This is a genomic window from Cryobacterium sp. TMB1-7 (assembly GCF_004402435.1).
Classification (GTDB): Bacteria; Actinomycetota; Actinomycetes; order Actinomycetales; family Microbacteriaceae; genus Cryobacterium; species Cryobacterium zongtaii.
Window position 1 is genome coordinate 1 of the sequence record NZ_SOFZ01000024.1, and the last position, 57377, is coordinate 57377.

General features: G+C 69.1%; 52 protein-coding genes and 1 pseudogene (1 of these 53 running past the window's edge). 17 read left to right on the forward strand and 36 right to left on the reverse strand.

The window, feature by feature from the left end; all coding sequences use genetic code 11:
• A pseudogene (locus tag E3O60_RS10885) lies at window positions 1-522 on the reverse strand (hypothetical protein); the annotation flags it as partial.
• Window positions 522-1067 carry an orotate phosphoribosyltransferase gene (pyrE, locus tag E3O60_RS10890; protein WP_165787853.1) on the reverse strand — a complete coding sequence of 182 codons (546 nt, stop codon included), beginning with the start codon at window positions 1065-1067 and terminating at the stop codon, window positions 522-524. The gene pyrE and the pseudogene E3O60_RS10885, both read right to left, overlap by 1 nt.
• Before the next feature lie 327 nt (window positions 1068-1394).
• Between pyrE and E3O60_RS10895 the strand changes: the two genes are divergently transcribed.
• Window positions 1395-2321 (forward strand): LysR family transcriptional regulator, encoded by a 927-nt coding sequence (locus tag E3O60_RS10895; RefSeq protein ID WP_103460959.1) that lies wholly within the window; start codon window positions 1395-1397, stop codon window positions 2319-2321.
• A gap of 62 nt (window positions 2322-2383) precedes the next feature.
• Window positions 2384-2938, forward strand: coding sequence for a GNAT family N-acetyltransferase (locus E3O60_RS10900; protein WP_134408667.1), 555 nt, complete (start codon window positions 2384-2386; stop codon window positions 2936-2938).
• Window positions 2939-2965: 27 nt separating this feature from the next.
• Here the strand turns inward: E3O60_RS10900 and E3O60_RS10905 are convergent, their stop codons facing one another.
• Window positions 2966-3709 (reverse strand): sirohydrochlorin chelatase, encoded by a 744-nt coding sequence (locus E3O60_RS10905; protein WP_134408666.1) that lies wholly within the window; start codon window positions 3707-3709, stop codon window positions 2966-2968.
• A complete protein-coding gene (gene nirD / locus E3O60_RS10910) occupies window positions 3709-4107 on the reverse strand; it encodes a nitrite reductase small subunit NirD (RefSeq protein WP_088457428.1) in 399 nt (132 codons plus the stop codon). Before nirD ends, E3O60_RS10905 begins: the two co-directional genes overlap by 1 nt.
• 202 nt (window positions 4108-4309) lie before the next feature.
• Between nirD and nirB the strand changes: the two genes are divergently transcribed.
• Together nirB and cobA are read left to right on the forward strand one after the other, a co-directional pair.
• Complete coding sequence (gene nirB / locus E3O60_RS10915) at window positions 4310-6982, forward strand: nitrite reductase large subunit NirB (RefSeq protein ID WP_134498069.1); 2673 nt, start codon at window positions 4310-4312, stop codon at window positions 6980-6982.
• 3 nt (window positions 6983-6985) lie between these two features.
• A complete protein-coding gene (cobA, locus tag E3O60_RS10920) occupies window positions 6986-8080 on the forward strand; it encodes a uroporphyrinogen-III C-methyltransferase (RefSeq protein ID WP_088457430.1) in 1095 nt (364 codons plus the stop codon).
• A gap of 248 nt (window positions 8081-8328) precedes the next feature.
• Here the strand turns inward: cobA and E3O60_RS10925 are convergent, their stop codons facing one another.
• The 10 genes from E3O60_RS10925 to E3O60_RS10965 all read right to left on the reverse strand — a co-directional run bounded on the left by E3O60_RS10925 (window position 8329) and on the right by E3O60_RS10965 (window position 17438).
• Complete coding sequence (locus tag E3O60_RS10925) at window positions 8329-9633, reverse strand: sugar ABC transporter permease (protein WP_088457431.1); 1305 nt, start codon at window positions 9631-9633, stop codon at window positions 8329-8331.
• Window positions 9630-10514 (reverse strand): ATP-binding cassette domain-containing protein, encoded by an 885-nt coding sequence (locus tag E3O60_RS10930; protein WP_088457432.1) that lies wholly within the window; start codon window positions 10512-10514, stop codon window positions 9630-9632. The genes E3O60_RS10925 and E3O60_RS10930 overlap by 4 nt, the downstream gene beginning before the upstream one ends.
• 99 nt (window positions 10515-10613) lie before the next feature.
• Window positions 10614-11699 carry a sugar ABC transporter substrate-binding protein gene (locus E3O60_RS10935; protein WP_088457433.1) on the reverse strand — a complete coding sequence of 362 codons (1086 nt, stop codon included), beginning with the start codon at window positions 11697-11699 and terminating at the stop codon, window positions 10614-10616.
• Window positions 11700-11779: 80 nt separating this feature from the next.
• On the reverse strand, window positions 11780-13069 hold the full coding sequence (locus E3O60_RS10940) for an ROK family transcriptional regulator (protein WP_088457434.1): 1290 nt from the start codon (window positions 13067-13069) through the stop codon (window positions 11780-11782).
• Between the two features lie 284 nt (window positions 13070-13353).
• Complete coding sequence (locus E3O60_RS19105; protein ID WP_341476107.1) at window positions 13354-13605, reverse strand: hypothetical protein; 252 nt, start codon at window positions 13603-13605, stop codon at window positions 13354-13356.
• Entirely contained in the window at window positions 13602-13877 is a 276-nt protein-coding gene (locus E3O60_RS19110) for a hypothetical protein (protein WP_370291522.1), read from the reverse strand. Before E3O60_RS19110 ends, E3O60_RS19105 begins: the two co-directional genes overlap by 4 nt.
• A 72-nt stretch (window positions 13878-13949) precedes the next feature.
• Window positions 13950-14411 carry a hypothetical protein gene (locus E3O60_RS10950; protein ID WP_103478540.1) on the reverse strand — a complete coding sequence of 154 codons (462 nt, stop codon included), beginning with the start codon at window positions 14409-14411 and terminating at the stop codon, window positions 13950-13952.
• 101 nt (window positions 14412-14512) lie between these two features.
• Entirely contained in the window at window positions 14513-16129 is a 1617-nt protein-coding gene (locus E3O60_RS10955; RefSeq protein ID WP_103460942.1) for a xylulokinase, read from the reverse strand.
• Window positions 16130-16239: 110 nt separating this feature from the next.
• On the reverse strand, window positions 16240-16650 hold the full coding sequence (locus E3O60_RS10960) for a hypothetical protein (RefSeq protein WP_198414960.1): 411 nt from the start codon (window positions 16648-16650) through the stop codon (window positions 16240-16242).
• Window positions 16651-16775: 125 nt separating this feature from the next.
• Window positions 16776-17438 carry a response regulator transcription factor gene (locus E3O60_RS10965; RefSeq protein ID WP_088457437.1) on the reverse strand — a complete coding sequence of 221 codons (663 nt, stop codon included), beginning with the start codon at window positions 17436-17438 and terminating at the stop codon, window positions 16776-16778.
• 145 nt (window positions 17439-17583) lie between these two features.
• Here E3O60_RS10965 and E3O60_RS10970 point away from each other — a divergent pair, with 145 nt between their 5' ends.
• Window positions 17584-17862, forward strand: coding sequence for a GlsB/YeaQ/YmgE family stress response membrane protein (locus E3O60_RS10970; protein WP_088457438.1), 279 nt, complete (start codon window positions 17584-17586; stop codon window positions 17860-17862).
• Window positions 17863-17950: 88 nt separating this feature from the next.
• Here the strand turns inward: E3O60_RS10970 and E3O60_RS10975 are convergent, their stop codons facing one another.
• The 10 genes from E3O60_RS10975 to E3O60_RS11020 all read right to left on the reverse strand — a co-directional run bounded on the left by E3O60_RS10975 (window position 17951) and on the right by E3O60_RS11020 (window position 29030).
• Window positions 17951-18547: a putative glycolipid-binding domain-containing protein gene (locus tag E3O60_RS10975; RefSeq protein ID WP_088457439.1), complete on the reverse strand. Its 597-nt coding sequence runs from the start codon at window positions 18545-18547 to the stop codon at window positions 17951-17953.
• A gap of 116 nt (window positions 18548-18663) precedes the next feature.
• Entirely contained in the window at window positions 18664-20163 is a 1500-nt protein-coding gene (locus tag E3O60_RS10980) for a CoA-acylating methylmalonate-semialdehyde dehydrogenase (RefSeq protein ID WP_134498071.1), read from the reverse strand.
• Window positions 20164-20279: 116 nt separating this feature from the next.
• Window positions 20280-21611, reverse strand: a complete 1332-nt coding sequence (locus tag E3O60_RS10985) for an aspartate aminotransferase family protein (RefSeq protein WP_134498095.1) — start codon at window positions 21609-21611, stop codon at window positions 20280-20282.
• Between the two features lie 101 nt (window positions 21612-21712).
• On the reverse strand, window positions 21713-22864 hold the full coding sequence (locus tag E3O60_RS10990) for an ABC transporter substrate-binding protein (RefSeq protein ID WP_134498073.1): 1152 nt from the start codon (window positions 22862-22864) through the stop codon (window positions 21713-21715).
• A 60-nt stretch (window positions 22865-22924) separates the two neighbouring features.
• On the reverse strand, window positions 22925-23749 hold the full coding sequence (locus E3O60_RS10995) for an ABC transporter permease (protein WP_103478534.1): 825 nt from the start codon (window positions 23747-23749) through the stop codon (window positions 22925-22927).
• Complete coding sequence (locus E3O60_RS11000) at window positions 23746-24573, reverse strand: ABC transporter ATP-binding protein (protein ID WP_103478533.1); 828 nt, start codon at window positions 24571-24573, stop codon at window positions 23746-23748. The genes E3O60_RS10995 and E3O60_RS11000 overlap by 4 nt, the downstream gene beginning before the upstream one ends.
• Window positions 24570-25514 (reverse strand): ABC transporter permease, encoded by a 945-nt coding sequence (locus E3O60_RS11005; RefSeq protein WP_103478532.1) that lies wholly within the window; start codon window positions 25512-25514, stop codon window positions 24570-24572. The genes E3O60_RS11000 and E3O60_RS11005 overlap by 4 nt, the downstream gene beginning before the upstream one ends.
• Window positions 25511-26527 carry a TIGR03842 family LLM class F420-dependent oxidoreductase gene (locus tag E3O60_RS11010; protein ID WP_088457445.1) on the reverse strand — a complete coding sequence of 339 codons (1017 nt, stop codon included), beginning with the start codon at window positions 26525-26527 and terminating at the stop codon, window positions 25511-25513. The genes E3O60_RS11005 and E3O60_RS11010 overlap by 4 nt, the downstream gene beginning before the upstream one ends.
• Before the next feature lie 11 nt (window positions 26528-26538).
• On the reverse strand, window positions 26539-27990 hold the full coding sequence (gene hydA, locus E3O60_RS11015) for a dihydropyrimidinase (RefSeq protein ID WP_103478531.1): 1452 nt from the start codon (window positions 27988-27990) through the stop codon (window positions 26539-26541).
• 161 nt (window positions 27991-28151) lie between these two features.
• Window positions 28152-29030: a nitrilase-related carbon-nitrogen hydrolase gene (locus tag E3O60_RS11020; protein WP_103478530.1), complete on the reverse strand. Its 879-nt coding sequence runs from the start codon at window positions 29028-29030 to the stop codon at window positions 28152-28154.
• Window positions 29031-29271: 241 nt separating this feature from the next.
• Here E3O60_RS11020 and E3O60_RS11025 point away from each other — a divergent pair, with 241 nt between their 5' ends.
• The 9 genes from E3O60_RS11025 to E3O60_RS11065 all read left to right on the forward strand — a co-directional run bounded on the left by E3O60_RS11025 (window position 29272) and on the right by E3O60_RS11065 (window position 39482).
• Window positions 29272-30600, forward strand: a complete 1329-nt coding sequence (locus E3O60_RS11025; protein WP_241993246.1) for an aminotransferase class I/II-fold pyridoxal phosphate-dependent enzyme — start codon at window positions 29272-29274, stop codon at window positions 30598-30600.
• A 60-nt stretch (window positions 30601-30660) separates the two neighbouring features.
• Entirely contained in the window at window positions 30661-32052 is a 1392-nt protein-coding gene (locus tag E3O60_RS11030) for an FAD-binding oxidoreductase (protein WP_103478528.1), read from the forward strand.
• A 372-nt stretch (window positions 32053-32424) separates the two neighbouring features.
• On the forward strand, window positions 32425-33417 hold the full coding sequence (locus E3O60_RS11035) for a putative F420-0 ABC transporter substrate-binding protein (RefSeq protein ID WP_134498077.1): 993 nt from the start codon (window positions 32425-32427) through the stop codon (window positions 33415-33417).
• Window positions 33418-33468: 51 nt separating this feature from the next.
• Window positions 33469-34620, forward strand: coding sequence for a putative F420-0 ABC transporter permease subunit (locus tag E3O60_RS11040; protein ID WP_134498079.1), 1152 nt, complete (start codon window positions 33469-33471; stop codon window positions 34618-34620).
• Between the two features lie 125 nt (window positions 34621-34745).
• Window positions 34746-35744: an ABC transporter ATP-binding protein gene (locus E3O60_RS11045; protein WP_103478525.1), complete on the forward strand. Its 999-nt coding sequence runs from the start codon at window positions 34746-34748 to the stop codon at window positions 35742-35744.
• A gap of 18 nt (window positions 35745-35762) precedes the next feature.
• On the forward strand, window positions 35763-37265 hold the full coding sequence (gene cofD, locus E3O60_RS11050; protein WP_194087778.1) for a 2-phospho-L-lactate transferase: 1503 nt from the start codon (window positions 35763-35765) through the stop codon (window positions 37263-37265).
• A gap of 81 nt (window positions 37266-37346) precedes the next feature.
• A complete protein-coding gene (locus E3O60_RS11055) occupies window positions 37347-37823 on the forward strand; it encodes a hypothetical protein (RefSeq protein ID WP_088457453.1) in 477 nt (158 codons plus the stop codon).
• Window positions 37824-37860: 37 nt separating this feature from the next.
• A complete protein-coding gene (locus tag E3O60_RS11060; protein ID WP_198415047.1) occupies window positions 37861-38739 on the forward strand; it encodes an alpha/beta fold hydrolase in 879 nt (292 codons plus the stop codon).
• A gap of 74 nt (window positions 38740-38813) precedes the next feature.
• Window positions 38814-39482: a lysoplasmalogenase gene (locus tag E3O60_RS11065; protein WP_088457455.1), complete on the forward strand. Its 669-nt coding sequence runs from the start codon at window positions 38814-38816 to the stop codon at window positions 39480-39482.
• Here the strand turns inward: E3O60_RS11065 and E3O60_RS11070 are convergent.
• The 6 genes from E3O60_RS11070 to E3O60_RS11095 form a co-directional block, all read right to left on the reverse strand.
• Window positions 39444-41369: a cation-translocating P-type ATPase gene (locus E3O60_RS11070; RefSeq protein WP_088457456.1), complete on the reverse strand. Its 1926-nt coding sequence runs from the start codon at window positions 41367-41369 to the stop codon at window positions 39444-39446. The genes E3O60_RS11065 and E3O60_RS11070 overlap by 39 nt on opposite strands.
• Window positions 41370-41391: 22 nt before the next feature.
• Window positions 41392-41631, reverse strand: coding sequence for a heavy-metal-associated domain-containing protein (locus E3O60_RS11075; protein WP_088457457.1), 240 nt, complete (start codon window positions 41629-41631; stop codon window positions 41392-41394).
• 89 nt (window positions 41632-41720) lie between these two features.
• Window positions 41721-42482, reverse strand: a complete 762-nt coding sequence (locus E3O60_RS11080; protein ID WP_241993247.1) for a Crp/Fnr family transcriptional regulator — start codon at window positions 42480-42482, stop codon at window positions 41721-41723.
• Entirely contained in the window at window positions 42479-45118 is a 2640-nt protein-coding gene (locus tag E3O60_RS11085) for a multicopper oxidase domain-containing protein (protein WP_134498081.1), read from the reverse strand. The genes E3O60_RS11080 and E3O60_RS11085 overlap by 4 nt, the downstream gene beginning before the upstream one ends.
• Complete coding sequence (locus tag E3O60_RS11090) at window positions 45115-46323, reverse strand: hypothetical protein (RefSeq protein WP_194087779.1); 1209 nt, start codon at window positions 46321-46323, stop codon at window positions 45115-45117. Before E3O60_RS11090 ends, E3O60_RS11085 begins: the two co-directional genes overlap by 4 nt.
• 27 nt (window positions 46324-46350) lie before the next feature.
• Entirely contained in the window at window positions 46351-46677 is a 327-nt protein-coding gene (locus E3O60_RS11095; RefSeq protein ID WP_240632282.1) for a DUF2249 domain-containing protein, read from the reverse strand.
• Window positions 46678-46802: 125 nt separating this feature from the next.
• Between E3O60_RS11095 and E3O60_RS11100 the strand changes: the two genes are divergently transcribed.
• Window positions 46803-47141, forward strand: a complete 339-nt coding sequence (locus E3O60_RS11100; protein WP_103459341.1) for a non-heme iron oxygenase ferredoxin subunit — start codon at window positions 46803-46805, stop codon at window positions 47139-47141.
• 56 nt (window positions 47142-47197) lie between these two features.
• Here E3O60_RS11100 and E3O60_RS11105 read toward each other — a convergent pair whose 3' ends face one another.
• Both E3O60_RS11105 and moaA read right to left on the reverse strand, forming a co-directional pair.
• Window positions 47198-47905 carry a metalloregulator ArsR/SmtB family transcription factor gene (locus E3O60_RS11105; RefSeq protein ID WP_166788986.1) on the reverse strand — a complete coding sequence of 236 codons (708 nt, stop codon included), beginning with the start codon at window positions 47903-47905 and terminating at the stop codon, window positions 47198-47200.
• A 44-nt stretch (window positions 47906-47949) separates the two neighbouring features.
• Window positions 47950-49062, reverse strand: coding sequence for a GTP 3',8-cyclase MoaA (moaA, locus tag E3O60_RS11110; RefSeq protein ID WP_134408649.1), 1113 nt, complete (start codon window positions 49060-49062; stop codon window positions 47950-47952).
• Window positions 49063-49242: 180 nt separating this feature from the next.
• On the opposite strand from moaA, the gene E3O60_RS11115 reads away from it, so the two are divergent.
• Both E3O60_RS11115 and E3O60_RS11120 read left to right on the forward strand, forming a co-directional pair.
• Window positions 49243-50568: an MFS transporter gene (locus E3O60_RS11115; protein WP_088457463.1), complete on the forward strand. Its 1326-nt coding sequence runs from the start codon at window positions 49243-49245 to the stop codon at window positions 50566-50568.
• Between the two features lie 164 nt (window positions 50569-50732).
• Window positions 50733-52355: a DUF222 domain-containing protein gene (locus E3O60_RS11120; protein ID WP_134498083.1), complete on the forward strand. Its 1623-nt coding sequence runs from the start codon at window positions 50733-50735 to the stop codon at window positions 52353-52355.
• A gap of 194 nt (window positions 52356-52549) precedes the next feature.
• On the opposite strand, the gene narI is transcribed toward E3O60_RS11120, so the two are convergent.
• The 4 genes in view from narI to E3O60_RS11140 are tightly spaced (each overlapping or abutting the next) and all read right to left on the reverse strand, a layout consistent with a single transcriptional unit that may run on beyond the window.
• On the reverse strand, window positions 52550-53359 hold the full coding sequence (gene narI, locus E3O60_RS11125) for a respiratory nitrate reductase subunit gamma (protein WP_134480768.1): 810 nt from the start codon (window positions 53357-53359) through the stop codon (window positions 52550-52552).
• The gene (narJ, locus tag E3O60_RS11130) at window positions 53356-54048 is read right to left on the reverse strand and encodes a nitrate reductase molybdenum cofactor assembly chaperone (RefSeq protein ID WP_240632283.1); all 693 of its coding nucleotides are present in this window, start codon (window positions 54046-54048) and stop codon (window positions 53356-53358) included. The genes narI and narJ overlap by 4 nt, the downstream gene beginning before the upstream one ends.
• Entirely contained in the window at window positions 54045-55709 is a 1665-nt protein-coding gene (gene narH, locus E3O60_RS11135; RefSeq protein WP_088457467.1) for a nitrate reductase subunit beta, read from the reverse strand. The genes narJ and narH overlap by 4 nt, the downstream gene beginning before the upstream one ends.
• Window positions 55710-57377, reverse strand: partial view of a nitrate reductase subunit alpha gene (locus E3O60_RS11140; protein ID WP_240632517.1) — the end only. The gene runs 2049 nt beyond the window's last position; 1668 of the gene's 3717 nt are visible here — the last part of the coding sequence; the start codon falls outside the window, past its right edge; the stop codon is at window positions 55710-55712.

Genomic DNA, 57377 nt, shown 5'->3' on the forward strand with positions numbered 1-57377 from the left:
GGCCCGTGGCGCGGATGCGGGACGAACGGGCGGAGCCGCGGCGGCGGCCGGCGCCGGTGCAACAGGCGGCGCCGCGGCGGGGATGACCGGAGTCGCGGGAGCGGCCTGAGCCGGCGGGGTGCGTCGCGCGGCGTCAACGGCCGGATCGGGCTCGAAGGTCGGGGTGAGGCCCCAGCGGAAACCGCCGGACGGCGCCGGGGTGGTGGCGGCAGGCGCGGTGTCACCGTCGGCCGACGCAGAATCCGGGGATGGAACCTGCGCAGCGGGCCCCGGCGGTGCGGCGGGCGGGTCTGCTGGCGGTGCGGCGGGCGGTGCAACCGGCGGAACGACAACGGGCGTGACGGGGAGGGCGACGGTCGGGGGAGAGTCGGGCCCCGCATCCGCCTTGGTGCCGGCGGCGGCCTCGGCGGCGGGCTCGGCGGCGGGCTCGGCGGCAGCCTCGCTGTCGTCGGCGTTCAGCTGAGCCGCGAGCCAGTCCAGGCCGAGGTCCTTGTCGTCGTTGCCGCCCTGCTGCTCGGGCATCAGCTCAGTCCCAGGTCCTCGAGTCCGATGGCCGCGTAGTACGGGTAGCCGGCCTCTTCGATGATTTCGCGGGCCCCGGTGCTGCGGTCCACGACCACGGCGACGCCGGCGATGATGGCGCCCACCTTGAGCAGCGCCTCGATGGCGGCGAGCGGTGAGCCACCGGTGGTGGAGGTGTCTTCGAGGACGATGACCCGCTTGCCGGCGAGGTCTGGGCCCTCGACCTGGCGGCCACGGCCGTGGTCCTTGGGTTCCTTGCGAACGACGAAGGCGTCGTAGGCCAGCCCGCGGGCGGCACCCTGGTGCAGGATCGCGGTGGCGACGGGGTCGGCGCCCATGGTCATGCCGCCGACGGCCACGACATCCGGAATGTCCTTGATGAGATCGATCATGACCTGGCCGATCAGCGGGGCGACCCTGTGGTCGAGGCTGACCTTGCGGAGATCCACGTAGTACGTGGCCTTCTTGCCACTGGTGAGGGTGAAGTCACCGTGGAAGACGGCGTCGGCCGAGATGTAGTCGATGAGTTTTCTGCGGGTATCCATCACAGGGCTACTTTAGGCCAACACGCGCCCGCGCGCCCGGTGCACGATACGGGCGTGCGCCGGTCGGGGTGATCAGAAGCTGCGAACGAACTTCCGCACGGGAACACGACCGTAGCCATCCTTGTTCACGGCAACGACGGTGCCGACGACGGCGCCTACGGCAACAAGGGAGATGAGGAGCATGAAAACGAACACGGTCGTGCCTTTCGAGGGAAGTGGATGGCCGGGCCACGCGGGCTGCTGCCCGGTAACCGACGTCTTTATCTGACCACCAACAACCATTCAGCACAATCACATTGTTTAGCAAGGACTATGTAGTCTGGCTTCATGGATGTTCAGCGCCTCGAACTGCTCCGCGAGCTGGCCGAACGCGGCAGCGTGACCGCCGTTGCGCGGGCCACCCACCGCACCCCGTCTGCGGTCTCGCAGCAGCTGAAGGTCCTCGAGCGCGAGGCCGGCCTGCCCCTCACCGAACGCAGCGGGCGCGGGCTTGTGCTCACCGACGCCGGCCGCGCGCTGGCCGCGAGCGCGACGGATATCGCGGTGGCGCTGGAGCGCGCCACAGCCGTCTGGGACACCTTCCGCAACCGGGCCACCGGCGACGTGAGCCTGGTCACGTTCCCCACCGCCGGACAGATGCTGCTGCCGGGCGCACTGCAGGACCTGGCCGACCACGACGGCCTGGCGGTGCATTGCACCGACATGGACCCGGAGCTCAGCGACTTTCCCGCGCTCACGAGCGAATACGACATCGTGCTCGCCCACAGCATGCGCGGGCAGCACACCTGGGGCGGGCGCGGCCTCACCTCGGTGCCCCTGATGACCGAACCCCTCGACGTCGGCCTGCCGACCGGACACAGGCTGGCCGGTCGGGTGTCGCTGGGCGCGAGCGACGTGGTCGGTGAGACCTGGATCGGCGTGCCCCTCGGCTACCCGTTCGGACGCATCCTGCACGACATCGAACTGCAGACCGGCAGCCGCGCCCTGGTCACCCAACGGTTCGCGGACATGCGGCTGATCGAATCGTTCATCATGGCCGGGCTCGGCATCGCCCTCGTCCCCCGATACACCTCCAGCGGCGACCAGCCCGGCCGGATGGTACTCAAGCCACTACGGGGACTCGACGCCGAACGGCAGATCGTGGCGCTGATGCGGCCCGACCGTGCCGAACGACTGGCCGTGCGTACCGTCGTCGAGGCGCTGCGCGCCCGGGCGGCGCAGGTGCAAGCCGAGCACGCGGCGGCGGCCGGCTGAGCCGGTACTCCAGCGGCTGGTCCTCCAGCGGCTGGTCGTGCGCCGGCGGTTAGGCTGACCGGATGGCTGACATCGAATGGACCCTGCGCTGGGAGGCCGATCTCTCGGCCGACGACCACACCGCCCTGGCGGCCCTGTTCGCGCGCTACTACCCCGAGGACCACGCCACCTTCACCGGCACCCGCAGCTGGATGGGCGCCCGCCCGGAGGCCCGCGTGATCGGTTACCACGACGGCCGGCCGGTCGCCCACCTCGGCTTCGTGCGGCGGATGCTGCGCCTCGAGTCCGGCGGGTCGCAGCTGGTCGGCGATGTGGGATTGGTCGGCGTCGATCCCGACTACCAAGGCACCGGCCTCGGCCGCCGGCTGCTCGCCGAGGCCGCCACGGCCCTGACCGGCCAGGGGCTGCCGTTCGGCTACCTCACCTGCGCTCCCGAGCTCGTCGCCTATTACGCCGGTGGCGGCTGGCGGCAGTCGCCCGGACAGGTGACCCGCATGATCGACACCCGGATGCGCCAGGAGACCTTCACCGGCCCCGCGATGGTGCTCCCGGTGGCGGCGCCGTTCAGCAAATGGCCGACCGGGCAGACGATCATCCGCGACGGCCTCGAGGTCTAAGCCCTCCGGCTGCCGACGCGCCCGGCGTCAGAGCGTGCGCACGCCACTCAGGTACCGGTCCACCACCACGTCGACGAGTGCGGCCGGGGGCTCCTCGCCCTCGACGAGGAGGGTCGCGCTGACCACGTCCGCGCCGGCGTCCTGCGACCACCTGGCGAAGGTGCCCGGTGCCAGCAGATAGCTCGCGACGACCAGGCGGGCATCCGGTGACTCACTGCGCGCGGCGGCCACGGCATCCACCAGACTCGGCGTCGCGGCGGCGATGAAGGCGACGGTGACCGGTCGGCCCAGCAGGGCGGCTAGTTGCTCGCCCGCTGTGCGGCAGTCGGCCACGGCGTCCGCGTCGCTCGATCCCGCGGCGGCGAGGATCACGCGGTCTTCCGCGCGCAGGCCACTCTGGGCCAGCCGGTCGGCGAGGATGTCGGTCAGCCGGCTGTCGGGTCCGAGCGCCGCGGTCACGCCGACCTGACGCGGCTGGGCCTGGGCCACGGCGTTGGCGAGGTCGAACTTCACGTGGTACCCGGCGGACACCAGCAGCGGCACGATGACGGCGGACCGGCCGGGGTCGGCCTCGGCGAGGCACTGCGGCACATCCGGCTGCTGCACATCGATGAAACCGGCCGCAACCGGGGTGGCCGGGCTGATCGTGGTCAGCGCCCGAGTCACCGCGTCGACGAGGGCCAGCACCGCGCGCTGGGCAGCGGGATCCCGGGAGCCGTGCGAGGCGAGGAGCAGGAGCGGCGCTGTGTCGCGCTGGAGTGCGTCGCTCATCACGCCGCGGCGCGGGCCGAGGCGTCCGGGGCCAGCCGCACCTGCACCGAGCCGGATTCGACCCTGGTCTCGAAGGTGGGCAGCGTGAAGTCGGCGGAGGTGAAGCACTCGCCGGTGGCCAGGTCATAGACCTGCTTGTGCAGCGGCGAGGCCAACGTCACCCGGTCCCCGTGCGAGCCGACGATTCCCCGGCACATCACGAACGAGCCGGTCGCGGGGTCCCGGTTCGAGACGGCGTACACGGTTCCGTCGGGCATCCGCACCAACGCGAGCTGCTCGCCGTCGACGATGGCCGCTTCTGCCCACAGGGGTTCGAGCTGGGAGAGTTCGCAGACTGTCGCCCATCCGGTGGTGGCGTCGGCGCTCCGCGGCGCGGTGGTGCTTTCAGTGGTCAGCATGATGTCCTCGATTCCGGCGCCGGGCCAGTGGATGCGTTCGGCACCCCCTCAGATTACCCAAGCCGGGGTCGTGATCTTCGGGACCAAGTACCCTCTTTTAGCGCGCGCGGATGTGACTTACTTGAGGGACGCCATGAGGTCGGCGCGACGGCGGACGACGCCGTCGGGATTATGCGGCCTGATTTACCCGAGAGATGCCGTAATGACACTGAACACTCCCCTGCCGACGACCAGCGAATCGGACGGCGTGCGCCGCGTCATCGTGATCGGAGGCGGCCCCGCCGCGCACCGGTTCACCGAGGCCATGGTCGCCCGCACTGTCGCGGACGGCGATTCCGCCCGGCCCGTCGACATCACCGTCATCGGCGAGGAAATCCACCTGCCCTACGACAGGGTCTCCCTCTCGCACCGCCTGAACGGTCCGGAGGACCTCACCCTGGGCGACCCGGTGTTCTGGCAGTCCGAGACCGTGCGCTACCGCGGCGGCAGCCGCGTCACCGCCGTGGACCCCGCGGCCCGGACCGTCACCCTCGACAACGGTGACGCCCTGGCCTACGACGACCTGGTGTTCGCGACGGGTTCGAGCGCCTTCGTTCCGCCGGTGCCCGGTGGCGACAAGGGTGTCGTGTACCGCACCATCGAAGACGTGGACTTCCTCGTCAGCGAGACCGCACGCCTGAAGGCGAAGTTCGGCCGGCCCGCGAACGTCACCGTGATCGGCGGCGGCCTGCTGGGGCTCGAGGCCGCCGGCGGTGTGCAGCGCCTCGGCGCCAACACCACGATCGTGGATGGCGCCACCTGGCTGATGCCCACCCAGCTCGACCAGGGTGCCGGCATGGCCCTCGGCCGTCTCATCCACGGCCAGGGCATCCACCTCGAACTCGGCCACCGCCCCACCGAGATCCTCGTCGCCGAGACCGGCCAGGTACTCGGGTTGACCCTCGACGACGATCGGCAGATCAACGCCGACCTGATTGTCTGGTCCATCGGCATCCGTGCCCGCGACGAACTCGCCCGCGCGGCGGGCCTGGAGATCGGCCCGCGCGGCGGCATCGTGATCGGCGACGACTGCTCCAGCTCCGTGCCCGGCATCTGGGCCATCGGCGAGGTCGCCAGCTACGACGGCCGCTGCATCGGACTCGTCGCTCCCGCGAACGCGATGGCCGAGGTCGTGGCCGACAGGCTCAACGGCGGCCAGGCCCTGTTCCCCGGCATCGACGACGCCACCAAGCTCAAGCTCTCCGGTGTGGAGGTGGCCAGCTTTGGTGACGCCTTCGGCACCGGCGAGCGGGCCCTCGAGGTCGTCTACGCCGACCCCGCGCGTGGCCTGTATCAGAAGGTCGTCGTGTCCAGCGACGCCAAGACCCTGCTCGGCGGCATCTTCGTCGGCGACGCCTCCCCGTACCTGTCGCTGCGCCCGCTGCTCGGCCGCGAACTGCCCGCCGAACCCGGCGCGTACCTGTCCGCCTCCGGCGCCGAGCTGCCGTCCAGCTCCGACATGCCCGACGACGCCCAGCTGTGCTCCTGCAACGACGTGTCGTTCGGCACCGTGCGCGCGGCCATCCGTGGCGACCACGGCGACCCCGTCACCGAGCTCGGCGCACTCAAGGCCTGCACCCGGGCCGGCACCCAGTGCGGCTCGTGCGTGCCGCTGCTCAAGAAGGTTCTCGAAACCGAACTGACCGCCGCCGGCCTTGAAATCTCGAAGGCGCTCTGCGAGCACATCTCGATCAGCCGCAGCGAACTGTTCGAGTCGGTGCGGGTACTGCAGCTCACCTCGTTCGACCAGATCATGGAACGCTTCGGCACCGGCCTCGGCTGCGATGTCTGCAAGCCCACCATCGCCTCGATCCTGGCCTCGCAGTCCTCCGCGTACATCCTGGATGCCGGCCGTGGCGGCCTGCAGGACACCAACGACCGTGCCCTCGGCAACATGCAGAAGGACGGCAGCTACTCGGTTATCCCCCGCATTCCCGGTGGCGAAATCACCCCGGAGAAGCTCATCGCGATCGGCGAGGTCGCCGCCGAATTCAACCTGTACACCAAGATCACCGGTGGTCAGCGGATCGCCCTGTTCGGCGCCCGGCTCGACCAGCTGCCCGACATCTGGCGCACCCTGGTGGATGCCGGTTTCGAGTCCGGCCAGGCCTACGGCAAGAGCCTGCGCACGGCAAAGTCGTGTGTGGGGTCGGCCTGGTGCCGCTTCGGAGTGCAGGATTCCGTGGCGCTGGCGATCACGCTGGAGAACCGCTACCGCGGCCTGCGCTCGCCGCACAAGTTCAAGATCGGTGTCTCCGGCTGCGCCCGCGAGTGCGCCGAGGCCCGCGCCAAGGACATCGGCGTCATCGCCACCGAGCTGGGCTGGAACCTCTACGTCGGCGGTAACGGCGGCTTCCAGCCCGTTCACGCCGTGCTGCTCGCCAAGGACCTCGACGAGGAAACCCTGATCAAGTACATCGACCGCTACCTGATGTACTACATCCGCACCGCCGACCGCGTGCAGCGCACCGCCCGCTGGCAGGAAGACATCGAGGGTGGTTTCGACCACGTCCGCGACGTCGTCTGCAGCGATTCCCTGGGCATCGCCGATGACCTCGAAGCGGCCATGGCCGCCCACATCGACGTGTACGAAGACGAGTGGGCCGCCACGCTGGCCGATCCCGAGCGCCTGCGCCGGTTCCGGCCGTTCGTGAACTCCGACACCCCCGACCCGTCGCTCCTTCAGGTGATCGAACGCGGCCAGCCGCGTCCGGCCCGCCCTGAAGAACGCGACGGCACCAGCGCCGGCGGCCCCGTCCACCTGGCCGGCCTCACCATCCCGGTTCGCCGGGACGACATCGACATCCCGGTTTCCTCGGCGACCGGCGTGGAGTAGCCCGTGTCCGCCGGCCTCGACTTCTCGGGGAAACGGGTCCTCGTCGTCGGCGGGGCCCACGCGGCACGCCGTGTCCTCGCGCGGTACCTGGCCTCGGGCGCGACCGTGTACCACCTGGCCGGACCCGGCCCGCAGTCGCCGGCCGTCCGACCGGCCCCCGGGGTGCACACCCCGGTGTTTCCCCGGTCGGTCGGCGCCTGGAATGCGCTCATCGCCGCCGTCGACCTGGTCGCCGTCGTGGAGACCACTCCGCCCACCGACGCCGTGATCGCTGCGGCGTGCGCGCGGCACCGCACCTGGCTGAGCCGGGAAACCGCGGCGTCGACCGCGCCCATCGGGTCGGTCACGCTCGTCGGCGGCGGCCCCGGCCTGGAAAGCCTGCTCACGGTCGGTGCGCTCGCGGCACTGAACGCGGCCGACATCGTCTACTACGACCGGCTCGGCCCCACCGACAGGCTCGACGTCTGGGCGCCCGGCGCCGAGCAGATCGACGTGGGCAAGGCTCCCGGTCACCACGCGATCCCCCAGCGCGATGCTGAGCGGATGATGGTGGCATCCGCCCTGGCCGGCCTCACCGTGGTGCGCCTGAAAGGCGGCGACCCGTTCGTCTTCGGTCGGGGTGGCGAAGAAGTCATCGCCTGCCGCGCCGCCGGTGTACCGGTGACCGTGATCTCTGGGGTGACCAGCGCCATCGCCGTGCCGGCCGCCGCGGGCATCCCCGTCACCCACCGCGAGATCACCCGGATGTTCACGGTGATCTCCGGGCACGCGCCGATCAACGACACCGAACTGACCCACCTGGTGGGCCTGGGCGGCACCATCGTGGTCCTGATGGGAATCGGCACCCTGCAGCAGCTGGTTGCCGGCCTCACCAGGCTCGGGATGCGCACCGACATGCCCGTGGCGATCGTGGAGCGCGGTTTCGCCCACGACCAGCGCACGACCCTCGGCCGGCTGGACAGCATCGCCGCGCTCGCGGCCCACGCCGGGGTGCGATCCCCCGCCGTCGTGGTGATCGGCGACGTGGTGGCCCTGGCCGCGCACGGCGATGACACTGCCGCCGATCTCCTGCGCGAGGCCGCGACCCTGGCGACCTAGGTTCCCGCCCCGCCGACCCGACTGACCGGCCGAGTTGCTGCAAAACCCCCTGTGCCTGCTCTGGAAAGGGAACGTTGCGGCAAGTCAGCGAAGGGGATCACCGCCACTTGCATGAGGTGCTCCCGGCGATGGTGCCGCATCCCGGCAACGCGAAGGCGGCGATCCTGCCTCGCCGGCTGCGCTGCCGGGGTGGGGCGAGAACCGCCGCCTTCCTCTGCCGCCTCCGCCCGGCCCCGGGCGGGAGGCGGTCAGGCTCTACCGTGCGACGCCCGGGTGCGGCGCGACAGGGAGTCGACGATGACCGCGAGCAGCAGCACCGCGCCGGTGATCATGTACCGGATCGACGAGTCCAGGTTGAGTAGGGTCAGGCCGCTGGAGATCGACTGGATCACCAGGATGCCCAACAGCGCGGAGAACGCGCTGCCGCGGCCGCCGAAGAGGCTGGCGCCGCCGATCACCGCGGCGGCAATGGCGTTGAGGTTGGTGTCGCCGCCGCCCGAGCCCTGGTTGGCTGCCGCCAGCCGGCCCGCGGCGAGGATGCCGCCCAGAGCCGCGAAGGTGGAGCACAGCACAAAAACCGTGAGGTAGACCTTGGTGACGTTGATGCCGGACCGCCGGGCGGCCTCCACATTGCCGCCGACCGCGTACACCGACCGGCCCCAGCGGGTGCGGGTGAGGAAGAAGTTCATCACCACGACGAGCACCAGGAACAGCACGAATGTCGCGCCGACACCGCGGGTCTGGTTGAGGTACCAGGTGGGCACGGCGAGCACCAGCAGCAGGAACACGCTGCGCACCACGATCGAGGTGGCCGGCACGGCCGAGAGCCCCGCCGCCGCCCGCCGGTTCGCGGTGACGAACAGTTGCGCCGCATAGGCCAGCGCCGTCAGTATCACCAGCACGTAGGAGAGCCAGTCGGGCAGGAACCACTGCTGGGCGAACTGCACGATCCAGGAATCGAAAGGGATGTTGATCGACCCCGTGGAGCCGAGCACCCACAGCTGCAGCCCGAGGAAGCCGAGCAACCCGGCCAGGGTGATCACAAAGCTGGGTACCCCGAACCGGGTATACAGGAACCCGTACAGCAGGCCGATGACCACACCGGACAGCAACGAGGCCAGCAGGGCGACCGGCAGCGGCCAGCCCAGGTTGACAAAACCGACCGCGAGGATGGCCGCGGACAGGCCGCTGACCGACCCGACCGACAGGTCGATCTCGCCCAGCAGCAGCACCAGCACGATGCCGATGGAGATGGTGCCGACGGCCGCGCACTGCAGGGTGAGGTTGACCAGGTTGGTGCTGGAGAGGAAGTTTGGGTTGAGCAGGGAGAACGCCACCCAGATCACGATCAGGCCGATCACAACGGGCAACGAACCGATGTCACCGGAACGTACCCGCCGACCGAAGGCGCGCACCGCACCGCCGATGCCGTGCTGCTGGATGAGGCGCTCGTCCTGCAGGTCGGCGGCCACCGCGGCGAGGCGCACGGTTTCGGTGGGCGGCGCCGCCGGTTCGGGCGGGCTGGACTGTGGGGGCGATGTCGGGGTCGTCATGGCCGGGCCTCCTCTGGGGGTGCAACATCAGGGGGTGCAACGTCAGGGGATGGAACAGCGTCATCCGCGGCCTCCGGAGAGCCGACCCGGGCTTGGGCGCGCCGGGTGACGGCGTTATCGGAGGCGCCGGTGATGGCCGCGATGATGTCTTCGTAGGTGACATCGGCCACCTTGAATTCACCGTTGTTGCGGCCCAGACGCAGCACCACGATGCGGTCGGCGACGGCCTGCACATCCGCCATGTTGTGGCTGATCAGCACCACGGCAAGGCCGCGTTCACGCAGCCGCTCGATGAGGTTGAGCACCTCGGCGGTCTGGGCCACACCCAACGCCGCGGTGGGCTCGTCGAGGATCACGATGCGCGGGTCGCCGATCAGCGAACGGGCGATGGCCACGGTCTGGCGCTGACCGCCAGACAACGACGCCACCGGGATACGCACCGAGGGGATGCGTGCCGACAGTTGCCGCAACAGCTCCCAGGAGCGCTTCTCCATCTCGACCTCGTTGATGGTGCCCCGGCCGAGTTCGTGGCCGAGGAACAGGTTGGCGACCACGTCGAGGTTGTCGCACAGGGCCAGGTCCTGGTAGACGGTGGCGATGCCCAACGCGCCGGATTCAGCCGGGTTGTTGATCGTGACCGATTTGTCTCCGTCGGTGATCGTGCCGCCGTCCTTGGGGTGCACGCCGGCGAGGATCTTGATCAGGGTGGACTTGCCGGCACCGTTGTCGCCGACCAGCGCGACCACCTCACCGGAGTAGATGTCCAGGTCGATGGCGGTGAGGGCTTGCACGGCGCCGAAGTTCTTGTCGATCCCGCGCATGGAGAGCACGAGTTCGCTGGTGGGTGCGCCCTGCACGGGTTCGGGGGAAAGCACGGTCATTGTGATTCCTCTGTTTGCAGCCGCTGGCTGTTGGAGCCGGTGGGCCGACCGGGAGTCGAATCGTGGGTAGGACTCCCGGTCGGCGTCTGGGGCACCGCCTTACTGCAGGCCGGCGGCCGCGCAGGCGTCCGCGTATTCAGCGGTGCAGATCTCGTCGACGGTGTAGAAATCGTCGGCGATCACGGTGTCGGCAATGTTGTCGACGGTGACGACGACCGGGGTGAGCAGGGTCGCGGGGATGCCGTCAATCTCGGTGTCTCCCTCCGGCGTTTCGCCGCGGGCCAGCTGGTCGGCCACCTCGGCAGCCAACTCCGCTTCCAGTTTGATCGCCTTGTAGACCGTCATGAATTGGTCGCCGGCGACGATGCGCTGGATGCCGGTGAGCTCGGCGTCCTGACCGGTGACCGGGGGGATCGGGTCGACTCCGGCGGCCCGCAGTGCCGCGATGGCGCCGCCTGCCGTACCGTCGTTGGCCGCGTAGACGCCCGAGATCTGGTCACTGAACTGACCGATCTGGCCGGCCGCGAAGGTCTGAGCCTCCTCGGCACTCCAGTCCGGCGTGTCGAACTCGGCCAGGATCGGGATGCCGCTCGCGTCGATGACCGAGTGGGCGCCTTCCTTGAACAGCGTCGCGTTGCCGTCGGTGGGCGACCCGTTGATCATGATGATGCCGGTGGTCGTACCGTCGGCCTGGAGCCGCTCCACGAGGGCCTCACCCTGGAGAACACCGACCTGTTCGTTGTCGAAGGAGATGTAGTAAGCGATCTGGCCACCCTCGATGAACCTGTCGTAGGCGATCACCGGAACGTCCTGCGCGGCGGCGTTCGCGACGATGCTGGCTGCCGCCGCACCGTCGACGGGGTCGAGAACCATGACCTCGATGCCCTCGGTGAGGGCGGATTCAGCCTGCTGTTGCTGCTTCGAGGCATCCTGGTCGGCGTTGGCATAGACGACTTCGTAGTCGCCCAGGGTCGCCAGGTGTTCTTCGAACAGCGGGCGGTCGAATTTCTCGTACCGGGCCGTCTGGGATTCGGGGAGGAGCAGGCCGATCTTGATGGCGTCGCCGGACCCGCCGCCGCCGTCGTCGCTGCCGCCGTCGTCGCCGGTGGTGCACGCGGTCAGAGCACCCGCGGTAGCGATCAATGCGATCGACAGGAGCGCGAACCTCTTCCTGGGTTTTCTCATGATGTGCCTCCTACTGTGACCACCCTCGTTGGCGGTGTAACGAGCATGGCCCCGGTGCCAAATGCCGTCAAGGCTTGAACTCAAGAGGCCAGACCGCCCCTTTCGGGCGATATTTGCGGGGCCAGACCGGGCAGGATGCCACCGATCCCCGGCAGGATATCGGGGGCCGGGGCGGCCGCCACGGTGCGGATCGGGCCGTCGGTGCGGCCCGCCGTGATCTGGGCGCGATCGATGGCGAAGAGCACCGCGCCGAGCAACTCGGCCCGCTCCCCCAGCTCGCCCTTGACCACCTCGGGCACCCCGGCTGCAGTGGCCAGGGTGGAGCGTTCCAGAGCGTGCCGCAGGGGGCTGAGCAGCATCTCGCCGGCTTCGGCCAGCTCACCGCCGACCACGATGCGGTGCGGGTCGACGAGGTTGCTCAGACCCGCGAGCGCGATACCCAGGTGCCGGCCGGCATCGGCGATCACCCGGCGCGCCAGGGCCTCGCCCGCCTCGGCGCGCAGCACGACGTCGCGCAGCTTGACCTCGCCGTGGCTGCCGGGGAACTTCGCGGCCAGCGCCGAGGCTCCCACCAGGGTCTCCAGGCAGCCGCGGTTGCCGCATCGGCAGACCAGGCCCTGCTCGTCGAGGGTGACGTGACCGATCTCTCCGGCCTTGCCGCTACCGCCGCGATAGACCCGGCCATCCACGATCAGGCCGGCGCCCACACCGTGCGACAGGCGCAGATAGGCCGCCTGCCGGACGCCCTGGGCCGCGCCGATGCGGTACTCCGCGAGTGCACCGAGGTTGGCCTCGTTGTCGACGAACACCGGCCGGTGCAGCCGCGACTCGAGTTCCTCGGCGACGGGCACCCCGTCCCAGCCGCGCAGCAAGCCGGCAGTGGCGATGAGGCCGGTACGCGGGTCGACAGGCGCGGCCAGACCCACCCCCACCGCGAGCACCTCGTCGAGGCCGGCGCCCACCGACTCGGCCATGTCCCGGATGAGCAGCATCACCCTGTCGAGTTCGCTGTCGGCGCGGTGGTCGCGGGCCAGCGGCAGCATCCGCTCGGCCAGCACCTGGTGGCCGGCGTCGGCCAGCGCCAGCCGCAGTTGCCGGTTCGCCACGTGCAGGCCCACCACCAGGCCCAGTTCCCTGGCGAGGGTGACTCGCACCGCGCGACGGCCGCTGCGGGACGTGGGCGTGGTCGCCAGCACCCCGGCGGCGGCCTGCTCCTTGACGATGTTGGACACCGTGGCCGGCGACAGCCCGGTGACCGCGGCCAGTTCCACCTGGGTGAGGGCGCCGTGGTGGGTGATCGCGTCGAGGATGCGGGCGCGGTTGGCCTCACGCAGGGACGACTGCGACCCGGGATTGCGGCGGCTGCTCACAGGAGACACGATACTGCCGAGACCACCAGGACGGGCAAGCTTTCGCGCCGGGCGGTATTCCTGGACGTCCGGCGAGTGAAACGGACACGCAAGCCAAACAGGACGAGTCACCGCCGGCGGCTGTCGACCCGGACGTCGCGGACAAGGTGAAGGTGGCGCCGGGCACGGGCGGACCGGACGATTTCGGGGACGTGGAGGTCAACGAGGAAGACATCAACCTTCCGCCGTTCGGCGAGCACGTTGAGCCGCCGGACTAACCGGCCCACCGCACCGGCGGTGCCCCGCTAGCGCACCGCGTCAGCGAGAGCCCCGCCCAGCCACCGCTCGACCTCACGCTGCGATCGCAGCCTCACGACGACGAGGTGGGGGTGCGCAAGTTCCAGCGCCGGCACCCGTTCGTCGTATTTCCGCCGGGTCGAGATCGCCCACCGCACGATGTGCTCACGGTCACTGAGCAGCGTGCGGATGGGTGGCTCGACGTTGCCGTTCCACAACTCCTCGCGGCGAACCCGGCGGCGGATGGTACGGCGGATCACCCGGGGAAGCGTGACGCGCAGAACGGCAGATCGAGCCACACGAGCAGATCGGCACGTTCGGCAAGCACCTCGCGGGCGGCGCTGTACTGCCATTCGGTCGTCCATGACTCCGCGGCGATGAAACCGCGCACATCATCGGCGAATTCCGGCCGGGGCACCCACTTCGGGCCGTGGAACAGCGCGTCGATCTCCGTGTGTGCGCCCCCGGTGATCACGGCGATCCGCGCGGCGAGGGTGGTTTTGCCCGTACCGGACACCCCGGCAACCAGCACTCGGCGGGGCCGAAGCGGAAGGGCACCGTCGGCGGAGGCCATGGCCGTCCGACTCATCGCGGGCGCACCCGGTCAACGCCTGATGGGTTTCCACTGCGGCGGGTCCTGGACGGTTCGCTGGGGCACGATGCGAGGGAGCACTCGGTGCAGCCGGACCGAGGACCTGAAGTACAGGAAAGCCAGCAACGCATCAGCGATCACACCGAGCACGCCTGCGAGTGCCACGTCGGTCGCCCCCGTGGCGACCGAGAACATCCAGTTGGCGACGCTCAGGACCAGCAACGATCCGACCACGAAGCCGGCCCGTGGTCGCGAGGTCATCCGCCACCAGGCGCGTGGCGGCTCAACCGGCTCGTCTGCACCACGGAAGGACCGCACACCACCGAAATAGAGGAGCAGGTACAGCAGGATGCCCTCCACCGCAAAAATCGGATTCGTGACGGTGTGCGGAAAGGCCGCGCTGTTGAGTGCCAAGACGGTCAGACCGGCGGCAATGTAGGCGACCTTCCACCGCGTCTTTCGGATGCGAAGCATGGCCAGAGCCTATGCCCAATGCCACAGCTCACTGGGACGATTCAGGCTGCGGCAATTCGTGCAGCCGCATCGCAATTGGGACGTGTGCGGTGGAGCTCGGCTTAGAGCGTGTCGACGGCAGCCCGTTCGACGGCAAGACCCGCGTGGTAGCGGTCCAGGTAGTCGGCGAAGCCGGCGACGTCGACAGGGTCGGGGGCGACGGTCTCGAATTCTTGCCCCACGAACACTCGCTCACGCAGGTACCCGTCCAGGTCGAGGTCGACGCCGGATGCTGTGGCCGCCGTGTAGGACGCCAGGACCGCGATGCCCCAGGCGCCGCCCTCCGATGCCGTCTCGGCGACCGAGACCGGGGCATCCAAGGCGCCGGCGAGGAATCGCTGGGCGACACCGGCGGTGCGGAAGAGCCCACCGTGCGCGAACATCGCGTCGAGTTCGACGCCCTCCTCGGCGAGAACGCGCATGCCGAGGCTGAGCGTGCCGAACACTCCGTAGAGCTGCGCGCGCATGAAGTTGGCGAGGGTGAGCCGGCTGTCGGGGGTGCGCACGAAGAGCGGCCGCCCCTCGGTGAGGCCGGCGATGGGCTCGCCGGCCAGGTGGTTGTAGGCCAACAGGCCGCCGGCATCCGCGTCACCGTCGAGCGCCTCACGGAACAGGGCGTCGAATACCGCGTCGCTGGCAACGGGGTTACCGCTGGCCGCGGCGAAGCGGCCGAACATCCCGGCCCACGCGGCGAGCTCGCTTGCCCCGTTGTTGCAGTGCACCATCGCGACGGGATCGCCGGCCGGGGTGGTGACCAGGTCGAGTTCGTGGTGCACCTTTTTGAGGGGGCGCTCGAGCACAACCATCGCGAAGATGCTGGTGCCGGCGCTGACGTTACCGGTGCGCGGGGCGACGGAACAGGTCGCGACCATGCCCGTGCCGGCGTCGCCCTCGGGCGGGCACAGCACGGCGCCTGGACGCAGGGCACCGGTCGGGTCGAGAAGGGCCGCGCCCGCCGCCGTGAGCTCGCCTGCCGGCTGGCCGGCCACCAGCACGGTGGGCAGGAGTGCGGCCAGGTTGAGGTCGGGAGCGGACTCGGCGACCAGGCCGTCGTATCGGGCGAGGAGCTCGGCGTCGTAGTCCGCGGTGGCGGCGTCGATGGGGAACATGCCCGAGGCATCGCCGACGCCCAGGACCTTGCGGCCGGTGAGCTGCCAGTGCACGTAGCCGGCGAGGGTCGTGATGAAGTCGAGCTGCGCCACGTGCGGCTCGTGGTCGACGACCGCCTGGTGCAGGTGCGCGATCGACCAGCGCAGCGGAATGTTCACTCCGAACAGCTCGGTCAGCTCGGTCGCCGCGGGACCTGTGGTGGTGTTGCGCCAGGTGCGGAACGGAACCAGCTGCTCGCCGGCGGCGTCGAACGCGAGATAGCCGTGCATCATCGCCGAAACGCCGACAGCACTGTAGCTTTCCAGGCGAACCCCGTACTGCTTTTCGACATCGGCGACGAGGGCAGCGTGAGCGGCCTGGATGCCCGTCCACACGTCTGCCAACGAGTACGTCCAGACCCGATCGACGAACTGGTTCTCCCACTCGTGGCTGCCGACGGAGAGGACGTCAGCCGGGTCCTCGCCGATCAGGCAGGCCTTGATGCGGGTCGACCCCAGCTCGATCCCCAGGGACGTCCGTCCGCTGAGAATTGCGGTCCGGGCGGCGTCGAGTGCATCGTTGCTAGTCATATCTCGATTATGGCGGATGGCCGGGCACCTTTTGCAACGTTGTGAATCGCCGCCAGGTATTCGGCGTGAAGCTCCGGTTGACGCGGGTGGGGCAGGCGGTCGGGTGTCCGTCAGGCGACGGCCTTCTCCAACAGCTCGACGAGTCGCCTCTGGTCCTCGGCGGTGAGCTTGGTCACCGCGAATGAGGTGGGCCAGAGGTTTCCGTCGTCGAGGTTGGCGTCCGGCTGGAAGCCGATGGTGGCATAGCGCACCTTGAATTTGGCGGCGCTCTGGAAAAAGACCACCACCTTGCCGTCGGAGTCCGTATACGCCGGCATGCCGTACCAGGTCTTGGCACCCAGGTCGGTGTTCTCCTTCACCAATCGGTGCAAAGTCTCGGCCAGTTCCTGGTCGGTGCCGGACATCTCGGCGATCGCCGCCAGGCACGCGGCTTCGAGGTCGGCGCCCAGTTTTGCGGCCTTGGCCTCTGCCGCGGCCGCCCGCATGGCGGCTTTCTCCTCTTTGCTGAAGGTTTCGCTCACGATCTGTTCCTCACTGGTCAAGGTTGCGTCTCTGGCACCCACTGTAGAAGCAACCCGGCAGGTGTGCTTCTTCGATCCTGCTCGGCGGGCGCGAATGGGGCACCGGCGCATCCGGTGTGCCTGACTCAGGGACCGCCGAGCCAGCTGTCGATTCGATGGTGGTCCGGGGCGAACCCGTGGCCGACACCCCAGAGCACAGCCTGGGTACGGCTGGCGACCCCGATCTTGCCGTAGACGCTGCGGATATAGGACTTCACGGTGTTGGGACTGAGGTAGGTGAGCGCGGCCACCTCGGCGTTACTCTTGCCCTGGGTGATGAGCGCCAGGATCTCGGATTCACGGTCTGTGATTCCTTCGCGACGCCCGGGCCAGTCCAGTCCGGGAGCGCTGCCCGCTCGCTTCGGCGGATCGCTCACCACGATCTCACCGGCGTGCACCGACTCCAGGGCCGCGACCAGGTCGCGGGCGGGCAGCGTCTTCGACAGGTAACCGCTGACGCCCCGCTCCAACGCATCATCGATGAGCGAGGGCTGGAAATTCCAGGTGTACACGACGACGCGACGGGCTCGCGGGTTTCGCACGAGGGCCGTGAGCTCGGACAGATCGGACTCGGGCTGGGCGAAGGAGTCGTACAGCACGATGTCGGTTGTGTCGGAGAGAGCCGCATTCGCATCGATCTCCGCAACAAGCACACGATCCCGATAGTGATCGAACATGTGCGCCAGGCCCTTCAGCACGATGTCATAGTCATCGACCAGGGCGACAGTCACGGGCTGGGTCGAAGACATAGTAGGACGCTACAGCTTCTGCCGGCCCGGCAGTTACACCCCTAGGGGTGTGCCGCCGCCTCCTTCTGGGTGATTTGCTGTTTATCGCCCAGCAACCGCTGGTCACATCGAAGGCTCAGCCCCATCAAACAGGAAGGAGACCACAATGCTTGGTCTCATCATCAGCCTCATCGTCGTCGGCATCATCGCCGGCGCCGTCGCCCGCCTCGTCGTGCCCGGTCGGCAGAACATTAGCATCCCGATGACCATCGTGCTGGGCATCATCGGTTCCTTCGTCGGCGGGTTCCTCGGCTTCCTGATCTTCCAGCACGACCCCATGGACGGCTTCTTCCAGCCGGCCGGCATCATCGGATCCATCATCGGCGCGATCATCGTGCTCCTGGTTTACATCCGCGTCAGCAATCGGCGCAGCGTTCAGCACTAGCCGGTCTCCCGGTGGCCGCCACCTGGCAGGTCACCGGGGCCGCATGCAGGGAGCGCAACCCTGACAGGCCCGGCGGAGGATGATGGCATCAACGCTTGGCGAGCCGGGTCGCCAAGCCCGGGTAACCGACCACAATGCCGTCGGAGTCGACGGTCAACTCGACCTGATCGTCACCACCGGCGCCGCGGTACCGGACCCGGCCGGGCGTCGACGAGGCATACACCTGGTCGCTCCGAATCACCCGCAGGGACGGTATCTCGATCCAGGCCATCACCAGCGCGGTCTCCGGCACGTTCCCATTCAGCAGCCGCAGGCGCCGGATCGGCATGGTGTTCGTCACAGGGCACAGGCCGATGTCGCAGTCGAGCGCACCGTCGATGCTGCCTGGTTCCGCAAGGCCGGCGGGCGGAAGACCGGCATCGCCCTGCACCTGGGTCACGGCTGCCCAGTGGTTGTTCTGATCCCGGGTCAGCGCGAGTGAACGCATCCAACCGGCGCCGTGCGCACTGATGTCGACCGTCAAGGTGCACCAGGCATCGGTGGCGTCCAACGACCAGGCGGTGGCATAGCCGACCGTGACCGAGGTTCCCTCGGCCTTCAGGCCGCTCTCCCCGATCTCGATCAACGCCCGATCGATGCGGTCAGGGTCGTCCTGCCCTCGCCAGGCCACATCCGATTGCTTCATGCGCCCATGTTGCCTGGGTGACGCCGGCACGTAAAGGCGGACTTCTTCACCAATCGCCGTTCCAGGTGTACCCAAAACGCAGCGTGTCGGGAAGAAGTCCGCCTTCACGTACTGGGCTAGGTGTTCTGCGGAAAGCCCAGGTTGATGCCGCCGTGGCTGGGGTCGAGCCAACGGGCGGTGACGGCCTTCTCCCGGGTGTAGAAGTTGATGCCGGCGGGGCCGTAGGCCTTGGCGTCGCCGAACAGGGAGTCCTTCCAGCCACCGAACGAGTGGTAGGCCACGGGCACCGGGATCGGCACGTTGATGCCGACCATGCCCACCTGCACCTCGTGCTGGAAGCGCCTGGCTGCGCCGCCGTCATTGGTGAAGATGGCGGTGCCGTTGCCGTAACGGCTTGCGTTGATGACGGCCACGCCGTCGGTGTAGCTGGCCACCCGCAAGACACTCAGCACCGGGCCGAAGATCTCGTCCTTATAGACGGCGGAGTCCAGGCTGACCTTGTCGAACAGGGTGGGGCCGAGCCAGAAGCCGGATGCCTCGCCGTTCACCTCGATGCCGCGACCGTCGATCACGACCTCCGCGCCATCGGCCAGGGCGATGTCGATGTAACCGGCGACCTTATCGCGGTGCGCCTCGGTGATCAGCGGGCCCATGTCGCAGCCGCGCATGCCGTCGCCCACTTTCAGTCCCTTGACGCGGTCGGCGATCTTGGAGATCAGCTCATCGGCGACGGGTTCGACGGCCACGATCACGCTGATGGCCATGCAGCGCTCCCCCGCCGAGCCGAAGCCGGCGTTGACGGCGGCATCCGCGGCGAGGTCGAGGTCGGCATCCGGCAGCACCAGCATGTGGTTCTTGGCGCCGCCGAGGGCCTGCACCCGCTTACCGTGGTGGGCGGCGGTCTCGTAGATGTACTTGGCGATGGGGGTGGAACCGACGAAGGAGATGGCCTGCACGTCGGGGTTGACCAGGAGCGCGTCGACGGCCTCCTTGTCGCCGTGCACGACATTGAAGACACCGTCAGGCAGGCCGGCCTCGGTAAGCAGCGCGGCGAGCCAGTTGGCGGCGGACGGGTCCTTCTCGCTGGGCTTGAGCACAACGGTGTTGCCCGCGGCAATGGCGATCGGGAAGAACCAGAGCGGCACCATGGCCGGGAAGTTGAACGGGCTGATGATGCCGACCACGCCGAGCGGCTGGCGCAAGGTGTACACGTCGACGCCGGTGGAGACGTTCTCGGAGAACTCGCCCTTGGACAGGTGCGGCAGGCCGAGCGCGAACTCGACGACCTCGAGGCCGCGGGCGATCTCGCCGAGGGCGTCGGAGGTGACCTTGCCGTGCTCATTGGTGAGGATGTCGGCCAGCTCGCCCTTGCGCGCATTGAGGAGCTCGCGGAAGGCGAACATGACGCCCTGGCGCTTGGCAATGGAGGCGTCCCGCCAGGCGGGGTACGCGGCCTGGGCCGACGCGACAACGGTGTCCACATCGGCGGCGGAGGCCAGGGAGACCAGGCGCTGCACTGCGCCGGTGGCGGGGTTGTAGACGGGGGCGGTACGCGTGGAGCTTCCGGCGCCTGGGGCGCCGTCGATCCAGTGGGTGAGGACGGGAAGGCCGTTCATGTCAGTCGATTCTGTTGGGGTGTTGTCCGTTGATCGAGCTTGTCGAGATCCGGTGACCGTGTCTACGTTGTGAGATTTGGTCGCGGGTCTCGACAAGCTCGACCAGCGATGGGCTGTTAGAGAAGGTCCAGGGAGAGGACCTCGTCGTAGATGGCCAGGGCCTCGGCCACCTCGGAGTCGGTCACGACGCAGGGCGGCACCACGTGGATACGGTTGTCCATGATGAAGGGCAGCAGGTTGCGGGCCAGTAGCTCGGTCTTGATGCGGGCCATCACCGCCGGCGGCACGGGCGCCCTGCTCTCCGGGTCGGCCACGAGCTCGATCGCCCAGAAGACGCCCTCGCCACGCACCTCCCCGATGATCGGGTGCTTGGCCTTGAGTGCCGCCAGCCCCGGGCCGATGGCCTCGGTGCCGATCCGGGCGGCGTTGGCCACGATGCCCTCCTCCGCCATGGCGTCCAGCGCGGCGACGATCGAGGCCATCGCCAGCGGATGTCCGCTGTAGGTGAGCCCGCCGGGGAACACCGTGTCGTCGAAGTCCGCGGCGATGGCGTCCGAGATGATCACCCCGCCGACGGGCACGTAACCGGAGTTGACGCCCTTGGCGAAGGTGATCAGGTCGGGCACCACGCCGGTGCCGTCGAACGCGAACCAGCGTCCGGTGCGGCCGAAGCCCACCATCACCTCGTCGAGGATCAGCATGATGCCGTACCGATCGCAGAGTGCGCGCACCCCGGCGAGGTAGCCCGGCGGCGGCATCAACACCCCGGCGGTGCCGGGGATGGACTCGAGCAGCACGGCCGCGATGGAGGTGGCACCCTCGCTCTGGATGACCCGCTCCAGGTGGTGCAGGGCCCTCTCGCATTCCTGCTCGGGCGTCGTCGCCCAGAACTCGCTGCGGTAGAGGTACGGGCCGAAGAAGTGCACGTGTCCGCGGGCGAACTCGTTGGGGATGCGGCGCCAGTCGCCGGTGGCGACGATGGCAGCGCCGGTGTTGCCGTGGTACGAGCGGTAGGTGGAGAGCACGGTGTCGCGGCCGGTGTGCAGCCGGGCCATCCTGATGGCGTTCTCGTTGGCATCCGCACCGCCGTTGGTGAAGAAGACCTTGTTGAAGCCGTCGGGTGCCCGGTCGACGATGCGTTTGGCGGCCTCGCCGCGGGCCAGGTTGGCGGTGGACGGCGCGATGGTGGTGAGCAGCTGCGCCTGCTCGATGATGCCCTTGATCACGGCCGGATGCTGGTGGCCGATGTTGACGTTGACCAGCTGACTGGAGAAGTCGAGGTAGCTGCGCCCGTCGTGGTCCCAGACCCGGCAGCCGAGGCCGCCGGCGATGACGAGGGGCTTCAGTGCCCCCTGGGCGGACCAGGAGTGGAAGACGTGGGCGCGGTCGAGTTCGGCGGTGCGCTCGTTCAGCCCGGGCTTCGTGTCGGTGGTTGTGCCGGTGTCGATGTCGGTCACGATGTTGTTCCTTCTGCTCTGTGCCCCGCGGGTACCGGAGCGGTGGTGCACCGGGCGGCTGCGCTCGGCAGCCGCCCGGTGCGGAGGTTGTTTTACTCGCCGCCCTCCTTGAGGGTGACGTCGATCGGAGCCCAGTCGGCGCCCATGACGTCGACTCCCTCCTCGGTCAGCTCATCCAGGGCCTGTTGCACGTACTCGTTGGAGTACGCGGTTTCGGGCGGGTCTGTGGTGATGATGGTGCCACCGGTTTCGTTCTTGGTGTTCATGGCGATGTCGACGGTGTTGGCCCAGGCGGCCTCGTCGATCAGGCCGACGCCGTTCGTGGACGGGAAGATCAGCTTGCTGACCTCGTTGGTCATCCACAGCTGGTGCCCGGCGGGCAGGGCCGAGCCGGCATCGGCCACGATGGTCGCGGCGTCTTCGGGGTCCTCGGCGGCGTAGATCCAGCCCTTGATGGAGGCCTTGATGAACTTCACGGTCTGGTCGGCGTAGGCCTCGTCGTCGGCGAGCTTGTCGGTGTTGGCCCAGATGGCGTCCTGGAGCATCGCGGTGCCCTCCTCGTTCCAGTCGATGACGTTGAGGTCCTCTGGCTGGTAGAGCTCGCCGGTGTCGGGGTTGATGGTTTCCAGCACCTGGGCGTATTCGTTGTAGGTCATCGCCTGGGCCGCGTCGATGTCACCGGCGAGGAAGGCGTTCATGTCGAAGGCCTGCTGCACGAGGCTGATGTCGCCGACCTCGACGCCGGCCTGCTGCATGCCGGCGAAGAGTTCCCACTCGTTGCCGTAGCCCCAGCTGCCCACGTTCTTGCCGGCCAGGTCGGCCGGGCTGGTGATGTTCTTGTCCGTGAATGAGATCTGGGTGGTGGCGCTGCGCTCGAAGATCTGGGCGACGTCGGTGATGTTGGCACCCTGCTCGATGGAGCCGAGCACCTTGGGCACCCAGGAGATGGCGTAGTCCACGTCGCCGGACGCGAGCACGTCCTGCGGAACGATGTCGGCGCCGCCCTCCTCGATGGTCACGTCGAGGCCTTCCTCCTCGTAGTAGCCCTGGTCGACGGCCGCGTAGTAGCCGGCGAACTGGGCCTGGGCCACCCACTGCAACTGCAGGGTGACCGGGGTGAGGTCGCCGCCGGCGGAGTCCTCGGTCGGTGCGGTATCGCCGGAGGCGGTGCATCCGGTGAGAACGAGGGCGCTGGCCGCCGCGACGGCGCCGGCCGTTGTGAGCCATCGAGTGCTGTGTTTCATGGGTTCCTCCTGAGGTACTGCTGCGGGGGTGCTGTGTCGGGATGCTGCGGTGCGGGATGGTCAAGCGGTGGGGGCGCGGCGGCTGACCAGTTTTTCCAGGCAGAGAGCCGCGCAATAGAAGAGGAGTCCGAGGATGATGGAGCCGAGCACGTAGGCCCAGGCCAGCCCGTAGTTACTGCTGGACGCGGCCGAGGTGATCGACTTGCCCAGGCCCCCGACCGGGCCGCCGAAGTACTCGGCGATGAGGGCGGAGATCACGGCGAGCGAGGACGCAATGCGCAGGCCCGTGAACACGAACGGCACCGCGGTGGGCAGGGTGACGGTCTTGGTGGCCTGCCAGCTCGAGGCGGCGTAGGAGCGCATCAGGTCGCGGTGCACCGGGCGCACCATCCGCAGCCCTTTGAGAGTGTTGAAGTAGACCGGCACGAAGACCGCCAGCGCGGCCACGAGCTGCCGGGCGGTCTCGGCGTTGGCGCCGAACATCGTGTAGAGCACGGGCGCCAGCGCGACGATCGGCACCACGGCGACGGCGGCGACGATGGGGGCGGCCATCTCGTCGAAGATCCCCACCAGGGCCGAGAGGATGGCCAGCAGCACACCCACGATCGCGCCGAGCACCAGGCCGATCAGGGCGTTGCGCCCGGTGACGACCGAGCCCCCGACGACGTTCTGCAGGTTGGTGATGAACTGCTCACCGATCGCGAAGGGCCCGGGGAGGATGAACGGCTTGATCGCCAGCACGGTGACGACGCCCTGCCAGAGCAGGATCGCGGCCACGCCGAGCAGCACCGGTGGCAGCACGGTGCGGGCCAGGCCGGAGCCCGATGCGCCCGGCCGGCCCGGCCCGGCCTGCGCAGCCACGCGCGTGCTCGCGCCGGCGCTCATCGCGTCTCGACCCCGCGCGGCCCGGTGGGGGCGCTGCCGTGCAGCAGCTCGCGCACCTGGCTGACCGAGTGGAAGAAGTCCGCGTCTTCGCGCAGATTCTCGCCGCGGTCGCTCATGCGGCCGAGGTTCACGCCGAGCACGTCGCGGATGCGGCCGGGCCGCGGCGACATCACCACCACCCGGTTGGAGAGGAACACCGCCTCGGGGATGGAGTGGGTGACGAAGACGACGGCGGCGCTGGTCTCGGCGCAGATGCGCACGAGCTCGTTCTGCATGCGCTCCCGGGTCATCTCGTCGAGCGCGCCGAACGGTTCGTCCATCAACAGCAGGCTCGGGCTTTCGGCCAGCGAGCGGGCGATGGCCACCCGCTGCTGCATGCCGCCGGAGAGCTGGTCGGGGTAGTGCCCGGCGAAGTCGCTCAGGCCGACAAGTTCGATCAGCTCCGCGGCGCGCTCGCGGCGGGCGGCCTTGCCGGCGCCGTGCAGCTCCAGCGGCAGTTCGATGTTGCCGGTCACCGTGCGCCAGGGCAGCAGGCCGGCCTGTTGGAAGGCGATGCCGTAGTCCTGATCGATGCGCGCCTGACTGGCGGTCTTGCCGAACACCTTGATCGTCCCGCTGGTGGGGGTGTCGAGGTCGGCGATCAGCCGGAGCAGGGTGCTCTTGCCGCAGCCGCTGGGCCCGATCAGCGAAACGAATTCGCCGGGGGCGACGGTGAGGCTCACCGCATCCAGGGCCGTGACGGATGCGCCCTTGCGGCCGGCGAAGACCCGGCTGACGTCGGTCACCTCCACGGCGTGCTGTACCGGTGCTGCTGCCGTGGTCATGCGGCCACCTCTCCCCTGCGGAATCGACGTAGGAACAGTGAGATCAGGCCGACAAAACCGGCGGCGACGAGGCCGACCAGGATCGACCCGAAGATGGGGGCCCAGGGCTTGCCAGGGTCGCTGCCGGCGGCGCCGGCGTATTCGACGATGAGCCGGCCGATGCCGCCGCGCAGACCGATCGACACCTCGGCGACGACGCTGCCGATCACGGCGCTGGCCGCCGCGAGGCGGAGGGCAGGCAGCAGGTAGCCCACGCTGGCCGGCAACCGCAGCCGCCAGAGCGTCTTCCACCAGCCCACCGCGTAGCAGTGCATCAGGTCAACGTGGTTGGTGTCCGGGGAGCCGAGGCCCTTGAGCGCGCCGATCGAGACCGGGAAGAAGGCGAGGTAGGACGCGATCAGCGCCACCGACATCCAGTTCTCCCAGGTGAAGGCGCCGAACTCAAGCTGCGCGCCCCACCGCCGCACCAGCGGGGCCAGCGCGATCAGCGGCACGGTCTGGCTGAGGATGACCCAGGGCAGGATGGCCGATTCGGCCAGCGCGAAGCGCTGCATCAGCAGTGCCAGGGCCAGGCCCACCGAGACGCCGACGATCCAGCCGACGGCCGAGATGCCCAGGGTGAACAGGGACGCTTCGAAAACGGCCTGCCACATCGGTACCGCGCTGGCGCTGCCGGTGACGGGCTCCAGGATGCGCTCGAGCATCACCCACAGGTGCGGCATCGCCATCTCGCTGGCCCGCGGCAGCACGGTGAGACCGCCGATGACCACGCCGTCTTCGGGGCCGAAGAAGATGTAGAGCTCCCAGAGCACGGCGAGCACAAGCAGGCCGAGGGCGCCCACCAGGATGCGCCGCGGCATCCCCTGCCCCAGCCAGGCCCGGCCCCGCGCCGCCGCGCTGGACCTCGCGGGTCCGGTGCGCACGGAGCCGGCCGGGGTCATGCCTTGGCCGTGATGTGGTTGGCGAGGGCGGGGATCACGGTTTCGCCGTAGACCCGCAACGTCTCTTCTTTATTGTCGTGCTGCAGGTAGCCGGCGAACTGGTCGACGCCGAGTTCCTTGAGCGCCTTCAACTTCTCGATGTGAGCCTCGGCCGGCCCGAGCAGGCAGAACCTGTCGACGATCTCGTCGGGCACGAAGTCGGCGTGGGTGTTGCCGGCGCGACCGTGCTCGTTGTAGTCGTAGCCCTCGCGGCCCTTGATGTAGTCGGTCAGGGCCTGCGGCACCGCCCCGGACTGGCCGTACTTCTCCACGATGTCGGCCACGTGGTTGCCGACCATGCCGCCGAACCAGCGGTTCTGGTCGCGCATGTGCTGGATGTCGTCACCGATGTACATCGGCGCGGCCACGCAGAACTTGATGGCGTCAGGGTCGCGACCCACGTTCTCGGCGGCGGTGCGCACGGTCTTGATCATCCATTCGGCCACGTCGAGGTCGGCCATCTGCAGGATGAACCCGTCGCCGACCTCGCCGGTGAGCTTGAGCGCCAGCGGGCCGTAGGCGGCCACCCACACGTCGAGGGTGGAGCCCCTGCTCCAGGGGAACTGGAGGGTGGCACCGTTGTACTCGACCGCCCGGGAGTTGGCGAGTTCACGGATGACGTGAATCGATTCGCGCAGCGTCTTCAGGGTGCTGGGCCGGCCGTTGGTGACCCGCACCGCGGAGTCGCCACGCCCGATCCCGCAGATGGTGCGGTTGCCGTACATCTCGTTGAGGGTGGCGTAGGTGGACGCCGTGACGGTCCAGTCCCTGGTGGCCGGGTTGGTGACCATCGGGCCCACGATCACCTTGCGGGTCTCGCTCAAGATCTTGCTGTAGATCACATAGGGTTCCTGCCAGAGCAGGTGCGAGTCGAAGGTCCACACGTGGCTGAAGCCGTGGTTCTCGGCCAACTGGGCCAGCTGCACGGTGCGCGCCGAGGGCGGGTTGGTCTGGAGTACTGCGCCGAAGTCCATGGGGTTCCCGCCTAGATCAGGTACTGGCTGAGGCCGCGTTTGATGTACTTGCCATCACCCTTGGCGCCGAGGTACGCGTTGTCGTCGATGACGACCTTGCCGCGGGAGAGCACGGTGTCGACGTGGCCGTCGATCTCGAAGCCCTCGTAGGCGGAGTAGTCCATGTTCATGTGGTGGGTCTTGTCCAGGCCGGCTTCGGGCATCCCGATGGAAGTGTGGCCATTGGGGTCGTAGACCACCACGTCGCCGTCGGCACCGGGCTGGATGACACCCTTGGTGCCGTACATACCGAACATCCGCGCCGGGGTGGTGGAGGTGACCTCCACCCAGCGTTCGAGGGAGATCTGCTTGTCGACGACGCCCTGGTAGAGCAGGTCCATCCGGTGTTCGACCGACCCGATGCCGTTGGGGATCTTGGAGAAGTCGGTGAGCCCCATGTCTTTCTGTCCCTTCATGCAGAACGGGCAGTGGTCGGTGGAGACCATCTGGATGTCGTTGGTGCGCAGGCTCTGCCACATGTGGTGCTGGTGGCCCTCTGCCTTGGAGCGAAGCGGTGTCGAACAGACCCATTTGGCGCCCTCGAAGTCGCCCCACTCCTCGCTGTGGGCACCGAGCTGGTCCTCGAGTGAGAGATAGAGGTACTGCGGGCAGGTCTCGCCGAACACGTTCTGGCCGCGGTCCCGGGCGACGGCGATCTGCTCCACGGCCTGCTTGGCGCTCACGTGCACCACGTAGAGCGGCGCCCCGGTGAGGTTGGCGAGCATGATCGCCCGGTGGGTGGCCTCCTCCTCGGCCTGCCAGGGCCGGGTGAGGCCGTGATAGTAGGGCGTGGTGTTGCCGGCGGCGACGGCCTGCTGCACGAGCAAGTCGATGACGCTGCCGTTCTCGGCGTGCATCATGATCATGCTGCCGTTGCTCGCTGCCTTCTGCATGGCCTTGACGATCTGGCCGTCGTCGGAGAGGAACACTCCCTTGTAGGCCATGAACAGCTTGAAGCTGGAGACGCCCTCGTTGACGAGTTCGTCCATCGCGACGAGGGAGGAGTCCTGCACGTCGGAGAGGATCTGGTGGAAGCCGTAGTCGATGGCGCACTCGCCCCGGGCCTTTTCCTGCCAGAGGTGGTACTGGTCAAGCACGTTTTCGCCGGCGTACTGCACCACGAAGTCGACGATGCTCGTGGTGCCACCCCACGCCGCGGCGCGGGTGCCGGTCTCGAAGGTGTCGCTGGCCTCGGTGCCGCCGAACGGCATCTGCATGTGGGTGTGCGCGTCGATGCCGCCGGGGATGACGTACTTGCCGGCCGCGTCGATGACGGTGTCGACGTTCCGCTCGATGTCGAAGCCGAGCAGGGTGGAGCCGGGTGCGAGCACCGCGGCGATTCTCTCGCCGTCGATCAGCACATCCGCTGTGGCCGTTCCCGTGGAATTGACCACGGTGCCGTTCTTGATCAGGGTCTTCACGATGTTCTCCTGTTCGCTGCTTCGTCTGCGGGTCGCGCCCGTCTCGTTGGTTGAGCTTGTCGAAACCCCGTGAGCTGTTCTCTGAACGTAGGCTCGGTCACGGGGTCTCGACAGGCTCGACCGACGGATGGCCGGGTTTCGAGGTCGGGTGACGGGTGCTGCCCTTACGGCTTGGGGATCGAGGTGTACGAGTCCGGGCGGCGGTCCCGGTAGAACTGCCAGTTGTTGCGCACCTGGCGGATCATGCCCAGGTCCAGGTCGCGAATCACGACCTCCTCGTCGACGCCGCTGCCCAGCTCGCCCACGTAGTTGCCCTGCGGGTCGACGAACTGGCTGGTGCCGTAGAACGTCACGGCGTCCTCGCCGTACTCGTTGTCCTCCCGGCCCACCCGGTTGGGCGCGGCCACGAAGTATCCGTTCGCGGCGGCCGCGGCCGGCTGTTCGATTTCCCAGAGCCGGTTCGACAGACCGGGCTTGGTCGCGTTGGGGTTGAAGACGATCTGCGCGCCGTTCAGGCCCAGCTCCCGCCAGCCCTCTGGGAAGTGCCGGTCGTAACAGATGTACACGCCGATCGGTCCGACGGCGGTGTGGAAGACCGGGTAGCCGAGGTTGCCGGGGCGGAAGTAGAACTTCTCCCAGAACTTGTCGAGGTGGGGAATGTGGTGCTTGCGGTATTTGCCGAGAATGGTGCCATCGGCATCCACCACCACAGCGGTGTTGTAGTACACGCCGGGCTGCTCTTCTTCGTAGATGGGCAGCACCATCACCAGGTTGAGCTCCTTGGCCAGGGCCGCGAAGCGTTGCACGATGGGGCCGTCGGCCGCCTCGGCATAGTCGTAGTACTTGGCGTCTTCGGTAATGCCGAAGTACGGGCCGTAGAACAGCTCCTGGAAGCAGATCACCTGCGCGCCGTCTGCGGCCGCATCGCGGGCGAACTTCTCGTGCTTGTCGAGCATCGAGTCGATGTCCCCCGTCCACGTGGTCTGGGTGATCGCCGCTCGCACGATGTTTGCTGTGCCACGGCTGGGTGTGTCAACGCTCATACTGTCTGCCTCCACTGGGTCTCACACTGTGGAACCTCGTCAGCGGGGGTCGGACGGCAACGCGATGTTCTGCGAGCTGAACGGTGAGAGAGCCTGTCGAGATCGAGCCACGTTACGGTGTCCGGTTTTGTTATTATTCGACGTAAACATTTCTGTTCTGTTTCTTCACATGACGCATGCGTAAATCATCATCCTGTCGTCAGAGGATGCTGCTGGCAAGCATTTGCCCCGGAAGGACCCCGTGCAGCTATACCTGGACGAGATCGAACAGGCCACGCCGGCCGGAATCGCCGCCGCCCTCGGCCGGCTGATCAGCACCGGCCGGATCGCCCCCGGCGAGCGCCTGCCCACGGTGCGGGACCTCGCCGGCGGACTCGGGGTGAGCCCCGCGACGGTCAGCCACGCCTGGCAGGCGCTCTCCGCAGCGGGGTTGATCGTCTCCCGCGGCCGCAGCGGCACCTTCGTGCGGGAACAGTCCCCACACTGGCTGCCGGCCCGCACCCAGTCGCTGGCCGGGCATCTGAGCGACACCCGCATCGACCTGTCCCGGGGCATGCCGGACCCGCTTCTGCTGCCCGCGCTCGGCCCCGCGCTCTCCAGGGTGTCCCAGCGGGCGATGACGCCCAGCTACCAGGCGTCACCGGTGATCCCGGAACTGCTCACCGTGCTGACCGGGTCCTGGCCGTACCGGTGCGAGTCGATCACGGTGGTCGACGGGGCCCTCGACGCGATCTCCCGCAGCCTCGAGCAGGTGGCCAGGTTCGGCGACAGGGTCATCGTCGAAGACCCGGGCTTCCCACCGTTCTTCGACCTGCTCGAGCAGATGGGCATCGAACGTCTGCCCGTGGCGGTGGATGCGGAGGGCATCGACCCGGCCGCCTTCCAGGCGGCGCTGGCGCAGTCGCCGGCCGCGGTCATCCTGCAGCCGCGCGCGCACAACCCCACCGGCGCGTCGATGTCGCCGGACCGGGCCGAGGAGCTGGCCCGACTGCTGGCCGCCAGTAAACGCGCCGCGCATACCGTGGTGATCGAGGACGACCACTCCGGCGCGATCAGCACCTCCCCGGACGTGTCGCTCGGCCGCTGGCAGCCCGAGCGCGTGCTGCACGTGCGCAGCTACTCCAAGTCGCACGGGCCGGACCTGCGTATCGCCGCCCTCGGCGGGCCGACCGCCCTGGTCGACCGGATCGTGTCCCGGCGGATGCTCGGCCCGGGCTGGACCAGCCGGATGCTGCAGACCATCCTGCACGAGCTGCTCACCGACAGTGCCAGCATGGCGCTGGTGTTCGAGGCCCGGCACGTGTACTTCGCAAGGCAGAAGGCGCTGGCGGATACCCTCACCGGGTTCGGCCTGCCCCTCGCCCGCGCCGACGGCATCAACGCCTGGGTGCCGGTTGCCGACGAGCGCGACGCCATCGTGAGGCTGGCGGCGTCCGGCATCCGGGTGGCCGGCGGCAGCCCGTTTCTCGCGGTGGACCGGTCCGAGGCGTTCATTCGGGTGACGGCAGGGGCGCTGGTGGACGACATGGTGCCGGTGGCGCGGGCGATCGTGGCTGCGGCCGGGCGCTGACGCATCCGCGCTCATCTGGCGCAATCGCGGCCGGGGTCGCGGGCGCCGGGACCGGGGGGCATGCTAGGCGCAACCGGAGACTCACCGGTGCGGTCCGGCGGATCCGACTCGGGCATGATCGACGCCGCGCTCGACAGGTGTGGAGGAATGATGATCGACGGCTTCGCGGGCACTGTTCTCCTGCCCGATTCGGACGAATTCCTGATGGCGGCCACGGCCTACGGGAAGGTCGGCAGTCCCGCGCTGGCTGTTCGACCGACCACTGCGGCAGATGTCGCGGCGGCGATCGCCTATGCCAGGGCCCAGGGCCTTGTGCTGTCGGTACGGAGCGGCGGGCACAGCCCGTTGAACACCAACGATGGCGGAATGGTGCTGGACCTCTCCCGCATCCGTGACGTTGAGGTTCTCGAAGGAAACCGGGTACGGCTGGGCAGCGGCGCGACCTGGGGCGGTGTGGCCCAGGAACTGATCGAGTACGATCTGGCGGTCTCCAGCGGCGACACCTACACGGTGGGCGTTGGCGGTCTCACCCTGGGCGGCGGCATCGGGTGGTTGGTGCGACAACATGGCCTGGCGATCGACAGCCTGTGTGAGGTCGAGGTGGTGCTACCCAGTGGCGCCGTCGTGACGGCCAGCGAATCCAGTGAGCCGGAGCTGTTCTGGGCACTGCGCGGGGGCGGCGGCAACTTCGGCGTCGTCACGAGGTTCACCTTCCAGGCGCACCCGCTGCGGGGTGTGGTCTTCGGCACCATCCACGTGCGGCCGACGCATCTCGCCGACACTCTGCGCGGCTGGCGGGACGTCATGCGCGCGTCTCCGGAAGAACTCAATTCGACGGTGTATGCGACGCCCGAGTTCGGACCGGAGATGCCCGCGGAGACAAAAATTCTGGTCTGCTACGGCGGTGCCGACCAGGGCGAGGCCATGTCGGCCATCCGGCCCCTGCTCGCTCTGCCGGGGGTGACCGGCAACGACGTGGAACTCACGCTCTTCGTGGAGGTCTTCGACGAACCATCGGCCCCGCCGGGGTCGATCCGGATTGTCGACCGCAACGGCTTCGCCAGGGACTTCGACGACGAGCTCATCGAGCGGCTCACCATCGCGAACGCCGCGCCCGATTCGGCGGTGCTGATGGTGCGCTACCTGCGCGGGGCGATGAACCGGGTGCCCGCAGCTGCCACGGCATTCGCGCACCGTGATGTGGAGGTGCTGGTGATGTCGGCGGCGTTCCTGCCGTTGGATGCCCCCGACGAGGCCGAGCGGCGCATCCTGGACGGCTGGTGCGTCGTGGCCGCGAGATTGACGGGCACCTACGGCAGCTTCAATCTGCGCGCTTATCCCGACGTGCTCGGCCTGGCGTACCCGCCGGCCACCCTGGACCGGCTGCGGGCGGCGAAACGTCGCTATGACCCCGAGAACGTGCTGGCCCACAACCTCAACATCGTGCCCTGAGCCCGGTCCGCGGGGCGGGCGCCGAACATCTGTTGCCGATCCGGACAAGTGTTGCCGGCACACCGGGCGCAGATGTCCGCACGGGCAACAGTCGGCCGCCCGGCCCATTCGCGCTCCGACCACGGCATCCGCCCCGAACAGCAGGGGTTTAGGCTGATGGTGACCCCCGGTTCGATCTGACCGGTTGCGCCGGCCCGGATTTGGGCGGCAGGTCGGGGCTTTGCCTTCAGTTTCACCCCCACCTCGTTCGAGCCTGCTCCGACGCGTTCCGCGGCGCCGGCCGGTGCCTGTGTCGCCCGCGACACCGTGTTCGGTCCGTTACGTCGCGACCTTGTCGACGGATGCCCGGCTCCCGCCGCTCAGATTGGTCCCATGAAGACTCGCTACCCCGCCATCGCCACCACCGCGGCCGTGCTGCTACTCGCCGGCTGCGCCTCCGGATCGACGGCCGCCGCGCCGGCTCCCAGCGCCTCGGCCGGCGATGCCGGTGCCTTCCCGGTGTCGGTTGAGAATTGCGGCACCACGCTCACCCTCGAGGCCGCGCCGGAGCGCATCGTCACGATCAAGTCGAACACCACCGAGCTGCTGCTCGCCCTGGGACTCGGCGAGCGGATCGTGGGCTCGGCGTTCCTCGACGGCCCGCTGCCGGCATCCCTCGCCGACGCCGGCGCCGATCTCAACGTGATCAGCGATTTCGTGCCCGGCCAGGAGGCCGTTCTGGCGCTCACCCCCGACTTCATCTACGGCGGTTGGGAGTCGAACTTCTCCGCCGAGGGCGTCGGCGAGCGTGCCGCGCTGACCGACCTGGGCATCGGCAGCTATGTTTCGCCGGCCGCGTGCAAGGGCGACGCCATGCCGGACCCGCTGACCTTCGAGACCGTGTTCGCCGAGATCGACGAGGCCGGGGCCCTGTTCGGCGTGCCGGATGCCGCCGCCGAACTGGTTGCCGAGCAGGAGGCCGAACTGGCCGCGCTTGAGCCCGCCACCGGTGACACCACCGCACTCTGGTACTCCAGCGGCACCGACACCCCGTACGTGGGCGCCGGCATCGGTTCGCCGCAGCTGATCATGGATGCGGCGGGGCTGACCAACATCTTCGCCGACGTGCAGGACACCTGGACCTCGGCCGGCTGGGAGTCCGTCGTGGCGGCGAACCCGAGCGTGATCGTGCTCGTGGATGCCACCTGGAACACCGCGGACTCGAAGATCGCCAACCTCAAGGCCAACGCGGCGACCGCCGGGCTCGACGCCGTGGTGAACGACCGCTACATCGTGGTGCCGTTCGCGGCGACCGAGGCGGGCATCCGCAACGTGGAGGCCGCCGAGTCGATCATCGACCAGCTCGCCGCGCTCGAGGCCAAGTAGGCCGACGGCAGGCAGCCAGACCGCACACCAACCCGATTCGAAGGACCGCGGATGACCGTCACCCCGAGCAGGCAGGGCCTCGGCACCGACTTGCCCAGCGGGTCGGCCGCGCCCGGGGGGTCCGGCTCGCCCGGCGCATCCGGCGCATCCGCGGCATCAGCTCGCGCCCGGCGCAGCGGCACGGCCCGGTACCTGGTCTGGCTGGTCGCAGCGCTGGTGGCGCTCGTGCTCGGCAGCGCGGTGGCCGTGACGATCGGCCCGGCCGACGTGAGCCTGGCGCAGGTCTGGGGCAGTGTGGCCGGCCACCTCGGCCTGCCCGGGCTCGCCGGCGACACCCCGGTGCCACCGCTGACCGACGCCATCGTCTGGCAGCTGCGGATGCCGCGGGTGCTCACCGCGGCCATGGTGGGCGCGGGCCTGGCGCTCAGCGGAGCGGTGATGCAGAGCGTCACCCGCAACCCGCTGGCCGATCCCTACCTGCTCGGCCTGTCCTCCGGGGCGTCGCTCGGCGCGGTCTGCGTGGTCATCCTCGGCATCGGTTTCGCGCTGCCGGCGGCCGCGTTCGCCGGGGCCCTGATCGCCCTGTTCGCCACCCTCAATATCGCCCGCGTCGGCGGCAGCATCACGCCCGGCCGGGCCGTGCTGGCCGGGCTGGCGATCGCCCAGCTGGGCTCGGCAGGCACCTCGTTCATCATCTTCTGGGCGGCCAAGGGCGACTCCTACCGGGAGATCCTCAATTGGCTGCTCGGCTCCCTGGCCGGCAGCTCGTGGAGCAGCGTACTGATCTCCGCGGTCGTGCTGGCCGTGGTGGGCACCGGCATCCTGCTCGCCGCCAGCCGGCTGGATGCGTTCACCTTCGGTGACACCAACGCCGCGTCACTGGGCATCAACGTGAACGCCACCCGCTGGGGATTCCTCGTGGCGGTGGCCCTGCTCACCGGAGCGATGGTGGCCGTCAGCGGGGCGATCGGCTTCGTGGGGCTGATCCTGCCGCACCTGGTGCGCGGGCTCAGCGGGCCGGGCCACCGGCGCCTGCTGCCGCTCGTCGCGGTGGTGGGGGCACTGTTCCTGGTGCTCGCCGACACCCTCGCCCGCACGGTCTTCGACCCACGCGAGCTGCCGGTGGGCATCATCACCGCGTTCATCGGCGTGCCCGTGTTCATCCTGCTGATCAAGCGCAAACGAAGCGCGGCCTGGGCATGAGCCGCGAGCACGCGGCCGCCGCGGCCGCACCGCGAGTTGCCGCAGATACCCCCTTCGAGGGCTCTGAAGGGGCACTTTCCCGCAATTCGGGAGAGTCCGGCTCGCGAGTTGCCGCAAACTCCCTCATGAGCAGCTCTGAAGCGGCACTTTCGAGCAACTCGCGCACGCCGGGCGACGCGGGGGTCGTGCTCGACGGGGTGTCTCTGAGCATCGAGGGCACGCGCATCCTGCAGGGTGTCTCGGCGACCCTGCCGCCCGGCACCGTCACGGGGCTTCTCGGACCGAACGGGGCGGGCAAGTCCAGCCTGTTGCGCATCATCGCGGGCATCGACCGGGCGGATGCCGGCACCGTCACCCTCGACGGCGCCGTCGTGGGGCAGCTGCGGCGGCGGGAGGCCGCCCGGCGCATCGCCCTGCTCGAGCAAAACGTGGCGCCCAGCGTGGACCTGTCCGTGCGGGAGGTGGTGCTGCTCGGCCGCATCCCGCACCGCAGCCGGCTGCTGGGCAGCTTCGGCGGCGAGGACGACCTCGCCGTGGCCACGGACGCGCTGACGATGGTGGGCGCCACCGACCTGGTGGACCGGCGCTGGCACACCCTCAGCGGTGGCCAGCAGCAACGGGTGCAGATCGCCCGCGCCCTGGCCCAGCGGCCGAGCCTGCTGCTGCTCGACGAACCCACCAACCACCTCGATGTGAGCGCCCAGCTGTCGCTGCTGCACCAGGTGCGCGGGCTGGGCCTCACCTCGGTGCTCGCCCTGCACGACCTCAACCTCGCCGCCGCCTATTGCGACCACATCGTGCTGCTGCAGGGCGGCCGACTCGCGGCGTTCGGCACCCCCGCCGAGGTACTGCGACCCGACACCATCCGGGCGGTCTACGGCGTCGACTGCGACATCGTGCCGCACCCCCGCACGGGACGGCCGGTGATCGTGTTCTCCGGGCCCGACGAGCAGCCGCCGCCATCCGCCCCGCCCGCGGCGCGAGATGCCACTTCAGGCCCCCTCAGCGCCCCGCAACCGGCCGCAACTGGCAACTCGCGCCCCACTCCCCCACGAAATGCCACATCGCGCCCCCTCAGCGCCGGTCAACCGGCCGCAACTGGCAACTCGCACCAGCACCCCTAGGCCTGCAGAAGGAACCCCATGACCCGAGTCACAGTTCTCGCCGGCGGTGTCGGCGGCGCCCGCTTCACCCGCGGGTTGCTGCAACAGCTGGCACCAGGCGACGAGCGAATTGCCGCAAATGCCCCCTTCGGCGGCCCGGAAAGTGCACATTCCGGCACGTCGGCGCAGGACGGCACCGCCGGCGAGGTCACTGTGATCGTCAACACCGGCGATGACATGTGGCTGGACGGGCTGCGTATCTGCCCCGACCTCGACACCTTGATGTACACCCTCGGCGGCGGCATCAGCGAGGAGCAGGGCTGGGGCCGGCCCGACGAGTCCCGGCGCACCTCCGCCGAGATCGCCGCCTACGGGCGCGGCTGGTCCTGGTTCACCCTCGGCGACCTCGACCTGGCCACCCACATCGTGCGCACCGACCTGCTCCGGGGCGGCGCCACCCTCAGCGCCGCCACCGAGTTCCTCTGCCGCCGCTGGAAGCCCGGCGCGCGCCTGCTCCCGATGAGCGACCAGTTCGTGGAGACCCACGTGCGCCTGGCCGCCGACGCCGACGAGCACCGCGCGGGCGACCTTATTCACTTCGAGGAATGGTGGGTGCGCTACCGCGCCGGCCAACCCGTCACCGAGTTCGTGCAGGTGGGCCTGGCCGACGCCGTCGCGGCGCCCGGCGTGATCGACGCCATCCTCAGCGCCGACCTGGTGATCCTGCCGCCGTCGAACCCCGTCGTCTCGGTCGGCACGATCCTGAGCATCCCTGGCATCCGCGAAGCCCTGCGCGCCACCACCGCCCGGGTCGTGGGCATTTCACCGATCATCTCCGGCGCCGCTGTGCGCGGCATGGCCGACACCTGCCTGACCACCATCGGCGTGGAGACCTCCGCCCTCGCGGTGGGCCTGCACTACGGCTCCCGCCAACGCGACGGCGTGCTCGACGCCTGGCTCGTCGACGAGACGGATGCCGACGCCGTGCCCGCGCTCGAGGCCGCCGGCATCCGTTCGACCGCCGTGCCGCTCTGGATGAGCGATGTGGCCGCCACGGCGCAGATCGCCGCCGAGGCCCTGCGGATCGCCGCCGACCTGACGGCCGCCGCTCACCCGGCGACCCATGACCTGCCGATCGCGGAGTTCGCCTTTCCCGGCCCGCTACGCGACCAGCTTGTCGCCGCGATCCTGGACGGCTCGAAAACGTCGACGACGTCCACACTCATCGAATACGGCATCGAGGACGAGCCGCTGCCCGTGATCGGCAGCCGGCAGGTCGTGATCGACTCGGCCGGCCGCCCGGCGGCGATCATCGAGACCACGGGGATGCGCGTGGTGCGTCTCGGTGCCGTGGATCTCGACCACGCCCGCGCTGAGGGCGAGGGTTATGACTCCGTGGCCGCCTGGCGGGTCGGCCACGAGTCCTTCTGGCACAGCGACGACATGCGCGCGTACCTCGGCGATCCTGCCTTCACCGTCACCGACGACACCGAGGTCGTGCTCGAACGACTGCGGCTGATCGAGGTGCTGCCCCGCGCCTGACCCGCCCGGCCAAGCGGAACTCCGCCGAGCGGCCTACTATCACCGGTAAGCCGGTTCGATTGTACGGAAGGCGGAACTGTCATGGACACTGCCACGGTCATCTGGATCATCGTGGGTATCGTCGTCGTGCTCGCGATCATCGGCGTCATCGCGGTCGTCGCGTCCCGGCGCGGCCGGGAGCAGCGCGAGAAGAAACGCCGTGCCGACCAGCAGCGGGCCGAGGAGATGCGCCGGGACGCGGAGGCCCGTGCCCTCGACGCCCGCGAGAACGAGGCCAAGGCCACCCGGGCTCAGGCTGATGCCCAGCAGGCGCAAGTGGACGCCGACCGCCTGCGCCAGGAGGCCGACCAGCGCCAAGCCCAAGCGCAGGAGCTGCGCGCCCACTCCGAGAAGCAGAGTCGGCATGCCGACGAGATCGATCCGACCGTGGACACGCGCCACGGCGGACGCCACGACGACCCCGCGACAGGTGTCGGCACGGCAGACGAGCGCCAGGAGACCACCAAGGCGCGCCACACCGATCCGCCCCCGCCGCAGAGCACCGAGAACCGAACCTGAGACAACCGCATACCGCCGCGAGCGAAGGGCCAACCTCATGTCTCCAACTCCCCCGCCGCCCCGCGTCTACGGCACCTGGCCGGGCGGGATGCCGTTCCTCGCCGTCGGCGCCGGCCCTCCGCTGGTCTTCCTGGCCGGGATCACGCCCAACCACGAGCCGCCTACGGGCTCCGACCGGCGCTTCCAGACCCGGCAGCTGCTGCCCTTCGCCGCGTCCCGCCGGGTGTGGTGGGTGAACCGCCGCCCTGGCCTCGAGCCCGGCGCCACCATGGCCGATATCGCCGCCGACTACGCCAACGCGATGCTGCGGCGCTTCGACGAGCCCGTCGACGTGATCGGCGAGTCCACCGGCGGCAGTGTGGCGCTGCAGCTGGCCGCCGACCATCCCGCCGTGGTGAAACGGCTCGTGATCGTGTCGGCCGCGTATCGGTTGGGCGACGAGGGCCGGGACACCCAGCTTCGGACCGCCGACAACGTGCTCGACGGACGACCGAGGGCCGCCAGTGCCGAAATGATGCGCATGCTCGGAGCCGGCACTCAATCCAGGCGGCTGCTGGCTGCTCTCGGCTGGTTGGTCGGTGCGCGATTCTTCGGCCACACCACGGCCGACCTGATCACCACGATCCGGGCCGAGGATGCCTTCGACCTGCACACCAGGCTGGCCGATATCGTCGCCCCGACCCTGGTGATCGGCGGGGGCCGGGATGCCTTCTACTCGGCCGAGCTGTTCCGCGAGACTGCCGAGGGCATCCCCCGCGGCACCCTGGCCCTGTACCCCGGGCGCGGGCATCTGGGCACCATGCTGGATCCCCGGTTCCTGCCGGACGTGCTCTCGTTCCTGGACCCGCCCGACGACGCCGGCTCGCCGGCCACCCTGGCCGAACCGGGCGTGGGCAACGATGACATCACGCGCTGACCAGTGAGCCTGCATGCTCCGGCCGCACCTCGGTACAGTGAGTGAGACATCCGCCCCACATCGAAGTGAGCACAGTGGAAAAATCCCGCGCCACGGTCCGATCGGCATCTCCCGTCGTTCCGTTTCTGCCCATCATCGTGGTCGGTCTGATACACCTGGGCGCCATCCTGTTGTCGCTGCACGGCCTGGCGGAGTGGACGAAGCCGCTGCTGATGCCGGCCCTGGCGACCGGGCTCATCTGGGGTGCGCCGCAGCGTCGCTCGCCGGCGATTGTGCTCGGGGTGGTCGCGCTGTTCTTCTCGTGGGTGGGAGACGTCACGATCCCGTGGTGGTTCGTCGTCGGCCTGGTCTTCTTCCTGCTGGCGCACATCACCTACCTCGTGCTTTTCGTCTCCCGGATCGCGGTACGCCGGGTGCAATGGTGGGCCATCGCCTACGCGGTCTGGCTCGTCGTGTTGCTGATGATCCTGGGCCCGCATACCGGCTCGCTGCTGGTTCCGGTCATCGCGTACGGCATCGTGCTCTCCGCCATGGCCGCCTTCGCGTCTCGGTGCAACCGCTGGGTCGCCTGGGGCGGGGCGCTGTTCGTCGTCTCCGACTCGCTCCTGGCGATCAACAGGTTTTTGCCGGATGCCGGCATCCCCCTGGCGGATTTCCTGATCATGGTCACCTATATCGCGGCCCAGACGCTCATAGTGTGGGGGCTATTGCGGCACGAGCGGGCTCGGGCGGCTACGGCGTAACAGCCGCATCGCGTTGACGATCACGAGGAGAACGGATGCCTCGTGCACGAGCATCCCCACGGCCATGGTCACGCCGCCCCACAGCACCCCGGCCAGCAGCAGCGCCACCGTGACCAGGGCGAGGGCCACGTTCTGATGCATGGTGCGCACGGTGCGCCGGGCCAGGTCGATGGCCGCGGGGAGCATCAGCAGGTTGTCACCCATCAGGGCGATGTCGGCGGTTTCGACCGCCACCGCAGACCCGGCCGCGCCCATCGCGATGCCGATGTCCGCGGTGGCCAGCGCCGGGGCGTCGTTCACGCCGTCGCCCACCATCGCCACAACGTGGCCGTCCTGTTGCAGCCGCGTCACGACGTCGAGCTTGTCCTCCGGCAACAGCGATGCCCGGATCTCGTCGATGCCGACCGCGGCGCCGACAGCCGCGGCCACCAGCGGCCCGTCGCCGGTGAGCATGATGACCCTGTGCACCCCGGCGGCGCGCAAGGCCGCCACCATACCGGCGGCGTCGGGGCGCACCTCGTCGGCGACCGCGAGGACTCCGGCCACGGTGCCGTCGATCACGACGATCAGCGGCGTACGCCCGCGGGCGGCGAGGTCGGCGGCCACCGTGACGGCCGCTTCCGGGTCGTCGATGGCGTGAGCGGCCAGCAGCGCCGGGTTGCCGATCAGCACGGAACGCCCGGCCACGGTGGCGGTGATGCCCTGGCCGGGGATCGACGTGATGGTGTCGGGCAGGAGGGTTCCACCGGCACCGCGATCTGCCGCACCGACCGTCTCCAGGGCGTGCTCCGCTGCGGCCAGCACGATCGCTCCGGCCAGCGGATGCTCGGAGCCGGCCTCGGCCCGAGCGGCCCAGCCGAGCACGTCGGCGCGGGTCAGCTCGGGGTTCAGCACCACGACGTCGGTCAGCCGCGGGCGACCCCTGGTGAGGGTTCCGGTCTTGTCGACGGCGACGACGGTGACCTTCGATGCGCTCTCGAGGAACTCGCCGCCCTTGATCAGGATTCCGGACCGGGCGGCGCGGCCGATGCCGGCGACGATCGCGACGGGAATCGAGACGACCAGGGCGCCTGGGCAGCCGATGACCAGCAGCGTCAGCGCGAGGAACAGGTCGCCGGAAAGCAACCCGACGACCACGGCGAGCACCAGGATGCCTGGGGTGTACCAGGCGGAGAACCTGTCCATGAAGACCTGGGTCGGGGCGGTGGCATCCTGCGCCTCCTCGACCCTGTGCACGATGCGGGCCAGGGTGGTGGCCGCACCGACCTCGGTGGCCTCGACCTGCAACAACCCGCCGGTGGACATCGTGCCGGCAAAGACCCTGTCGCCGGGAGCCTTGGCCACCGGGAGGGATTCGCCCGTGATCGAGGCTTCGTCGAGGGTGCCGGTGCCGTGCCGCACGGTGCCGTCCACCGGAACCCGCGCGCCGGACTTGACCAGCACGGTCTCCCCGGTGAGCACGTCGGCGGCCGGCACCTCGGTCTGCGCACCATCGCGGAGCACCAGGGCCACGTCGGGGGCCAGCGCCACAAGGGCGGTCAGGGCGGACCGGGTGCGGTTCAGGGTGGCCGTCTCGAGGGCGTGGCCGATGGCGAACAGGACGGTCACCGCTGCGGCCTCCCAGTATTCGCCGAGCACGATCGCGCCCACCGTGGCCACGGTGACGAGCAGGTCGATGCCGACCACCCGCCCGGACAGGCCGCGCAGGGCCGCCCGGGCGATCGGGGCGCCGGCCACAACGGCGGCCGCCACCATCGCCGCGTCCGAGGCCAGGCTCAGCGCGGGCACCGGGCCGGCCAGCCAGGCCGCCGCGATCAGCGTCCCTGATACCACCGGAATCGTCCACCGGGTGTTCAGGCGGCGGCCGATCCCGGCCGCGGTGCGCATGTCACTCCCCCAGCTTGGCCGGTCAGAACGCGGCCAGGCGGGCGGGGTAGCCGGCCTTGCCGACCGCGGCGATGAGGGCATCCGTGCTCACGACGGCCGGGTCGTGGTCGATCTCGATGCGGGCGGAGGAGAAGAACACGGCGACGCCGATGACGCCGGCCAGTCGACCGATCAGCTTCTCGATCTTGGCGACGCAGGAGGGGCAGGAGAAGCCGTCGGCCCGCAGGATGGTGTGGGTGCTGGGTGAGGTGAGGGTGGTCATGATGGGTGCCTTTCGGTGTGCCGTGCACCCCGGTTGACCGGGGCATTCACGACGTTACGGAGGCTGCCGGGCGGCGACCATGACGGCCGTCACTTTGCCGCGAGCAGACCGGTCCGGTCGAGCACAGCGGTCCAACGCCGACCCGAGTCGATCAGCCCGTCGCGGCGGAGCCGGCTCATCGTGCGGGACACCGACTCGGCGCTGGTGCCGGCCATGGCGGCCAGGTCGGCCCGGGTCAGGGGCAGCTGGATGAGGGTCGCGCCGGGCTCGTCACCCGGCACACCGAAGGTGTCGGCCAGGCGGAGCAGGCCGGCCGCCACCCGTTCGGTGACGGTGTTGGAGGCCTGCTGCTCGGTGGAGCGGGCACGGGCGAGACGGTCCGAGACCACGTCGAGCACGCCGAGAGCCACCGACGGATGCGCGAGCATCACCTCGCGGAAGGCGCCCGCGTCGATGCGGAGGGCGCAGGTGGTGACCAGGGCGACGGTCGTCTCGGTGTATCCGCTGCGGCCCGCCCAGGTGAGGCCGCCGAGCACGTCGCCGGGCCCGAAGAAGTCGAGGCTGGTGCGCTGGCCCGTCGGGGTGGTGCGGAAGGCCTTCGCCTGGCCGGCCGCGAGCAGGTAGACGTGCTCGGCGGGGTCGCCTGCGGTGAACACGGCCTCGCCGGCCGACCAGCCCAGCGACTGGATCCGTGCGCCGATCGAGGCCAGCTCAGTGCCGGACAGGCCGTGGAAGAGGCCGATCTGCTCGAGGATCCGCAGTTGCATCGCGGGCGGGCACGGGTGCGGGCGACCGCAGGTACTGCGCAGCGGTACCGAGCGCAGCGGCACCGACCGCCGGGCCTCACTCACGGGAGCACCTCGAGGATGCCGCGGGCGCCCTTCTCGGCATCCGACATGACGTGGCTCACGAACGGGTAGTGACCGGCCTGGCCGAAGGTGAGCTCCACGAACCCGCCCTGCGCCGCGGCGAGGTCGAGCACCTGGGAGCCGCCGGTTCCGGTGCTGCCGCCGTCTTTGAGCGTGTAATCGCCCTCCTTATAGACGGTATCGAACTGGCCGCCGACGACGTGGAAGGCGCTGCCCACGTTGGGTCCGGCAGCCAGCACCCAGACGCGAACGGTCTCACCCACCCGGGCCGCGAGAGGGCGGGCGGCATACTGGTTGGCGTAGCCGTTGAAGACGACCAGGTCTGGGGTCTGCGCCTCGACCTTGAGGTCGTCGACCTCGCCGCCCTGCGTGCCGAGGTAGAGCTCGGACTGCACGACGAGGTACTCCCGATCCACCTCGGCCAGCCCGGGCGGGTCGATGATGACGGCACCGAACATGCCGTTGGCAATGTGCACCGACATGGGCATGGTGGAGCAGTGGTACAGCCAGATGCCGGACCGGGTGGCGGTGAACGTATAGACCAGGCTCTCGCCGGGTTGGATGGTGCGCATCACCTCATCCGGGGCGACGTCGCCGGCATGGAAGTCGATGGAGTGCCCCATCGTGCCCTCGTTCACCAGGGTGATCTCGAACACGTCGCCCACAGTGCCGCGCAGAGTGGGGCCGGGCGCGGTGCCGTTGAAGGTCCACAGCATCTGGGTGACCCCCGGGGCCACCTCGGTCTCCACATTGCGCACGGTCAGGGTCTGCCGGTGCACGGTGGCGGATGCGGCGGGCGGCAGTGCGGCGTCCCTCGCCTGGAAATCAGCGTCGGGTTCAGCCATCGGGTCGAGGTCGTCGGCGGCGGATGCCCCAGTCGCGGCCGCGCCGTGGCCGGCGTGGCCGGAGTCAGCCGCGGCCATGTCATCCGCGGTCATGTCGTCAGTGGCGCTGCCGCCGCCCACCGCGATGATGCTGATCTCCATGCCCAGCAGCCGGTGTCCGGCGATCGAGCACCAGCCGTCCACACTCGCGCCGATCACGCCCACTGCCACGGTCTCGGTGGCGCCAGGGTCGAGCGACGAGGAGACCAGCCCGGACTCGAGCACCAGGTTGTGCACCATGTCATCGCTATTGGTGAGTTCGATCACCAGTTCGTCACCGACCGGCACCTCGATGCGGTCGGGTACGAAGCGGGTGTCCACCATGTTCACCGCCACCGTGGTGGTGTGCCCGGTCGCGGCGGCGGCCGTGCCGGCGGCCGGGGCGGCCATGGTCGACAGGCCGATTGAGGCCGGGTCGGCCACGATGCCCGCGGTCACCGTGAGCAGCAGCACGGTCGCGGCCGCGAGCATCCGTCCGGTGCTGCGGGGTCGCTCGGTCGGCGCGGTGCGTTCGCCCGGCGCGATCCGCACCAGCGGGAGGGCGCGTACCCGACGGTTGGTGCGGAGGGCCAGGGTGAACAGCACCAGGAAACTGGCCAGGGTGCCCACGGTCAGCACCGACAGCAGCACGGTAATGGTGCTGGAAACCGGCAGGAGCAAGAGGACGAGGGCACCGTTGACGAGGACGACCCGGACCAGGCCGCCGCGGTCGAGTTCGGCCGCGGTGGCCTTGAGGGCGGGCGGGCCGCCGCCGAGCACCACGGGCACCAGGTGACTCAGGGCGCCGAGCAGGATCTGGGCGGCGAAGCCGACCGCAAAGTAGGGCACCAGGGTCTCCACGCCGGCGGCGGCCGCGGTCCAGCTCGGGGCGAGTACCAGCTGCAGGCCGAAACCGAGGGTGCAGAGCGCGAACCAGACCATCGCGGCGCCGAGGCTCCACGCCGCGAAGGTGACCGCGGGCGCGCGGCGCAGGTGGCCGACGGCCTCCCAGAGCACCCGGCCCAGCCCGGCCAGGTAGACCAGCACGCCCAGGGCCACGATCAGGCGCAGGTCGGCCAGGCAACCGAGGGCGAGCAGACCGAGGGCGCCCACGAGCACCATCAGGGTGTGCCCGCCGGCGAGCGTGGCGCCCTCCACGCGGGTGTGCAGCACCGTGGGCCAAAGCAGGGCGATGGTGCCGATCACGGTCAGGCCCACCCAGCCCAGTAGGTTGAGGCCGAGGTGCCCGATGAAGAGACGTTCGTAGTCCTCACCGCCACCGTCGAGCCTGGCCATCAGGATGCCCAGGACCACGCCGGCGGCCAGCATCAGCGCACTGGCTACGTAGTAGCGCACCAGCGGGGCGAACCGGCCCGGCATCGCGCCGCGGGACTGGCCGACGATCACGATGGCGTGAATGATCGCGTTCAGGCCCACCAGGATGCCGCCGACCAGCACCAGCGGGTACCCGTCGATGACCATGCCCGTCATCACCAGGGTCGCGCCCACGGTGTGGACGCTCAGCCGCAGCCCCAGCGAAAGCCGGTGGCCGAGGGCCTTGCGTCGCAACAGGGTGTCGGCGAAGTGCTGGCTCCAGATCAGGATGGCGGTGCTCACCGCGCCGAGCAGCAGCAGGTGCACGAGCAACCACCCCGATGACGGCACCAGGCGGTGCAAAAAGGTGAAGACCACCGCGGCGACCAGCCAGGCCGGCACCAGGATGCCCGAGACGATGTGCCAGAGCTTGTCCTTCATAAGAGCGAGCCTCGCGGGGAGGGTGCCGGCGGCACGGCGGTACTGCGCGCTGCTGCTCGCGCGGGCAACACGGTGCTGCCGCGCAGCACCGAGACCACGGCGATCAGTACAAACAGCAGCACCGCGACGATGTTGAAGACGCCGCCCCACTGCACCAGGGCCGGCACACCGTAGGCGTCACCGAACAGGACCCGGGCCAGCAGCGAGGCGTGCAGCAGCCCGGCCGGCAGGTACATGATCGGTCGGTAGGGCAGCGGTCGGCGCAGCACGGCAGGAAGGATGGTGGGGGCGTGGGCCATGATCATCGACATCACAAAACCGAGGAACACGGCGTGCATCATCGCGTCGTAGCCGGGACCGGAGTAGACCGGGCCCTGCAGGAGCCAGATGCCGCCCACCACGACGAGCCAGCCGTAGCCGGCCAGGAGGCACCAGGCCATGTAGCGGGGCAGCCCGACCGAGCGCACCATGCGGGTGGCGATGTCGTGGCGGAACAGCCAGGCCACCAGCGCCAGCATCCCGGCGCCCAGGAGGGGGTAGCCGGCGATCGGCCAGACCAGGGCGATGACCGAGCCGAAGCTGAGGGAGAGGCTGATGCCGAGCATCCACTGTTCGGCTCGACGGTTCACGGTGGGCGAGATGCGGGACAGCTCGAGGCGCTCGCCGGCGATGGTGAGCACGAGGTAGAGGATGAGCAGTGGCGCGAGCTGCGGGATGCCGATACCGCGCAGCCACAACACCGTGGCCATCAGCCCGGCGACGGCGCCGAGCACCTGCACAGCGGTGGACACCGACCCCTGCCGGCGCCAGATCTCGGCGTAGATGGCCAGCAGCACGGCGCAACCGGCGACGAGGGCGACCTGGCCCACGACCACCGGCAGCGGCGAGATGAGGGCCAGGCCGCCGGCGCCGAGCAGGCCAGGGGCGAGGTACGCCCAGCCGCGGCGCACGGCCACGGCCCGCTCGAGCACGACGACGGTGCCGACGAAGCCGAACACCATCAGCGGCCCGTGCACCGCACCGAGCCGCGCGCTGTCGACCGGGGCCGCCAGGCCGAGCAGCAGCAGGGCGCCGTCGAGGCCGGCGAGCAGGGCGATGCCGCCGAGGAGCAGGAAGACCAACCGGCCGGTGACCTTCGGCCGTGCCGCCGGGCCGGTGCCGCGCAGGGCGCTGCCGGTGCGGCGGAGGGGGCTGAGCGTGGTCATCGGCGGCGGCAGGCGGGCAGGTGCCGGCTAGTTGGCGCGGGTGAGGCGGATGGTCCAGGTTTCGGGGCCGTTCTCGAGGTACGAGACGACGAAGTCGCCGGGGCGGCTGCTCTCGAGCTGGCCGAGCAGCGGCAGCGGGTTGTGCGAGGCGATCAGGTCGAGGGCGAAGCCGGGCTGGATGGCGCCGAGGGCTCCGAAGATCGTGGCGTGGCGGATGGCGTGCGGGATGGTGCGGGAGTCGAGGACGATCTTCTCGGTGTCCTCGTGTCCACAGGCGCAGGCATGCCCGGCGGGGGCTTCGACATCCACGGCACCGGGGCGGCTGGATGAGAGGTTGATCGGTTCGGCAGTCACAGAAATTCTCCTTCGCCGGGTCGAATGACCCTAGTGAGTCACTTTAGAGGATGTCTATCCTTTTAATCGGGACGTTCGTCCCATCGGCCCAGGCCGCAAGAAGAATCGGCAGGAACGAGAAACAGATGGCAACCAGGGTGTGCGCGGAATCCGAGCTCGAGCTCGGCGAGGCGATCAAGGTGATGGTCGACGGTGTGGCGGTCGCCCTGGTGAAAGACAGCGCCGGAAACTGCTTCGCGCTCGGCGACATGTGCTCGCACGCAGACATCTCCCTCTCCGACGGCTTCGTCGAGGGCGACGACCTGGAGTGCTGGGCGCACGGCGGCCGGTTCGAGCTGTCCACCGGGCGGGCCCGCACCCTGCCGGCCTCAGAGCCGGTGCCGGTCTACCCGCTCACCATCGTCGACGGCGACGTCTACGTGGACGTAACCGCGCAGGTCGACGTGTCCTCCTACGTGGGGTGACAGTTCGCGAACTGTGAGAAAAGCACCGACTTCGGCCCGCACTGGGGGCATTTCCCTCAGTCCGCGAGACCCGGAGGCAACTCCACGAGGCAGAGGTCGGGCTGCACGAACGGGAGCAGGCGGATGGCGGACGCGTCGTGCCCTCGCTCCCGCACCAGGCCCTGGATCAGGCCCAGGTGCACCGAGCAGACCACATTGGGGTTGGCGCGCGCCTCGGCCCGGAACGGGCAGGCCGGCAGCGCGATGGTGTTCTCGTCTGCGCGCAGCTGAGGCTCGAAGCCGATCTCGGTGAGCACCCGCAGCAACGGAGGCACCATGTCGGTTCCGGCCGAGGCGGCGGACGGGGTGCCCACCAGGTCGACCGGATCGGCGGCATCCGCCCCGGCCGCGTACTGCGCCGACCAGCGCTCGCCGGCGCGCACCGAGCGGGCGCGACCGCCGTCGGCGTCCTCGCCGATCACCGAGGCGAGGGCCTGGGTGAGCTGCAGTTGGGCATCTTCGACGGGCAGCGGCGCCGCCACCGGGCTGAACAGCACGTGCGGGCGGCCACGCTGGCCGGCCCTGGCCACCTGGCGCTCGACCAGTCCCGCGGCCTCGAGCTGCTCCAGGTGGAACCGGGCGGTGGTGACATGCAGGCCGATGCCCGCGGCGACGGTGACGGCGTCCAGCGGCTCGGCGGCAGCGGTGAGCAGGCCCAGCACCCGGCGGCGCGGCTCACTGGCCAGGGCCGCGTGCCTGGCGTCACTCTGATCGGTCGAAACCATGATTTTAGAGTAGCAGCGTGCGGTTAAACCGGACCGGGCGGCGATCATCCGCCGATGTAGGACATCTCGATCTTCGTGCCGGAGGAGCGCACCGCTCCGGTCTGGGCGCTGCGCAATGCGGAGGCCCGGTCGGTGCGCTGCCGCCAGATGGAACCCATCGCGGCCGAGAGCTGCTCGTCGCTGCTGCCATCGCGAAGCAGCGCGCGCAGGTCATGGCCGCCGCTGGCGAACAGGCACGTGAACAGCTTGCCGTCGGTGGAGACCCGAGCGCGGGAGCAGGTGTGGCAGAACGACTGGGTGACGCTGGAGATCAGGCCGATCTCGCCCTCGCCGTCGACGTACCGCCAACGACGGCTGGTCTCGCCGGCGTAGTTGGGCGCCACTTCCTGCAACGGCAGTTCGGCGTGGATGCGGTCACGCACCTCACTGGACGGGAGCACGGCGGCCATGTCCCAGCCGTTGCTCGTGCCCACGTCCATGAACTCGATGAATCGCAGGATGTAGGGGGTGCCCTTGAAATGCCGGGCCATGTTGACGATGTCGTGGTCGTTCTGGCCGCGCTTGACGACCATGTTGATCTTGATGGGACCCAGGCCGACGGCGTGGGCGGCGTCGAGGCCGGCCAGGATGCGGGCGACCGGGAAGTTGACGTCGTTCATCGTGCGGAAGGTGGTGTCGTCGAGGGAGTCGAGGGAGACAGTCACGCGCTTGAGGCCGGCATCCTTGAGCGCCTGCGCCTTCATCGCCAGGGCGGAACCGTTGGTGGTGAGGGCGATGTCCACGGGCCGGCCCGCCGGGGTGCGGAGGGCGGCGAGCATTGCGATGAGCTCTTCGAGGCCCTTGCGCAGCAGCGGTTCGCCGCCGGTGAGCCGGATCTTCTCCACCCCGTGCGCCACCGAGATACGCGCCAGCCGGGTCATCTCCTCGAACGAGAGCATCTCGTCGCGGGGCATGAAGGCGAAGTCCTTGCCGAAGATCTCCTTGGGCATGCAGTACACGCAGCGGAAGTTGCACCGGTCGGTGACCGAGAGGCGCAAGTCGTGCAGCGGGCGACCGAGGGTGTCGACGAGCTGGGTATCCGGGGCCGGGGCAGGCCCGAGCGGCACATCACCGGCCAGCGGCTCGATGACGCGCACGGGAATCGGTACGCCGGACATACACCGACCCTAACCCCGAACGGTTCGGGTTCGCCGCATCGTGTCCGGTCGCAGCGGCCGCGGCGGGCACGGATCATTTTTCACGGTGTTCGCTCGTTGTCGGGGCCTTCGGCGACGGTCAGGCTGACCTTGAGCGCACCAGCAGGTGCGCTCTCATCCGACCGGAAACCAGGAGCTTTCATGTCAGCCGCCGCTTCCACCGCCGTCAGCAGCCGCCTCGAACCGGACCTGTCCAACTGGGACCCGGAAAACGAAGAGACGTGGGACTCCAAGCTCGCTTGGCGCACGCTCTGGATCACCACCTTCAGCCTGACGCTCGCGTTCGCCTCCTGGTACTTGGTGAGCGCGATCGCGCCGCGACTGAACGACATCGGCTACTCGCTGACGCCCGGCCAGCTGTACTGGCTGGTGGCCCTGCCCGGCTTGGCCGCCGGCATCCTGCGGCTGGTCTTCATGTTCCTGCCGCCGATCATGGGCACCCGCAACCTGGTGGCGATGTCGTCCGGGCTACTGATCCTGCCGATGCTCGGCTGGACCCTCGCCGTACGCGACACCTCCACCCCGTTCTGGGTGCTGCTCTGCCTGTCGTTCTCGGCCGGCATCGGCGGCGGCGCGTTCTCCGGCCTGATGGCCTCCACCAGCTACTTCTTCCCCAAGCGCCTGGCCGGCACCGCGCTCGGGCTGCAGGCGGGACTGGGTAACTTCGGTATCGGCCTCATCCAGCTTCTGCTGCCCTGGGTTGTCGGTTTCGGTCTGCTCGGCACGGCGGCCCTCACCCCGCAGTCCAGCGCGAACGGCGAACTGGTCTGGCTGCACAACGGTGGGCTGGTGCTCATCCCCTGGGCTCTGCTCGCGATGGTGCTCTCGATCCTGTATCTGCGCCGGGTGCCCATCACGGCCAACTTCGCGCAGCAGGTGGACATCTTCAAGATCAAGCACACCTGGATCATGACCGCCATCTACCTGATGAGCTTCGGCGCATACAGCGGCCTGGCCGCCCAGATGGGCCTGATCATCCTCAACGTCTACGGCGACTTCCCGGATGCACCCAACCCGTTGGCATTCGCGTTCATCGGCCCTGTCGTGGGAGCCGCCGTGCGAGCGGCCAGCGGCCCGTTCTGCGACAAGTTCGGCGGCGCGGTCTTCACCTTCGTCGGCGGTGCCGGCATGGTGGTGGGCACGGTTCTGACCGCGTTCTTCCTCACCCCGTCGAGTGTCGGCGAGTTCTGGGGCTTCCTCACCGGGATGCTGATCATCTTCTTTTTCGCGGGTCTGGCCAACGGCGGCACCTTCAAGCAGATGCCGATGATATTCCCCAAACGCCAGGCCGGCGGCGCCATCGCCTGGACCTCCGCGATCGCGGCGTTCGGCCCGTTCATCGTGGGCATCGCGCTCACGGCGATCAGCCCGACAGCGTTCTTCATCGGCTGCGCCGTGTTCTGCGTCTTCTGCACGGTCCTGGCCTGGATCTTCTACGCCCGTCCCAACGCCCCCTACCCCGGCTAGCCCCTCCGCCCCCCTCACCCCGCCATCCCCCGGCGGGATGCCCGGCGGGGCTGGTGGGGGCGGTGTTTCGTGGCGGGCCTGGCCCGACGGCCGACGGGCGAAGAGGTTATCCACATTTTGATATTTGCTCACACAAAGCTTCGTATTCGGGCTAGATTCGGGGCATGACAAACCAGTCGAGTATCGCAGCTACGTTCGCCACTCATCGCGGTGATGCGCTGGTGGAAGCCGCGGAGAATGTGGCCCGGTTAGGGTCGTGCAGCGTTGACTACGACGCGTTGTCGGATGCCGCTGTCCTGGCCGGTCAGCGCACTCTCGCGCAGGCCCAGCGCGAGCTCGACACCCGCAAGGCGTGGCTGGCGAAGACCCTGGCCCAGCGTTCCCGATGGGAGCTGGGCCAGTCCGGTCTGGCTGCGCAGCAGGGTTTCCTCAACCCCGAGGCCTTGATCCAGGAGCTGACCGGCACGAGCAAGGTTGAGTCGAGGAAGCTCGTGGGGGTGGGCCGGATGCTCGCCGAGGCCGAAGATGCCCAAGCGCAGGCGGCCGCGTTCCTGGCTGCCGAGGACGAGGCGGCCCGCCGGTTGTCCGACAGTGCGCTGGATGGCGCGCTCGACCCGGACTCGTCCGACGCCCGGGACTTTGCGGTTCCGCTGTCGCCGCCGGCCCCGGCACCCTGGCACGCCCCGATCTCGCACGCCGTGACCGGCGGCACCCTCTCGATCGATGCCGCGCACGCCCTACGCACCGGCCTGGGCGATATCGATACCGTCGTCACCGGCCCGGTCCTCGCCGACGCCCTCGCCAGGCTGCTCGCCGACGCCGCGGCGATGGACGTGGACCAGCTCCTCAAACGGGCCCGGCAGACGCGCGACAGCCTCGACGAGGCCGGCATTAGGATACGGGAACAGAAAGCCTGGGACGACCGCTACCTGCGCATCTGGACCCTGAACACCGGCCAGGTCCGCATCGACGGGCTCTTCCCGGCGGAACAGGGCGAGTTCATCAAAGCCACCTTCGACAGTCTCACCAGCCCCCGTCGCGGCGGCGTGCGCTTCGTCGACACCGAACGCGCCGCCTGGGCCAAACGCGTCAAGAACGACCCCCGCAACACCAGCCAAATCACCTGCGACGGCTTCCTCGACCTCCTCAAAGCCGGCACCACCATCAACCCCAACGAGATGCTCGGCGGCCGCCGCCCCGCCGTGCAGATCCTCACCACCACCGCCACGACGGCCCGGCCCGCAGCGCCCGCGAAACCGGCAGGACCGGCAGAACCGGCCAACGCCGGCGAACCCGCCGCCGACAACATCCTGATCTGCCTACCCGGCCAAACCGGGCACGGCTACATCGAGGGCAACAACGCCCCGGTCTCCCCCGAAACCATCGAACGCCTCATCTGCGACTCGGGAAGTGTTGAGATCACCGTCGACGAGTTCAACCGGCCCCTGGACCTGGGCCACGAACAACGCCTGTTCAACCGGGCCCAACGCCGGGCCCTCGCCGCCCGCGACGGCGGCTGCCGGTGGCCCGGCTGCGACCGCCCACCAGCGTTCACCGAAGCCCACCACATCGAACACTGGCTCAGAGACCACGGCAGAACCGACATCAACCAGGGCATCCTGCTCTGCCACGCCCATCACCTGCTGCTCCACAACCAGCACTGGCAGATCTTCGAAAACACCGGCCGCTACTGGCTCCGCCCACCCACAACCATCGACCCCGGCCAAACACTCATCGAGATGCCCGGCCGCAACCCAGCCACGACGCACCTAAGCCCCAGCCGCTGATCGAGCTCGCTGAGATCCCCCGACCCGGGGCGCGTTCGCGACTCACCTCACCAGGTCTCGACACACTCGACCAACGCGGCGGGAACCGCCCCGCACACACCTCGCCAGGTCTCGACACACTCGACCAACGCGACGGGAACCGCCCCGCACACACCTCGCCAGGCCTCGAGGAGCTCGGCCGACGACGAGGGGTGTTAGCGGCGGATGTTGGTGCGCGAGCGGGAGGGACGGGCGGGCTCGTCGGCGCGCGGAGAGACCCGCACGTTCGGGAGCTCGGCCTTCTCCCAGCCGCGCTGCACCGGGCGGGCGCCGGAGCCCTTGTGCGTGTCGCGAGAGCGGTAGATCACGTAGGGCCGCCAGATGTAGCCGATCGGGGCGGAGAACACGTGCACCAGTCTGGTGAACGGCCAGAGCAGGAACAACGCGGTGGCGGTGAGCACGTGCAGTTGGAAGAAGAACGGCACGTCGCTCATCAGCGACGGGTCGGGTTGCAGGCCCCACAGGCTGCGGATCCACGGCGAGATCGAGCCGCGGTAGTCGTAGCCAGCACCGAGCACCTGGTGCAGCACGGTGGCGACGGTGCCGAACACGATGGTGCCGCCGAGGAAGATGTACATCACCTTGTCCATCACCGTGGTGGCCAGGTGCACCCGGGTGACCAGGCGCCGGCGGATGATCAGGATGATCAGCCCGGCGATGGTCAGCACCGCCGCGACGCTGCCCATCCAGGTGGCCCCGAGGTGGTAGATGTGCTCGGTGACGCCGAAGAACTCCAGCCATGGCTTGGGGATGAACAGGCCCACCACGTGGCCACCGATCACCATGATCATGCCGTAGTGGAACATCGGCGAACCCCAGCGCAGCAGCCGGTTCTCGTAGGTCTGGCTGGAGCGGGAGGTCCAGCCGAACTGGTCGAACCGGTAGCGCAGGATGTGGCCGACCACGAAGGTGGCGGCGGCGATGTAGGGGAACGCCACCCACAACAGGTAATCGAGCGGGGTCATCGGCGTACTTCCTCACTGGACGCGCCATGCGCGGAAAACGGTTTGAGATTGCCGAGGTAGGTCATGCCGACGGTCTCGGTGGGCGGGCCCTCGTTGACGAGGTCCAGGTAACGCTTGCGAGTCTCATCGTCGATGGGCGGCAGCGACAGACAGACCGCTTCGACGAGGTGCGCGTAGGGACTGTTGACTTTCTCGAGCGCCGCACGCAGCACCTCGATACCGTCCCGGTGCGAGGAAAGCAGCTGACCGGCGATCGGCGAATCGGAGAGCGCGGAGAATTCGAGCACCATCGGCAGGTAATCGGGCAGCTCGTCGGCGTCGACCTCCCAGCCGGCGGCCCGGTACGCCTCGACGAACCGCACCAGCGCCATGCCGCGCCGGCGGGTGTCGCCGGCGGCGTAGTAGCTCAGGTATGGGCAACACTTGCGCTTGAGGTCGAAGGTGGCCGTGAAGTGCACCTCGAGCTGCTGCTGGCTCAGCTCGTCGGCGGCGGCGAGGAACGCGGCGAACGCGGCGCGCAACGCATCCGGCAGGTCGCCCAGCGACGCGGCGACGACCGCGAATTTGGCGCGGCGCTCCTCGTCCGGGTAGTCCAGCAACAGGGACGCCGCCATGTGCGCGATGCGCCGGTCCTGATCGTCGAGCGCGAGAGCGGCCACCCGCCGGGGGGCGAGCTTGGGCATTCTCATGCGGTGGCCTCCGGGCTCGGCTTGGGCGGGAACATGCCCGGCGGCACCGTGCCGCCGGTCCAGTTGAGCAGGTTGACCCGGCCCGGGGTGGTGGGCTTGGTCTTCTCGCCGCCCTTGCCGGTCATCTCGTTGTAGTTGGATACGGTGCCGGCCAGCGGCATGCCGGGCTCCTGGCCGAACGGTCCGGCGTTCTGGCCCGGTCCACCCATGCCGGGTCCGCCGTCGGTGTCGAGCGAGCAGGCCAGCTCGTCGAGTTCGCGGGCGGTCTCCACGTGAGCTTTGGGGATCACGTAACGGTCCTCGTACTTGGCGATGGCGAGCAGCCGGTACATGGCCTGCATGGTCTCGCCGGTCATGTTGACGGCGCGGGCGATGCGCTCGTCCGCCGGCCGGCCCAGGTTGATGTCGCGCATGTAGGAGCGCATGGCGGCGAGCTTTTTCAGCGACGCCTCCACGGGCCGCACGTCACCGGCCGAGAACAGGCCGGCCAGGTACTGCACCGGGATGCGCAACCGGTCGATCGCGGCGAACAGGGTGCGGGCATCCTCACTGTCGGCTTGTGTGGTGGAGACCACGTCGACCACCGGGGACAGCGGCGGGATGTACCAGACCATGGGCATGGTGCGGTACTCGGGGTGCAGCGGCAGCGCGATCTTGTACTCGGCGATGAGCTTGTAGATCGGGCTGTTCTGCGCGGCGAGGATCCAGTCGTCTTCCATGCCCTCGGCCTTGGCCGCGGCGATGACCTCGGGGTCGAACGGGTCGAGGAAGACCCCGCGCTGGGCATCCAGCAGATCCTGGTCGTTCTCGATCGACGCGGCGGCGAGCACAGCGTCGGCGTCGTAGAGCATCAGGCCGAGGTAGCGCAGCCGCCCCACGCAGGTCTCCGAGCAGATGGTGGGCTTGCCCTGTTCGATCAACGGGTAACAGAGCGTGCACTTCTCGGCTTTACCGGTCTTGTGATTGAAGTACACCTTCTTGTAGGGGCAGGCGGAGACGCACATGCGCCAACCACGGCAGCCGTCCTCGTCGACAAGCACGATGCCGTCTTCCTCGCGCTTGTACATGGCGCCGGAGGGGCACGCCGCGACGCAGGCGGGGTTGAGGCAGTGCTCGCAGATACGCGGCAGGTAGAACATGAAGGTGTTCTCGAACTCCATCTTCACGTGCTCGCTCATGGTGGCGAGGATGGGATCGTCGGCGGCTGTCTCCTGCGAGCCGCCGAGGTTGTCGTCCCAGTTGCCCGACCACTTGATGTCCATGTTCTTGCCGGTCAGCAGCGACTTCGGCCGCGCGACCGGGCTCTGGGTGCCGGCCGGCGCGGTGGTAAGCATGTCGTAGTCGTAGGTCCACGGCTCGTAATAGTCGTCGATCACGGGCAGGTCGGGGTTGTCGAAGATGTGCAGCAGCTTGCTCAGCCGACCGCCGGCGCGGAGCTTCAGCCGGCCGCGCTTGGTGCGCACCCAGCCGCCCTTCCACTTCTCCTGGTCTTCGTACTGGCGCGGGTAGCCCACGCCGGGTTTGGTCTCCACGTTGTTGAACCAGGCGTACTCCACGCCGGTGCGGTTGGTCCAGACCTGCTTGCAGGTCACCGAGCAGGTGTGACAGCCGATGCATTTGTCGAGATTCATGATCATCGACATTTGAGCCATAACGCGCATTTAGTACTCAACCTCCTGGCTGCGTCGACGGATCACGGTGACCTCGTCGCGTTGGTTCCCGGTCGGGCCGAGGTAGTTGAAAGCGAATGAAAGTTGGGCGTAGCCGCCGATCAGGTGCGAGGGCTTGAGCAGGATGCGGGTGAGCGAGTTGTTGGTGCCACCGCGCAGTCCGCTGGTCTCGGCGACGGGCACGTTGATGGTGCGGTCTTTGGCGTGGTACATGTACACGGTGCCCTCCGGCATCCGGTGCGAGACGATCGCCCGGGCCACGACAACGCCGTTGCGGTTGTACGACTCGATCCACTCGTTGTCGCGCACGCCGATCTTGTCGGCGTCCTGCGGCGACATCCAGATGGTCGGTCCGCCCCGGGAGAGCGAGAGCATCAGCAGGTTGTCCTGGTACTCGGAGTGGATCGACCACTTGGAGTGCGGGGTGAGGTAGCGCACGGCCACCTCGGCGCGACCCTTCGAGCCGGGTGCGCCCGTGGACTTCGTTGAGCCGACGACCGAGTCGTCGAACAGTCTGTGCATGTCCAACGGCGGCCGGTAGATCGGCAGCTGCTCGCCGAGCTCGATCATCCAGTCATGATCGAGGTAGAAATGTTGCCGCCCGGTGAGGGTGTGCCACGGTTTGAGGTGTTCGACATTGATAGTGAAGGCGCTGTAGCGGCGTCCGCCGTGCTCGCTGCCCGACCATTCCGGCGAGGTGAGCACGGGAACCGGAGCGCCCTGCACATCCTTGAAGGTGAACCGGCGCCCCTCGTTGTCGCTGGCCAGGTGGGCGAGCTTCTGCCCGGTGCGCTCCTCGAGCTGCCGGAAACCCTGGGTGCCGAGGCGCCCGTTGGTGGTTCCGGAGAAGGCGAGCACCATCTCGCAGGCGTGGATGTCGGTGGCCAGCTTCGGCCGGCCGGCCGCCGGTCCGGACTCGACGAGACCGTTCTTGGTGCCGAGGTACTCGATTTCCTTGTCGGGGTCGTATTTGACGCCCTTGATGGTCATGCCGAGCTTGGCGGTGAGCGGGCCGAGGGAGCCGAGCTGCGCGGCGAAGGCCGGGTAGTCACGTTCCACCACGACCAGCCGCGGCATGGTGATGCCGGGAATCAGGTCGGGATTCTCCACCACGATGCCGTGCGGGGTGGCCATGGCGTCGGGGGTGTCGTGCATCAGCGGCGTGGCAACGAGGTCGCGGCGCACACCGAGGTGTGTCTCGGAGAACTCGGACACTTTCTGGGCCAGCAGGTGGAAGATGTCGAAGTCGGTCTTGGACTGGAACGGCGGGTCGATAGCCGGGTTGAACGAGTGGATGAACGGGTGCATGTCGGTGGTGGACAGGTCGTGCTTCTCGTACCAGGTGGCCGGCGGCAACACCACGTCGCTGTAGATGGTTGTGGACGTCATCCGGAAGTCGCTGGTGACCATCAGGTCGAGCTTGCCCTCCGGGGCCGACTCATGCCACTTCATGGTGTGCGGGCGCTTCTCCTCCGGGGATTCCGGGGCGCGCACCGCGCTCTGGGCGCCGAGCAGGTGCTTGAGGAAGTACTCGTTGCCCTTGCCGGAGGAGCCGAGGATGTTGGCCCGCCAGACGACGAGCACCCGGGGGAAGTTCTCCGGCGCATCCGGGTCTTCGCAGGCGTAGCCGAGGCTGCCGTCCTTGAGTGAATCGACCAC

Bases quoted from the DNA above. Each gene is read 5' to 3' on its own strand.
- E3O60_RS11055 (WP_088457453.1), top strand. From the start codon at position 37,347: ATGGACACTGCCACGGTCATCTGGATCATCGTGGGTATCGTCGTCGTG.
- narH (WP_088457467.1), bottom strand. From the start codon at position 55,709: ATGCGCGTTATGGCTCAAATGTCGATGATCATGAATCTCGACAAATGC.
- narI (WP_134480768.1), bottom strand. From the start codon at position 53,359: ATGACCCCGCTCGATTACCTGTTGTGGGTGGCGTTCCCCTACATCGCC.
- E3O60_RS10930 (WP_088457432.1), bottom strand. From the start codon at position 10,514: ATGACCGTGCTTTCCCCCGAACCCGTGCAGGGCGCACCCACCAGCGAA.
- E3O60_RS11115 (WP_088457463.1), top strand. From the start codon at position 49,243: ATGTCAGCCGCCGCTTCCACCGCCGTCAGCAGCCGCCTCGAACCGGAC.
- moaA (WP_134408649.1), bottom strand. From the start codon at position 49,062: ATGTCCGGCGTACCGATTCCCGTGCGCGTCATCGAGCCGCTGGCCGGT.
- E3O60_RS10925 (WP_088457431.1), bottom strand. From the start codon at position 9,633: ATGACGACCCCGACATCGCCCCCACAGTCCAGCCCGCCCGAACCGGCG.
- nirD (WP_088457428.1), bottom strand. From the start codon at position 4,107: ATGCTGACCACTGAAAGCACCACCGCGCCGCGGAGCGCCGACGCCACC.
- E3O60_RS11035 (WP_134498077.1), top strand. From the start codon at position 32,425: ATGAAGACTCGCTACCCCGCCATCGCCACCACCGCGGCCGTGCTGCTA.
- E3O60_RS11070 (WP_088457456.1), bottom strand. From the start codon at position 41,369: ATGCGCACCGCGGCCGGGATCGGCCGCCGCCTGAACACCCGGTGGACG.
- E3O60_RS11040 (WP_134498079.1), top strand. From the start codon at position 33,469: ATGACCGTCACCCCGAGCAGGCAGGGCCTCGGCACCGACTTGCCCAGC.
- E3O60_RS11020 (WP_103478530.1), bottom strand. From the start codon at position 29,030: ATGAGCGTTGACACACCCAGCCGTGGCACAGCAAACATCGTGCGAGCG.
- narJ (WP_240632283.1), bottom strand. From the start codon at position 54,048: ATGAGAATGCCCAAGCTCGCCCCCCGGCGGGTGGCCGCTCTCGCGCTC.
- E3O60_RS11100 (WP_103459341.1), top strand. From the start codon at position 46,803: ATGGCAACCAGGGTGTGCGCGGAATCCGAGCTCGAGCTCGGCGAGGCG.
- E3O60_RS11075 (WP_088457457.1), bottom strand. From the start codon at position 41,631: ATGACCACCCTCACCTCACCCAGCACCCACACCATCCTGCGGGCCGAC.
- E3O60_RS10950 (WP_103478540.1), bottom strand. From the start codon at position 14,411: ATGCTTCGCATCCGAAAGACGCGGTGGAAGGTCGCCTACATTGCCGCC.
- E3O60_RS10905 (WP_134408666.1), bottom strand. From the start codon at position 3,709: ATGAGCGACGCACTCCAGCGCGACACAGCGCCGCTCCTGCTCCTCGCC.
- E3O60_RS10980 (WP_134498071.1), bottom strand. From the start codon at position 20,163: ATGAACGGCCTTCCCGTCCTCACCCACTGGATCGACGGCGCCCCAGGC.
- E3O60_RS10935 (WP_088457433.1), bottom strand. From the start codon at position 11,699: ATGAGAAAACCCAGGAAGAGGTTCGCGCTCCTGTCGATCGCATTGATC.
- E3O60_RS11010 (WP_088457445.1), bottom strand. From the start codon at position 26,527: ATGGACTTCGGCGCAGTACTCCAGACCAACCCGCCCTCGGCGCGCACC.
- nirB (WP_134498069.1), top strand. From the start codon at position 4,310: ATGACACTGAACACTCCCCTGCCGACGACCAGCGAATCGGACGGCGTG.
- E3O60_RS11120 (WP_134498083.1), top strand. From the start codon at position 50,733: ATGACAAACCAGTCGAGTATCGCAGCTACGTTCGCCACTCATCGCGGT.
- E3O60_RS11005 (WP_103478532.1), bottom strand. From the start codon at position 25,514: ATGACCCCGGCCGGCTCCGTGCGCACCGGACCCGCGAGGTCCAGCGCG.
- E3O60_RS11105 (WP_166788986.1), bottom strand. From the start codon at position 47,905: ATGGTTTCGACCGATCAGAGTGACGCCAGGCACGCGGCCCTGGCCAGT.
- E3O60_RS10895 (WP_103460959.1), top strand. From the start codon at position 1,395: ATGGATGTTCAGCGCCTCGAACTGCTCCGCGAGCTGGCCGAACGCGGC.
- E3O60_RS11045 (WP_103478525.1), top strand. From the start codon at position 34,746: ATGAGCAGCTCTGAAGCGGCACTTTCGAGCAACTCGCGCACGCCGGGC.
- cofD (WP_194087778.1), top strand. From the start codon at position 35,763: ATGACCCGAGTCACAGTTCTCGCCGGCGGTGTCGGCGGCGCCCGCTTC.
- E3O60_RS11090 (WP_194087779.1), bottom strand. From the start codon at position 46,323: ATGACCACGCTCAGCCCCCTCCGCCGCACCGGCAGCGCCCTGCGCGGC.
- E3O60_RS10975 (WP_088457439.1), bottom strand. From the start codon at position 18,547: ATGAAGCAATCGGATGTGGCCTGGCGAGGGCAGGACGACCCTGACCGC.
- E3O60_RS10955 (WP_103460942.1), bottom strand. From the start codon at position 16,129: ATGACTAGCAACGATGCACTCGACGCCGCCCGGACCGCAATTCTCAGC.
- E3O60_RS10995 (WP_103478534.1), bottom strand. From the start codon at position 23,749: ATGAGCGCCGGCGCGAGCACGCGCGTGGCTGCGCAGGCCGGGCCGGGC.
- E3O60_RS11060 (WP_198415047.1), top strand. From the start codon at position 37,861: ATGTCTCCAACTCCCCCGCCGCCCCGCGTCTACGGCACCTGGCCGGGC.
- E3O60_RS10900 (WP_134408667.1), top strand. From the start codon at position 2,384: ATGGCTGACATCGAATGGACCCTGCGCTGGGAGGCCGATCTCTCGGCC.
- E3O60_RS10990 (WP_134498073.1), bottom strand. From the start codon at position 22,864: ATGAAACACAGCACTCGATGGCTCACAACGGCCGGCGCCGTCGCGGCG.
- E3O60_RS11000 (WP_103478533.1), bottom strand. From the start codon at position 24,573: ATGACCACGGCAGCAGCACCGGTACAGCACGCCGTGGAGGTGACCGAC.
- E3O60_RS10965 (WP_088457437.1), bottom strand. From the start codon at position 17,438: ATGTCTTCGACCCAGCCCGTGACTGTCGCCCTGGTCGATGACTATGAC.
- E3O60_RS10970 (WP_088457438.1), top strand. From the start codon at position 17,584: ATGCTTGGTCTCATCATCAGCCTCATCGTCGTCGGCATCATCGCCGGC.
- pyrE (WP_165787853.1), bottom strand. From the start codon at position 1,067: ATGGATACCCGCAGAAAACTCATCGACTACATCTCGGCCGACGCCGTC.
- E3O60_RS11030 (WP_103478528.1), top strand. From the start codon at position 30,661: ATGCTAGGCGCAACCGGAGACTCACCGGTGCGGTCCGGCGGATCCGAC.
- E3O60_RS11085 (WP_134498081.1), bottom strand. From the start codon at position 45,118: ATGAAGGACAAGCTCTGGCACATCGTCTCGGGCATCCTGGTGCCGGCC.